Origin of the sequence: Mycolicibacterium diernhoferi, from assembly GCF_019456655.1 — a bacterium.
Lineage (GTDB): Bacteria > Actinomycetota > Actinomycetes > Mycobacteriales > Mycobacteriaceae > Mycobacterium > Mycobacterium diernhoferi.
Map to the genome: position 1 here is coordinate 5,481,583 of NZ_CP080332.1, position 53,964 is coordinate 5,535,546.

General features: G+C 69.0%; 63 protein-coding genes and 2 pseudogenes (2 of these 65 cut by a window edge). 21 read left to right on the forward strand and 44 right to left on the reverse strand.

The annotated features are described in order from the left end of the window. Window positions 1–428 carry the 5' portion of a metal ABC transporter ATP-binding protein gene (locus K0O62_RS26020; RefSeq protein ID WP_073856819.1) on the reverse strand. 349 nt of this gene lie to the left of the window's left edge, so the window shows 428 of its 777 coding nt (coding positions 1–428); the start codon lies at window positions 426–428; the stop codon falls past the left edge of the window. After that, a complete protein-coding gene (locus tag K0O62_RS26025) occupies window positions 428–1,420 on the reverse strand; it encodes a metal ABC transporter solute-binding protein, Zn/Mn family (protein ID WP_073856820.1) in 993 nt (330 codons plus the stop codon). Before K0O62_RS26025 ends, K0O62_RS26020 begins: the two co-directional genes overlap by 1 nt. 36 nt (window positions 1,421–1,456) lie before the next feature. Here K0O62_RS26025 and K0O62_RS26030 point away from each other — a divergent pair, with 36 nt between their 5' ends. Beyond that, window positions 1,457–2,227 (forward strand): LamB/YcsF family protein, encoded by a 771-nt coding sequence (locus K0O62_RS26030; RefSeq protein ID WP_073856821.1) that lies wholly within the window; start codon window positions 1,457–1,459, stop codon window positions 2,225–2,227. On the opposite strand, the gene K0O62_RS26035 is transcribed toward K0O62_RS26030, so the two are convergent. Further along, window positions 2,220–2,555, reverse strand: a complete 336-nt coding sequence (locus K0O62_RS26035) for an ArsR/SmtB family transcription factor (RefSeq protein ID WP_073856822.1) — start codon at window positions 2,553–2,555, stop codon at window positions 2,220–2,222. The genes K0O62_RS26030 and K0O62_RS26035 overlap by 8 nt on opposite strands. 104 nt (window positions 2,556–2,659) lie before the next feature. Between K0O62_RS26035 and K0O62_RS26040 the strand changes: the two genes are divergently transcribed. Together K0O62_RS26040 and bluB are read left to right on the forward strand one after the other, a co-directional pair. Beyond that, the gene (locus K0O62_RS26040; RefSeq protein ID WP_073856823.1) at window positions 2,660–3,859 is read left to right on the forward strand and encodes an MFS transporter; all 1,200 of its coding nucleotides are present in this window, start codon (window positions 2,660–2,662) and stop codon (window positions 3,857–3,859) included. A gap of 2 nt (window positions 3,860–3,861) precedes the next feature. Then, entirely contained in the window at window positions 3,862–4,539 is a 678-nt protein-coding gene (bluB, locus tag K0O62_RS26045; protein WP_097933471.1) for a 5,6-dimethylbenzimidazole synthase, read from the forward strand. Here bluB and rpsR read toward each other — a convergent pair. Next, the gene (gene rpsR, locus K0O62_RS26050; RefSeq protein WP_073856824.1) at window positions 4,536–4,790 is read right to left on the reverse strand and encodes a 30S ribosomal protein S18; all 255 of its coding nucleotides are present in this window, start codon (window positions 4,788–4,790) and stop codon (window positions 4,536–4,538) included. The two genes, bluB and rpsR, sit on opposite strands and share 4 nt — an antisense overlap. Then, window positions 4,790–4,924 (reverse strand): annotated as a pseudogene (locus K0O62_RS28820) (uS14 family ribosomal protein); the annotation flags it as partial. The pseudogene K0O62_RS28820 and the gene rpsR, both read right to left, overlap by 1 nt. Before the next feature lie 274 nt (window positions 4,925–5,198). Between K0O62_RS28820 and K0O62_RS26060 the strand changes: the two are divergent. Both K0O62_RS26060 and K0O62_RS26065 read left to right on the forward strand, forming a co-directional pair. Then, window positions 5,199–6,113 (forward strand): MBL fold metallo-hydrolase, encoded by a 915-nt coding sequence (locus tag K0O62_RS26060; RefSeq protein WP_073856825.1) that lies wholly within the window; start codon window positions 5,199–5,201, stop codon window positions 6,111–6,113. A 1-nt stretch (window position 6,114) separates the two neighbouring features. Beyond that, the gene (locus K0O62_RS26065; RefSeq protein WP_073856826.1) at window positions 6,115–7,347 is read left to right on the forward strand and encodes an SLC13 family permease; all 1,233 of its coding nucleotides are present in this window, start codon (window positions 6,115–6,117) and stop codon (window positions 7,345–7,347) included. Here the strand turns inward: K0O62_RS26065 and K0O62_RS26070 are convergent, their stop codons facing one another. The 7 genes from K0O62_RS26070 to carD form a co-directional block, all read right to left on the reverse strand. After that, a complete protein-coding gene (locus K0O62_RS26070; protein WP_073856827.1) occupies window positions 7,348–7,689 on the reverse strand; it encodes a thiocyanate hydrolase in 342 nt (113 codons plus the stop codon). Continuing rightward, complete coding sequence (gene scnC / locus K0O62_RS26075; protein WP_073856828.1) at window positions 7,686–8,402, reverse strand: thiocyanate hydrolase subunit gamma; 717 nt, start codon at window positions 8,400–8,402, stop codon at window positions 7,686–7,688. Before scnC ends, K0O62_RS26070 begins: the two co-directional genes overlap by 4 nt. A gap of 22 nt (window positions 8,403–8,424) precedes the next feature. Next, window positions 8,425–9,267 carry an SH3-like domain-containing protein gene (locus K0O62_RS26080; RefSeq protein ID WP_073856829.1) on the reverse strand — a complete coding sequence of 281 codons (843 nt, stop codon included), beginning with the start codon at window positions 9,265–9,267 and terminating at the stop codon, window positions 8,425–8,427. Window positions 9,268–9,358: 91 nt separating this feature from the next. Next, window positions 9,359–10,300: a 23S rRNA (guanosine(2251)-2'-O)-methyltransferase RlmB gene (rlmB, locus tag K0O62_RS26085; protein WP_073856830.1), complete on the reverse strand. Its 942-nt coding sequence runs from the start codon at window positions 10,298–10,300 to the stop codon at window positions 9,359–9,361. Beyond that, window positions 10,290–11,711 (reverse strand): cysteine--tRNA ligase, encoded by a 1,422-nt coding sequence (cysS, locus tag K0O62_RS26090; RefSeq protein ID WP_073856831.1) that lies wholly within the window; start codon window positions 11,709–11,711, stop codon window positions 10,290–10,292. The genes rlmB and cysS overlap by 11 nt, the downstream gene beginning before the upstream one ends. A 50-nt stretch (window positions 11,712–11,761) precedes the next feature. Beyond that, a complete protein-coding gene (ispF, locus tag K0O62_RS26095) occupies window positions 11,762–12,241 on the reverse strand; it encodes a 2-C-methyl-D-erythritol 2,4-cyclodiphosphate synthase (protein ID WP_073856832.1) in 480 nt (159 codons plus the stop codon). An 18-nt stretch (window positions 12,242–12,259) separates the two neighbouring features. Further along, the gene (carD, locus tag K0O62_RS26100; RefSeq protein ID WP_073856833.1) at window positions 12,260–12,748 is read right to left on the reverse strand and encodes an RNA polymerase-binding transcription factor CarD; all 489 of its coding nucleotides are present in this window, start codon (window positions 12,746–12,748) and stop codon (window positions 12,260–12,262) included. 266 nt (window positions 12,749–13,014) lie between these two features. On the opposite strand from carD, the gene K0O62_RS26105 reads away from it, so the two are divergent. From K0O62_RS26105 to disA, 3 genes are read left to right on the forward strand one after another with little or no spacing between them, the layout of a single operon-like run. Beyond that, entirely contained in the window at window positions 13,015–13,596 is a 582-nt protein-coding gene (locus tag K0O62_RS26105; RefSeq protein ID WP_073856834.1) for a copper chaperone PCu(A)C domain-containing protein, read from the forward strand. Window positions 13,597–13,635: 39 nt separating this feature from the next. After that, window positions 13,636–15,033, forward strand: a complete 1,398-nt coding sequence (radA, locus tag K0O62_RS26110; protein ID WP_264002298.1) for a DNA repair protein RadA — start codon at window positions 13,636–13,638, stop codon at window positions 15,031–15,033. An 8-nt stretch (window positions 15,034–15,041) separates the two neighbouring features. Further along, the gene (gene disA, locus K0O62_RS26115) at window positions 15,042–16,154 is read left to right on the forward strand and encodes a DNA integrity scanning diadenylate cyclase DisA (RefSeq protein ID WP_073856836.1); all 1,113 of its coding nucleotides are present in this window, start codon (window positions 15,042–15,044) and stop codon (window positions 16,152–16,154) included. A gap of 1 nt (window position 16,155) precedes the next feature. Here the strand turns inward: disA and K0O62_RS26120 are convergent, their stop codons facing one another. Both K0O62_RS26120 and K0O62_RS26125 read right to left on the reverse strand, forming a co-directional pair. Then, window positions 16,156–16,938 (reverse strand): hypothetical protein, encoded by a 783-nt coding sequence (locus K0O62_RS26120; protein ID WP_073856837.1) that lies wholly within the window; start codon window positions 16,936–16,938, stop codon window positions 16,156–16,158. 98 nt (window positions 16,939–17,036) lie between these two features. Continuing rightward, on the reverse strand, window positions 17,037–17,657 hold the full coding sequence (locus K0O62_RS26125; RefSeq protein WP_073856838.1) for a carbonic anhydrase: 621 nt from the start codon (window positions 17,655–17,657) through the stop codon (window positions 17,037–17,039). On the opposite strand from K0O62_RS26125, the gene K0O62_RS26130 reads away from it, so the two are divergent. Beyond that, window positions 17,656–18,549: an iron-sulfur binding domain-containing protein gene (locus K0O62_RS26130; protein WP_372512859.1), complete on the forward strand. Its 894-nt coding sequence runs from the start codon at window positions 17,656–17,658 to the stop codon at window positions 18,547–18,549. The two genes, K0O62_RS26125 and K0O62_RS26130, sit on opposite strands and share 2 nt — an antisense overlap. A 4-nt stretch (window positions 18,550–18,553) precedes the next feature. Here K0O62_RS26130 and K0O62_RS26135 read toward each other — a convergent pair whose 3' ends face one another. After that, on the reverse strand, window positions 18,554–19,525 hold the full coding sequence (locus tag K0O62_RS26135; RefSeq protein ID WP_073856840.1) for a GlxA family transcriptional regulator: 972 nt from the start codon (window positions 19,523–19,525) through the stop codon (window positions 18,554–18,556). Between the two features lie 71 nt (window positions 19,526–19,596). Here K0O62_RS26135 and K0O62_RS26140 point away from each other — a divergent pair, with 71 nt between their 5' ends. Then, window positions 19,597–19,863, forward strand: a complete 267-nt coding sequence (locus K0O62_RS26140; protein ID WP_073856841.1) for a hypothetical protein — start codon at window positions 19,597–19,599, stop codon at window positions 19,861–19,863. Here K0O62_RS26140 and K0O62_RS26145 read toward each other — a convergent pair. Next, on the reverse strand, window positions 19,837–20,619 hold the full coding sequence (locus K0O62_RS26145; RefSeq protein WP_073856842.1) for an alpha/beta fold hydrolase: 783 nt from the start codon (window positions 20,617–20,619) through the stop codon (window positions 19,837–19,839). The two genes, K0O62_RS26140 and K0O62_RS26145, sit on opposite strands and share 27 nt — an antisense overlap. A 42-nt stretch (window positions 20,620–20,661) precedes the next feature. Here K0O62_RS26145 and mhuD point away from each other — a divergent pair, with 42 nt between their 5' ends. Genes mhuD through K0O62_RS26165 form a run of 4 tightly spaced genes read left to right on the forward strand, consistent with a single transcriptional unit; the run spans window position 20,662 to window position 23,049 of the window. After that, a complete protein-coding gene (gene mhuD / locus K0O62_RS26150) occupies window positions 20,662–20,973 on the forward strand; it encodes a mycobilin-forming heme oxygenase MhuD (RefSeq protein WP_073856843.1) in 312 nt (103 codons plus the stop codon). Then, window positions 20,954–22,297: a serine hydrolase gene (locus K0O62_RS26155; protein WP_372512856.1), complete on the forward strand. Its 1,344-nt coding sequence runs from the start codon at window positions 20,954–20,956 to the stop codon at window positions 22,295–22,297. The genes mhuD and K0O62_RS26155 overlap by 20 nt, the downstream gene beginning before the upstream one ends. Before the next feature lie 46 nt (window positions 22,298–22,343). Beyond that, the gene (locus K0O62_RS26160) at window positions 22,344–22,709 is read left to right on the forward strand and encodes a YidH family protein (RefSeq protein ID WP_073856844.1); all 366 of its coding nucleotides are present in this window, start codon (window positions 22,344–22,346) and stop codon (window positions 22,707–22,709) included. A gap of 1 nt (window position 22,710) precedes the next feature. Then, complete coding sequence (locus K0O62_RS26165) at window positions 22,711–23,049, forward strand: DUF202 domain-containing protein (protein WP_073856845.1); 339 nt, start codon at window positions 22,711–22,713, stop codon at window positions 23,047–23,049. Window positions 23,050–23,058: 9 nt separating this feature from the next. Here K0O62_RS26165 and K0O62_RS26170 read toward each other — a convergent pair whose 3' ends face one another. From K0O62_RS26170 to K0O62_RS26185, 4 genes are read right to left on the reverse strand one after another with little or no spacing between them, the layout of a single operon-like run. Continuing rightward, on the reverse strand, window positions 23,059–23,472 hold the full coding sequence (locus K0O62_RS26170; protein ID WP_073856846.1) for a DUF302 domain-containing protein: 414 nt from the start codon (window positions 23,470–23,472) through the stop codon (window positions 23,059–23,061). Between the two features lie 51 nt (window positions 23,473–23,523). After that, entirely contained in the window at window positions 23,524–23,793 is a 270-nt protein-coding gene (locus K0O62_RS26175) for a metal-sensitive transcriptional regulator (RefSeq protein ID WP_073856847.1), read from the reverse strand. 59 nt (window positions 23,794–23,852) lie between these two features. Further along, complete coding sequence (locus tag K0O62_RS26180; protein ID WP_073856848.1) at window positions 23,853–24,728, reverse strand: sulfite exporter TauE/SafE family protein; 876 nt, start codon at window positions 24,726–24,728, stop codon at window positions 23,853–23,855. Next, window positions 24,725–25,294, reverse strand: a complete 570-nt coding sequence (locus tag K0O62_RS26185; RefSeq protein WP_073856849.1) for a rhodanese-like domain-containing protein — start codon at window positions 25,292–25,294, stop codon at window positions 24,725–24,727. The genes K0O62_RS26180 and K0O62_RS26185 overlap by 4 nt, the downstream gene beginning before the upstream one ends. A 199-nt stretch (window positions 25,295–25,493) precedes the next feature. On the opposite strand from K0O62_RS26185, the gene K0O62_RS26190 reads away from it, so the two are divergent. The 3 genes from K0O62_RS26190 to trxA are packed head-to-tail and all read left to right on the forward strand — an operon-like array spanning window position 25,494 to window position 28,468. Then, on the forward strand, window positions 25,494–26,873 hold the full coding sequence (locus tag K0O62_RS26190; protein ID WP_073856850.1) for an MBL fold metallo-hydrolase: 1,380 nt from the start codon (window positions 25,494–25,496) through the stop codon (window positions 26,871–26,873). A 27-nt stretch (window positions 26,874–26,900) separates the two neighbouring features. Continuing rightward, window positions 26,901–28,100, forward strand: coding sequence for an NAD(P)/FAD-dependent oxidoreductase (locus tag K0O62_RS26195; protein WP_073856851.1), 1,200 nt, complete (start codon window positions 26,901–26,903; stop codon window positions 28,098–28,100). A 2-nt stretch (window positions 28,101–28,102) separates the two neighbouring features. Beyond that, complete coding sequence (gene trxA / locus K0O62_RS26200; protein WP_073856852.1) at window positions 28,103–28,468, forward strand: thioredoxin; 366 nt, start codon at window positions 28,103–28,105, stop codon at window positions 28,466–28,468. A 1-nt stretch (window position 28,469) separates the two neighbouring features. On the opposite strand, the gene K0O62_RS26205 is transcribed toward trxA, so the two are convergent. The 17 genes from K0O62_RS26205 to ftsH all read right to left on the reverse strand — a co-directional run bounded on the left by K0O62_RS26205 (window position 28,470) and on the right by ftsH (window position 44,585). Then, entirely contained in the window at window positions 28,470–29,018 is a 549-nt protein-coding gene (locus K0O62_RS26205; protein ID WP_073856853.1) for a histidine phosphatase family protein, read from the reverse strand. Further along, complete coding sequence (locus K0O62_RS26210) at window positions 29,011–29,811, reverse strand: CbtA family protein (RefSeq protein WP_073856854.1); 801 nt, start codon at window positions 29,809–29,811, stop codon at window positions 29,011–29,013. The genes K0O62_RS26205 and K0O62_RS26210 overlap by 8 nt, the downstream gene beginning before the upstream one ends. Before the next feature lie 24 nt (window positions 29,812–29,835). Beyond that, window positions 29,836–30,057: a CbtB domain-containing protein gene (locus tag K0O62_RS26215; protein ID WP_073856855.1), complete on the reverse strand. Its 222-nt coding sequence runs from the start codon at window positions 30,055–30,057 to the stop codon at window positions 29,836–29,838. A 182-nt stretch (window positions 30,058–30,239) separates the two neighbouring features. After that, window positions 30,240–32,765: an ATP-dependent protease ATP-binding subunit ClpC gene (clpC1, locus tag K0O62_RS26220; RefSeq protein ID WP_073856856.1), complete on the reverse strand. Its 2,526-nt coding sequence runs from the start codon at window positions 32,763–32,765 to the stop codon at window positions 30,240–30,242. Window positions 32,766–33,115: 350 nt separating this feature from the next. Continuing rightward, complete coding sequence (gene lsr2 / locus K0O62_RS26225; RefSeq protein ID WP_073856857.1) at window positions 33,116–33,457, reverse strand: histone-like nucleoid-structuring protein Lsr2; 342 nt, start codon at window positions 33,455–33,457, stop codon at window positions 33,116–33,118. Window positions 33,458–33,564: 107 nt separating this feature from the next. After that, entirely contained in the window at window positions 33,565–35,100 is a 1,536-nt protein-coding gene (gene lysS, locus K0O62_RS26230) for a lysine--tRNA ligase (RefSeq protein ID WP_073856858.1), read from the reverse strand. Between the two features lie 15 nt (window positions 35,101–35,115). Then, window positions 35,116–35,919 (reverse strand): type III pantothenate kinase, encoded by an 804-nt coding sequence (locus K0O62_RS26235; protein ID WP_073856859.1) that lies wholly within the window; start codon window positions 35,917–35,919, stop codon window positions 35,116–35,118. A 3-nt stretch (window positions 35,920–35,922) separates the two neighbouring features. Further along, window positions 35,923–36,339, reverse strand: a complete 417-nt coding sequence (panD, locus tag K0O62_RS26240) for an aspartate 1-decarboxylase (protein WP_073856860.1) — start codon at window positions 36,337–36,339, stop codon at window positions 35,923–35,925. Then, a complete protein-coding gene (panC, locus tag K0O62_RS26245) occupies window positions 36,339–37,274 on the reverse strand; it encodes a pantoate--beta-alanine ligase (protein ID WP_073856861.1) in 936 nt (311 codons plus the stop codon). The genes panD and panC overlap by 1 nt, the downstream gene beginning before the upstream one ends. Continuing rightward, complete coding sequence (locus tag K0O62_RS26250; RefSeq protein ID WP_073856862.1) at window positions 37,271–38,194, reverse strand: Rossmann-like and DUF2520 domain-containing protein; 924 nt, start codon at window positions 38,192–38,194, stop codon at window positions 37,271–37,273. Before K0O62_RS26250 ends, panC begins: the two co-directional genes overlap by 4 nt. A gap of 81 nt (window positions 38,195–38,275) precedes the next feature. Further along, window positions 38,276–39,418: a DUF6779 domain-containing protein gene (locus K0O62_RS26255; protein ID WP_073856863.1), complete on the reverse strand. Its 1,143-nt coding sequence runs from the start codon at window positions 39,416–39,418 to the stop codon at window positions 38,276–38,278. Between the two features lie 56 nt (window positions 39,419–39,474). Then, window positions 39,475–39,960, reverse strand: a complete 486-nt coding sequence (locus tag K0O62_RS26260) for a DUF3180 domain-containing protein (protein ID WP_073856864.1) — start codon at window positions 39,958–39,960, stop codon at window positions 39,475–39,477. Beyond that, entirely contained in the window at window positions 39,960–40,472 is a 513-nt protein-coding gene (gene folK, locus K0O62_RS26265; RefSeq protein WP_073856865.1) for a 2-amino-4-hydroxy-6-hydroxymethyldihydropteridine diphosphokinase, read from the reverse strand. The genes K0O62_RS26260 and folK overlap by 1 nt, the downstream gene beginning before the upstream one ends. Next, entirely contained in the window at window positions 40,469–40,852 is a 384-nt protein-coding gene (folB, locus tag K0O62_RS26270) for a dihydroneopterin aldolase (protein WP_073856866.1), read from the reverse strand. The genes folK and folB overlap by 4 nt, the downstream gene beginning before the upstream one ends. Then, window positions 40,845–41,657, reverse strand: coding sequence for a dihydropteroate synthase (gene folP / locus K0O62_RS26275; RefSeq protein WP_073856941.1), 813 nt, complete (start codon window positions 41,655–41,657; stop codon window positions 40,845–40,847). Before folP ends, folB begins: the two co-directional genes overlap by 8 nt. A gap of 35 nt (window positions 41,658–41,692) precedes the next feature. Next, entirely contained in the window at window positions 41,693–42,310 is a 618-nt protein-coding gene (gene folE, locus K0O62_RS26280; protein ID WP_073856940.1) for a GTP cyclohydrolase I FolE, read from the reverse strand. Between the two features lie 16 nt (window positions 42,311–42,326). Next, the gene (gene ftsH, locus K0O62_RS26285; RefSeq protein ID WP_073856867.1) at window positions 42,327–44,585 is read right to left on the reverse strand and encodes an ATP-dependent zinc metalloprotease FtsH; all 2,259 of its coding nucleotides are present in this window, start codon (window positions 44,583–44,585) and stop codon (window positions 42,327–42,329) included. Between the two features lie 155 nt (window positions 44,586–44,740). Here ftsH and K0O62_RS26290 point away from each other — a divergent pair, with 155 nt between their 5' ends. From K0O62_RS26290 to K0O62_RS26300, 3 genes are read left to right on the forward strand one after another with little or no spacing between them, the layout of a single operon-like run. Then, window positions 44,741–45,715, forward strand: coding sequence for an alpha/beta fold hydrolase (locus tag K0O62_RS26290; RefSeq protein WP_097933494.1), 975 nt, complete (start codon window positions 44,741–44,743; stop codon window positions 45,713–45,715). After that, window positions 45,712–46,887, forward strand: coding sequence for an LLM class flavin-dependent oxidoreductase (locus tag K0O62_RS26295; RefSeq protein ID WP_073856869.1), 1,176 nt, complete (start codon window positions 45,712–45,714; stop codon window positions 46,885–46,887). The genes K0O62_RS26290 and K0O62_RS26295 overlap by 4 nt, the downstream gene beginning before the upstream one ends. Then, the gene (locus K0O62_RS26300) at window positions 46,887–47,903 is read left to right on the forward strand and encodes a zinc-binding dehydrogenase (protein ID WP_073856870.1); all 1,017 of its coding nucleotides are present in this window, start codon (window positions 46,887–46,889) and stop codon (window positions 47,901–47,903) included. Before K0O62_RS26295 ends, K0O62_RS26300 begins: the two co-directional genes overlap by 1 nt. 37 nt (window positions 47,904–47,940) lie before the next feature. Here the strand turns inward: K0O62_RS26300 and K0O62_RS26305 are convergent, their stop codons facing one another. Beyond that, a complete protein-coding gene (locus tag K0O62_RS26305; RefSeq protein ID WP_073856871.1) occupies window positions 47,941–48,819 on the reverse strand; it encodes an SDR family NAD(P)-dependent oxidoreductase in 879 nt (292 codons plus the stop codon). 140 nt (window positions 48,820–48,959) lie between these two features. Continuing rightward, window positions 48,960–49,130 (reverse strand): annotated as a pseudogene (locus K0O62_RS26310) (CoA transferase); the annotation flags it as partial. A gap of 129 nt (window positions 49,131–49,259) precedes the next feature. Between K0O62_RS26310 and K0O62_RS26315 the strand changes: the two are divergent. Next, the gene (locus K0O62_RS26315) at window positions 49,260–49,997 is read left to right on the forward strand and encodes an SIMPL domain-containing protein (protein ID WP_073856872.1); all 738 of its coding nucleotides are present in this window, start codon (window positions 49,260–49,262) and stop codon (window positions 49,995–49,997) included. A 13-nt stretch (window positions 49,998–50,010) separates the two neighbouring features. On the opposite strand, the gene K0O62_RS26320 is transcribed toward K0O62_RS26315, so the two are convergent. The 5 genes from K0O62_RS26320 to dacB form a co-directional block, all read right to left on the reverse strand. Further along, on the reverse strand, window positions 50,011–50,616 hold the full coding sequence (locus tag K0O62_RS26320) for a TetR/AcrR family transcriptional regulator (RefSeq protein WP_131817402.1): 606 nt from the start codon (window positions 50,614–50,616) through the stop codon (window positions 50,011–50,013). 77 nt (window positions 50,617–50,693) lie between these two features. After that, the gene (hpt, locus tag K0O62_RS26325) at window positions 50,694–51,275 is read right to left on the reverse strand and encodes a hypoxanthine phosphoribosyltransferase (RefSeq protein ID WP_073856874.1); all 582 of its coding nucleotides are present in this window, start codon (window positions 51,273–51,275) and stop codon (window positions 50,694–50,696) included. A 13-nt stretch (window positions 51,276–51,288) separates the two neighbouring features. Beyond that, on the reverse strand, window positions 51,289–52,260 hold the full coding sequence (gene tilS, locus K0O62_RS26330) for a tRNA lysidine(34) synthetase TilS (protein WP_073856875.1): 972 nt from the start codon (window positions 52,258–52,260) through the stop codon (window positions 51,289–51,291). Continuing rightward, a complete protein-coding gene (locus K0O62_RS26335) occupies window positions 52,239–53,342 on the reverse strand; it encodes an Rv3626c family coenzyme F420 biosynthesis-associated protein (RefSeq protein WP_073856942.1) in 1,104 nt (367 codons plus the stop codon). Before K0O62_RS26335 ends, tilS begins: the two co-directional genes overlap by 22 nt. Further along, window positions 53,339–53,964: the 3' end of a D-alanyl-D-alanine carboxypeptidase/D-alanyl-D-alanine endopeptidase gene (gene dacB / locus K0O62_RS26340; protein WP_073856876.1), read on the reverse strand. The gene runs 751 nt beyond the window's last position; only the last 626 of its 1,377 coding nucleotides appear in the window; its start codon lies beyond the right edge, outside the window — the gene reads right to left on this strand; its stop codon occupies window positions 53,339–53,341. The genes K0O62_RS26335 and dacB overlap by 4 nt, the downstream gene beginning before the upstream one ends.

Here is a 53,964-nt window from a genome sequence, read left to right on the forward strand (position 1 = left end):
AGCTGGGACACCCGCCGGTCGGCGAACTCCTGTGCCTCCACGGCGGCCATCGCCCGGTCCACCCAGGCCTTCTCGTCGGAGGTGGTGCGGCGCAGGCCCCAGCGCCGGCCGGTCAGCCCCAGCATCACCGCGTCGCGGGCGCGGATCGCCTCCCCGGCGCCGGCCACGTAGTCCTGCGGGACGTAGCCGATGGCCTCGTTGTTGGCCCCGGGCGGGCCGCCGAGCACCCGCACCGATCCGGAGGCCACCGGCAGCAGGCCGAGGACCACCTGCAGCAGCGTCGACTTACCGGAACCGTTGGAGCCGATCACGGCGACGATGTCGCCCGAGGGGATGGTGAAACTGCCTTCCGACCAGATCAGTCGGCCGCCCCGGACGACACTGACATCGTCGAAGATCAGTGCTGGTTCGGGCTCCGGGGCGGACACTAGGCCTCGATGCCGAGAGCCGCGGCGAGGGCGGTGAGTTGGGCCACCTGCCAAGCCTCGAACGTCGCGGCGTCCGGCGCAGGAGTTTCGGTGACATCGACGACCGGGACCCCGGCCCGCTCGGCCGCGGTGCGCAGCTGCTGCGGCAACGAACCCTCGGTCTGGGTGTTGTAGATCAGCACGTCGACTCCGCGATCCGACAGCAGTCGCAGGAAGGCGTCGAGGTCCGCGGGTGAGGGGTCGGCGTGATTGGACGAGGCCACCTGGTAGCCGTGCGGAGTTCTGTTGGTCAGCCCGAGCGCGGCGGCCATGTCGTCGAACAGGCTCTCGGTGGCGGCGTAGGTCTTGCCCGTCGCACCGGCCCTGATCTTGTCGATGAGCGCCCGGTAGGGCTGCATCGCCGCGGTGAATTCGGTATGCCGGGCCTCGAGGTATCCGCGGGCGTCGGGGGCGAGTTCGGTGAGTGTCGCGGTGACGGCGTCGGCCACGTCGGTCACCGCGGCCGGGCTGTACCAGGCGTGCGGGTTGGCGCCGCCGTGATCGTGGTCGTGATCCTCGTGCTCGTGACCCTCATGGTCGCCGCCGAGCAGCGCCACCGCATCGACCACGACCGCGTCCGGCGCGGTGCTCTCGGCGAGCCGGACGGCCCACTCGTCGTAGTGCCCGCCGTTGATCACCACGAGTTGGGCGCCGGTGAAGGCGGCGGCATCGGCCGGGGTCGGCTCGAAATCGTGCGGGTCCCCCGAGTTGCCGGACAGCACGGTGGTCACGTCTGCACAGGCCCCGCCCAGCGCGGTCACGATCTTGCCCCATTGCTCGACGCTGACGACCACGTCCACCGGGGTTGTCGGGCAGTCCCCCGCAACGGCCGGGTCCGACTCGCCGCCCTCACCGCAGGCGGTGAGTGTCAGCGGGACGGCCAGGGCCAGGCCGACGGCGAGCGCACGGGGGGAGGCAAACGAGATCACGCCGATAACGATAACCGTTTGCATTAGTGAATGTCGCATCGGAGGGTGGGCACTAGGCTGATGGCCGTGCCAGGCGTATCGGTCGACCTCAATGCCGATCTCGGCGAGGGCTTCGGGGTGTGGTCCCTCGGCGACGACGACGCCATGCTCGACATCGTCACCTCCGCCAATGTGGCGTGCGGCTTTCACGCGGGCGACCCGGTGGGCCTGCTACGGGTGTGCCGGGCGGCCGCCGATCGCGGCGTCCGGATCGGTGCGCAGGTCGGCTACCGCGATCTGGCCGGGTTCGGACGGCGCTTCATCGATGTGGATCCCGAGGAGTTGAGCGCCGAGGTGATCTACCAGATCGGCGCGTTGTCGGCGTTGGCCGCCGCCGCGGGTTCCGCGGTTTCCTACGTCAAACCTCATGGTGCTCTTTACAATTCGATCGTCACGCATGAGGGGCAGGCCCAGGCTGTCGCCGCGGCGGTGCGTGCGGTCGACCCGGGGTTGCCGGTGCTGGGGCCGGCCGGTTCGGCGTTCTTCGAGGCCGCCGAGGCGGCGGGCCTGCGCACCGTCAGCGAGGCGTTCGCCGATCGCGCCTACCGGCCCGACGGGGCGTTGGTGTCGCGCCGGGAGCCTCGTGCCGTTCTGCACGATGCCGACGAGATCGCCGAGCGGGTACTGGGCATGGTGCTCGACGGACGGGTCGTCGCGCAGGACGGTTCACCGATTTCCATCTCGGCCGAATCTGTCTGCGTGCACGGAGATTCACCCGGTGCGGTGCAGATCGCCGCGGCAATACGCGCGCGACTGCGTGAGCGCGGCGTGATCGCGGCGCCGTTCAGCTGACGCCGGTTTCCCGATTGGCGCCGGCGACGACGCTGGCCAGCAGTCCGGGCAGGGCGGCCTCGACCTCCGCGGTACGCAACCTCTGACAGGTCAGTCCGTCGATCACCAGACGTTCGGTGATCCCGGCCTCCCGCAGGGTCTTGAAGTGGTGGGTGGCGGTGGACTTGTTGATGCCGTCATAGAGCGCGCCGCACTGCACGGGCGCTGCAGCGTTGTACAACCGGCGGACCATCTCCAGTCGCACCGGATCACCGATGGCGGCCAGCACTTTCTGCACCGAACCGACGGGGTGCGCCGGATAGTCGGTGACCTGCACGTTGTTCGCCATCGGAATAACTCCGGCCCTATTGGGTTTGATCTACGTCGAACCCAACGTAACCTCTGGCGGGTTCGATTTCGGTCAAACGTACTCGACGAAGGGGTGGCACCGCGATGGTTGCGCAGGACGCCACGGCGCCCACCCCGCAGCGCTGGGCGTACCCGCTGGTGCTGGTGCTCAGTGGGGTGGCCCTAGGGGTGTCCGGACTGCCCGCGCCGCTGTACGGCATCTACGAGGCGAACTGGCATCTCTCCCCGCTGGCCACCACCGTCGTCTTCGCGGTGTACGCGCTGGCCGCCCTGGCCGCGGTGCTGGTGTCCGGCAGGATCTCCGATGCCGTCGGCCGCAAGCCCGTCCTGATCGGTGCGCTGATCGCGTTGCTGGTGGGCCTGGGCGTGTTCCTGATCGCCGACGGCATGGCGATGCTGCTGCTCGCGCGCATCATCCACGGCGCCGCGGTCGGGTCGATCGTCGTGGCCGGCGCGGCGGCGCTGCTGGATCTGCGCCCAGACCACGGGGTGCGCACCGGGCAGCTCAGCGGTATCAGCTTCAACATCGGGATGACGGTCGCCGTCATCGGTTCGGCATTGCTGGCCCAGTACGCACCGCACCCGCTGCGCACGCCGTATGCCGCCGTCGCGGTGATCTGTCTGATCATCGGGATCGGCGTACTGGCGCTGGACGAACCGCATACCGCGCGCTCCCGGGAGCGCATCAGGATTTCCAAACCGGCCGTACCGCAGGAGATCCGGGCCGATTTCTGGTTCTCGGCGCTGGGCGCCATGGCCTCCTGGTCGGTGCTCGGGGTGCAGCTGTCGCTGTACCCGTCCCTCGCAGCACAGCAGACCCATATCGACAATCTGGTCTTCGGCGGCGGGGTCGTGGCCACCACCGCCTTCTCGGCCGCGCTCGCCCAGCTGTCGGCCACCCGGCTGCCGGCCCGATACTCGGCGATCATCGGCGACATCGGCATGGCGGTCGCGCTGTTGCTCACCATCCCGGTACTGCTGACTCACCTGTGGCAGCTGGTGTTCGTCGCCGCGGCTCTGCTCGGGGCGACGTTCGGGCTCGGCTTCGGCGGCTCGTTGCGGCACCTTTCCGACGTGGTGCCCGCCGACCGGCGTGGCGAGACGATGTCCGCCTTCTATCTGTTGGCCTACACCGCGATGGCCATCCCGACGTTGGTCGCCGGCTGGGCCGCGACCCGGTGGGACCTGGCGGCGATGTTCCCGTGGTTCGCCGGCGCGGTCGCGGTGGCGTGCCTCGGCGCCGCCCTCGCCGGTCTGCGCAGCACCCGCGCGTCGCTGGCCTAGGCTTGGAGTTTGTGACCGATCACGCGTTCACCGCCACGGAACGCCGGGCCGTCTACCGGGCCATCGCCGAACGCCGCGATATGCGGCGCTTCGTCCCGGGTGCCACGGTGCCCGAGGAGGTGCTGGGCCGACTGCTGCAGGCCGCGCACACCGCCCCGAGCGTCGGCCTCATGCAGCCGTGGCGTTTCATCCGCATCACCGACGCGGGACTGCGTGGTGCCATGCACGATCTGGTCGACGAGGAACGCAAGCGCACCGCCGACGCGCTCGGCGAACGCGCTCGCGAGTTCCTCGAGCTCAAGGTCGAGGGCATCCTGGAGTGCGCCGAACTGCTGGTGGTCGCGCTGCGCGACGACCGGCAGCGCCACGTGTTCGGACGCCGGACCATGCCGCACATGGACCTGGCATCGGTGTCGTGCGCGATCCAGAACATGTGGCTGGCCGCCCGCGCCGAAGGCCTCGGCATGGGCTGGGTGTCGATCTTCGAACCCGCCCGGCTGGCCGAACTACTGGGCATGCCGGCAGACGCCGAACCGGTGGCCATCCTGTGCCTGGGCCCGGTCCCGGAGTTCCCGGACCGACCCGCCCTGGAGATCGACGACTGGACCCACGGCCGCCCGCTGTCGGAGTTCGTCGCCGAGAACAGCTGGGCGGCAGCGACTTCGGCCGCCGGCAGCTAGATCTTCCCGTACGGCAGCAGTGCCATCTCCCGGGCGGTCTTGATCGCGGCGGCAACCCGGCGCTGCTGCTGCGGGGTGAGCCCGGTGACCCGCCGCGACCGGATTTTTCCCCGGTCGGAGATGAAGGTGCGCAGCACGGACACATCCTTGTGGTCGACGTCGGCGATCCCGAGTGCGGTGAACCTGTCCACCCGTGGGCGCTTGATCTCCCCCTGCGCCGGACGGCTCCTCTTGGCCGGACCACCCGCCATCACCAACTCGCTTTCCGCACACCGGGCAGTTCGCCGCGATGCGCCGACTCACGCACCCGCACCCGGGCCAGTCCGAACTTGCGCAGGTGACCGCGCGGCCTACCGTCCACCGCGTCACGGTTCCGTAGCCGCACCCGTGTGGTGAGATGCGGACACCGGTCGTACCGGTGACCGGACAGGGCGCGCGTACCGACGTCGTCGACGTGCTGCTGCGCGAAAGCCGGACGGTGGCAGTGGAATACGCCATCGACGGGCATGTGGTGATCCGGCGGGTCAGCTGGATGCGGGACGGCAGGACCGTGATCACCGAAGCCCCACTGGAGATCACCGGGCAGGTCGAGAAGTTCCACCGCCGCTACGGCCGCAGGGACGCCGAGGAAACCTGGGCTCGCCACCTACTGTGGGCCTATGCGTCTCAAGCCCGGCCGCCCCAGTATCGACGAGTACGCCCGGTACTTCGACCTGCCGCCGGCCGGCCCGTCCGCGGCACCTACGGTGACCTGGGCCGGCGTCACCACCCTGCTCATCGCGGACGGGACATCCGCGGTCCTGACCGACGGTTTCTTCAGCCGGCCATCGCTGCTGCAGGTCGGGCTGGGCAAGATCGCGCCGTCGGCGCCGCGCATCGACGGTTGCCTGGGTCGCCTCGGAGTACGCCGGCTCGACGCGGTGCTGCCGGTGCACACCCACTTCGACCATGCCCTGGACTCCGCGGTGGTGGCGCAGCGGACCGGGGCCACCTTGGTCGGCGGCACGTCGGCGGCGCACATCGGTCACCGGCTACCCGAGGATCAGGTCCTGGTCGCCACCCCGGGTGAACCGATCCGCCTGGGCAACTTCGAGATCACCCTGGTGACGGGTGACCACTGCCCGCCGGACCGGTTCCCCGGCGTCATCGACGCACCGGTGCGGCCGCCGGTGCGGGCGTCGGCCTACCGCTGCGGCGAGGCCTGGTCCACCCTGATCGGCCATCCCCGCAGCGGGCGCACGGTGCTCGTGGTCGGCAGTGCCGGATTCGTCCCGGGCGCCCTGGCCGGGTACCGGGCCGAGGTCGTCTACCTGGGCGTCGGCCAACTCGGCCGGCAACCCGAACGCTATCTGGTCGATTACTGGTCGGAGACCGTCCGCACCGTCGGGGCCTGGCGGGTGGTGCTCATCCACTGGGACGATTTCTTCCGGCCGCTGGACCGCCCGCTGCGCGCCCTGCCGTATGCCGGCGACGACCTGGACGTCACCATGCGCACCCTGTCCGCGCTGGCCGCCGAGGACGGTGTCACGCTGCACCTGCCCACCCTGTGGCAGCCGACGGATCCCTGGAGCTGAGTTGGCGCTCGCCCTTGCGGCCGCCTTGCTGGCCGTGATCCTGGTGTTCGCCATGGTGCGCCCGCACGGGCTGCCAGAAGCGATCGTGGCGGTCCCGGCCGCGGGGCTACTGGTCGGCACCGGAGTCGTCAGTTCGACCGAGGCCGGCGAGGTGATCGGCGACCTGCTACCGGTGGTGGGCTTCCTGGCCGCGGTGCTGGTGCTGGCCCGGCTCTGTGCCGATGAGGGACTCTTCCAGGCCGCCGGCGCGGCCATGGCCCGGCTGGCGGACGGAGATCCGCGCCGGCTGCTGGGTGGGGTGTTCGTGCTCGCGGCGGCGACCACGGCCGTTCTGAGTCTGGACGCGACGGTCCTGCTGCTGACCCCGGTGGTGTTGGCGACGGCCCGCACCATGGCGGTACCGGCGCGCCCGCACGCCTACGTCACCGCGCATCTGTCCAACAGCGCCTCACTGCTGCTGCCGGTCTCGAACCTGACCAATCTGCTGGCCTTCACCGCGGCCGGCCTGTCCTTCGCCCATTTCGCGGCCGTGATGGCGCTGCCCTGGCTGGCCGTGCTGGCCGTCGAGTACGCGGTGCTGCGGCTGTTCTTCCGGACCGAGTTGCGTCCGGGGCCGCCGGCGCATCCACCCAACCCGGCACCCGACATCCCGGTCTTCGTACTGGTGGTGCTCGCGGCCACGCTGGCCGGATTCGTGCTGACCTCCTTCTACGATCTGTCCCCGGCCTGGGCGGCCCTGGCCGGCGCGATGGTGCTCGGGGCCCGAGGCCTGTCACAGGGGCACTCCTCGGTGCGCGGAATCGCTGCGGCGGTGGATGTTCCGTTCCTGCTCTTCGTGTTGTGCCTGGGCGTGGTGGTCCATGCGGTGGTCACCCACGGCCTGGGTGACGCGATGAACCGGCTGGTGCCGGACGGCACCTCGCTGCCCGCCCTGCTGGCCATCGCCGGGATCGCGGCGGTGCTGGCCAATGTGGTCAACAACCTGCCCGCGGTGCTGGTACTCCTGCCGGTGGTGAGCGCCGCCGGTCCGGCCGCAGTGCTCGCGGTGCTGATCGGGGTCAACATCGGCCCGAACCTGACCTATCCGGGATCGCTGGCGAACCTGTTGTGGCGGGGCGTCGTTCACCGCGACGGTATGCGGGCGAAGTTCACCGAGTTCAGCCTGGTCGGGTTGTGCACCACCCCACCGGCCCTGGTGGCCGCGGTGGTGTGCCTGTGGGCCGTGATCGGCTGATCAGGACTGCAGCCGCGCGCGGACGCGGGCGAGCCGCTGCTCCAGTTCGGCCTCGGTGATGATGCCGCGCGCCAGCAGTGAGTGGGCCAGCGCCATCAGCTGACTCTCCGGATAGGGCAGGCCCGCGTAGAGCGTGGCCGCGAGCGCGTCCTCTTCGTCGCGGCGCTCTTTGAAGTTGGGTACGGCGCTACCGTCCGCGGCGTGGTCCAGCGCGTCGCACAGCCCGTCCAGGCTGGTTTTCCATGGCGGGACCGGGTTTTCGACGCCGTACTTGGCCGCCATCCTCGGCCATACCTGGTCCCGTTCGACGATCCGCTGCAGCGGGGCGATCGGCTCCTTCATGGCTGCTGGGCGATCGGGTGGACGGCCGGGCGGGTGTCGGTGATGACGTTGGTCGTCACACCGACCTTCGGCAGCGCCACCCCGATCAGGGTGTCACGGGTGACGATCTCGGCCAGCTGGTCTTCGGTCCAGCCGTCGGTGCCGGGCGGGCGAACCGGCAGCACCATGTAGCGCTGCTTCTGGTTGGAATCCTGCACCCGGACCTCGACATCGTCGGACAGATACAGGCCGAACTCGGCGAGCACCTGTCGGGGCCAACGCACCAGTCGCCGGCGGTAGTTCGGGGTGCGGTACCACTCCGGCGAGTTCCCCAGGATCGGCCGCGGGTAGCAGGAGCACAGGGCGCAGACGATGACGTGGTGCAGCGTCGGGGTGTCCGCCAGGATCCGGAACGCGGTGAAGTCGCTGGGGGTGCCGAACCCGGTGGGTTCCATCCAGTCGACACCGACCGCTTTACTCGCCGACAACGGCTTGGCCAGCGCCAACGCCATGAACTCGGGATCCAGCCAGGCGCGTGCGACGAGCCGGGCGGCCGGGGTCGGACCGATCTGCTCGGCGAACTCGGTGAACCGGCGGTGCTCGGCGGCGGTGAAGATGCCCTTCTCGATACAGAGCTCGCGCAAGGCGACCTCCAGCACCTCGAAGTCGGTTATCTCGTCGACCATGGGTGCCACCGTGCGCTGGTGATCATGCGGGTGGTCGTGATCAGTCATTGCAAAACCCTTCGGGCCGAACTCAACTGGCTGCTCGGAGCCAATGCTGTGGGATCTCTGTCTGCAACGTGTCCGTGGCGGTGTCGGGGTAGCCGTCCCACAGGTCTGCCATCGTGAACCGCACCACGTAGAACCATTCCGGCGCGGCCTCGGGGATGTCCCAGGTCTCGTCCTCGGCCGCCGGGCTCTCATAGGCCACTGCCGCGATCTCGCCGGTGGCACCACGGACGTATTCCGGTGTGCGGGTGTAGAACAGGACCGGCAGTTCATCGCGCACCCGCACGCGGTCCCCGACTCCGAAGGCGGGCTTTCCGGCCTTGCCGGCGTACACCTGCGGGTCGCCCTTGCCGACGGCGTGCAGGTGATGGGCGTTGCGTTTGACCTGAGAGCCGTCGCCTTCGGACTTCGGGCTGGCCTCGATCGACCGCCCGTCCAGTCCGCCTGCGTAGCGGGACGTCACCTCGGCCATCCGTTCGGTCAGCTCGGTGAGGCCGATGTGGTGCTTTTCGATCAGGACGCGCGCCACCGAGATCAACCAGCGGCCGTAGTACGGCAGGCCCAGGTACTGCGCGCGCCCGACATCCACGTTGCAGATGCGACGGCGCTCCTCGGACAGCCAGATGCCCCGCCATCCGAGCACCTCGCAGATCACGTAGGTCAACTCTTCCCACGCCTCGTACTGCTTGTTCTGGAATTTCATCGGGGCGACCGGTTCACCACCGAGATCGTGCACCGGTTTCCAATACGCGCGCAGGCGCGCAGCGTCGAGAAGGTCCGGAGTGGGAGCGTCCGGAAGTTCCGGGTAGGACGACTTCAGCCGGGCGACGAGGTTCAACTGGGCGGCACGCTGTGCGGGTGTACTCATGGACACGTCCCTCGGACTGCACTTGCTGGTGCAATCGACGATAACCCCGCGACTGCCGACCGCACCAGTAGTACCCGAAATCCGGGCCCGGCTAGCTCCTGCGCTGACGCGCTATCTCGGCGAGGACCACACCGGCGGCCACCGAGGCGTTCAGCGATTCGGTGGGACCTGCCATCGGGATCGAGACGATGGCGTCGCAGTTCTCCCGCACCAGCCGGGACAGGCCCTTGCCCTCCGAGCCCACCACGACGACCGTCGGGACCGAGCCGTCGAGTTCGTCGAGTTCGGTGTCACCGCCGGCGTCCAGCCCGACGATCTGCAGTCCGGCATCGGCCCAGCTCTTCAGGGTGCGGTTCAGGTTCGTCGCCCGCGACACCGGAAGTCGCGCTGCCGCACCGGCACTGGTACGCCAAGCCACCGCCGTCACCGACGCCGAGCGCCGCTGCGGGATGACCACGCCATGCCCACCGAAGGCGGCCGTCGACCGCACGATGGCGCCGAGGTTACGCGGGTCGGAGATGTTGTCCAGGGCCACCAGCAACGCCGGCATGCTGTCCCGCTGGGCGGCCTTGAGCAGGTCATCGGGATGGATGTAGGAGTACGGCGGGACCTGCAGCGCGAGGCCCTGGTGCATACCGTTGCTCGACATCCGGTCCAGGTCGTGCTTCTGCACCTCCAGGATGGCGATCCCGGAATCGGCGGCCCGCTGGACGGATTCGGTGATGCGCTCATCGGCGTCGACGCCCAGCATCACGTACAGCGCGGTGGCCGGTACGCCGGCCCGTAGGCATTCGACCACCGGGTTGCGCCCGAGCACGACCTCGGTGTCGTCGGTCTTCTTGTGCCGGCCCTGCGCAGAGCGTGCCGCCTTGGCGGCCTTCTTGGCGGCCGGATGGTACGGCCGGTCCTTGGCCGCCGGCGTCGCCTTCTTGCCTTCCAGACCGCGCCGACGGACGCCGCCGGAGCCCACGGTCGGGCCCTTCTTGGTACCGGCCTTACGTACGGCGCCGCGGCGCTGTGAATTACCCGCCATGGGTGGTGTCTCCCTCGAGCAGCGACCACTGCGGGCCGTCTGCGGTGTCGGTGACCTCGATGCCGGCTTCTTTGAGCCGGTCGCGGATGGCATCTGCGGCCGCCCAGTCACGATTCTCCCGCGCTTCGGCACGACCGGCGAGCGCCCAGTGCACCAATACGTCCACGGCGGCCAGGGCGGCCGAGGTCTCGTCGCGGGTCTCCCAGCGCTCGTCGAGCGGATCGCAGCCCAGGATGCCCATCATGGCCCGGATCGACCCCGCGGCGGCCATCGCGCCGTCGTGGTCGCCGGCGTCGAGCGCCCGGTTGCCCTCGGCACGCGCAGTGTGCACCTCGGCCAGCGCGATCGGCACCGACAGGTCGTCGTCGAGGGCCGCGCCGAACTTGTCGGTCCAGGTGCCGATCGGCACCGCGCCCACCCGGGTGCGCACCCGGTGCAGGAAGTCCTCGATGCCGGTGTAGGCCCTGGCGGCGTCGGTCAACGCGGTTTCGGAGAACTCCAGCATCGACCGGTAGTGCGCGCTACCCAGGTAGTACCGCAGTTCGGCGGCCCGAACCCGTTGCAGCACAGCCGGAATTGCCAACACGTTGCCGAGCGACTTGCTCATCTTCTCGCCGCCCATGGTGACCCAGCCGTTGTGCAGCCAGTACCTGGCGAAGCCGTCGCCGGCCGCCTCGGCCTGCGCGATCTCGTTCTCGTGGTGCGGGAACACCAGATCCATGCCGCCGGCGTGGATGTCGAATTCCGCGCCCAGATACTCCTGGCACATGGCCACGCATTCGGTGTGCCAGCCCGGGCGGCCACGTCCCCACGGCGTCGGCCAGGACGGCTCACCGGGCTTCGCGCTCTTCCACAAGGTGAAGTCACGCGGATCGCGTTTACCGGTCGCGACACCCTCACCCTGGTGCACGTCGTCGATGCGGTGGCCGGAGAGCTTGCCGTAGCCGGGCAGGCTGAGGACGTCGAAGTACACGTCCCCGTCCCCGTTCACGTCGGCACGGTAGGCGTGACCCCGCTGGATCAACCGCTCGATCAGTTCGACCATCTGGGTGATGTGCCCGGTCGCCCGCGGCTCCGCGGACGGCGGCAGCACACCCAGGGCCTCGTAGGCGGCGGTGAAGGCGCGCTCATAGGTCGCGGCCCACTCCCACCACGGCCGGCCGGCGTCGGCGGCCTTGTTGAGGATCTTGTCGTCGATGTCGGTGACGTTGCGGATGAAGGCGACGTCGTAGCCCTTCGCCGTCAACCACCGCCGCAACACATCGAATGCCACACCGCTGCGCACATGCCCGATATGGGGCAGCCCCTGAACTGTGGCGCCACACAGGTAGATCGAGGCGTGGCCGGGGCGCAACGGCACGAAGTCACGAACGGCTCCCGCCATCGTGTCGTAAAGCCGCAGTCCAGTCACGACGTGCCAGCTTACCGGCCTTCCGGCGCCGGCCGTAACGGCCTTGCGGGTTACCCCTCCACAGCGGCCACGAGCGCGGTCGCGATGGCCGCCAAACCCTCGCCGCGCCCGGTCAGGCCGAGACCGTCGGTGGTGGTCGCCGACACCGAGACGGGGGCACCGAGCAGTTCGGAGAGCAGGGTCTGGGCTTCGGCCCGGCGCGGCCCGATCTTGGGCCGGTTGCCGATCACCTGAACGGCGGCATTGGCCACCCGGAAACCGGCCGCGGTCAGCAGGGCGCGCACATGGCGAAGCATGTCGGCGCCGCCCACACCGCGCCACTGGGGTTGATCGGTGCCGAACACGGCACCGAGATCGCCGAGGCCGGCCGCGCTCAACAGCGCGTCACACAGCGCATGGGCGGCGACGTCACCGTCGGAATGACCGGCGCAGCCGTCGGCATCTTCAAAGTTGAGGCAGAGCAGCCAGCACGGCCGCCCTGCCTCAATTGGATGTACGTCGGTCCCGAGACCGACGCGCAGGTCCGTCACACCAAGACTTCGTGACAGCTAGGACGCGGCGGCCAGTGCCTCATCGAGAATGATGGTGGCCTTCTCGTCGTCGGTGTTCTCGGCGAGCGCGAGTTCGCCCACCAGGATCTGACGGGCCTTGGCCAGCATGCGCTTCTCGCCTGCGGACAGGCCACGCTCCTGGTCGCGGCGCCACAGATCACGAACCACCTCGGCGACCTTGTTCACGTCGCCGGAGGCCAGCTTCTCCAGATTTGCCTTGTACCGGCGCGACCAGTTGGTCGGCTCCTCGGTGTGCGGCGCACGCAGCACCTGGAAGACCTTGTCCAGGCCTTCCTGCCCGACCACGTCACGCACGCCGACGTACTCGGCATTGTCTGCGGGAACTCGAACCGTGAGATCCCCTTGCGAAACCTTCAGGACGAGATACTCTCTCTGCTCGCCCTTAATGGTCCGGGTTTCGATCGCCTCGATCAACGCAGCACCGTGGTGTGGATAGACGACGGTGTCTCCGACCTTGAAAATCATCAGTTTCGAGCCCCTTTCACAGCTCGATGTTACCACGAGGCCCGACGGCGCGGGGAACAACAATGCAGGTCAGGGGCATCAGAGGTGAAGACTAGGGGTTGACACCGTCGCCAGAACATGCAAACAGAGCCGCCTTCGACAGGCCCACAACGCAACTCGCCGGGCCGCTCGCAAGCCCTCGGCTACCGCACCGAAACGCGACCTACTACTCTGCATAGTCGAATCCATTGGTCGAGCAGGAGGCTTCGGTGACGTCCGCAGTGTCAATGAACCGCTTCAATACGCGGGCGTCCCGGCTGGCTGTCGCTGCCCTCGCCGCAGGCCTTGCACTCACCGGGTGCAGCGCGGGCCAGGTGTCCCAGAGCGCCAACCAGGAACCGGCCGTGAACGGCACGGTCGACTCGGTCGGTGACATCGCGCTGCGCAACATCTTCGTGCGGGCGCCGCAGACCAGTGACTACGTGCAGCCCGGGACCGATGTCGAGCTGCTGTTCGCGGCGGCCAACAACTCCGCGGACGTCGCCGACAAGCTGGTCTCGGTCACCTCCGACATCGGCACGGTGACCCTCAGCGGCGACACCGCCATCCCGGCCAACGGGCTGCTGCTCGTCGGCAACCCGGACAACCACGATCTGCTGGGCACCATCGAGCGCGAGGAAGAGGCCGAGGCGCAGGTCACGCTCGCCGAGCCGATCACCAACGGGCTGATGTACGACTTCACCTTCACCTTCGAGCGGGCCGGCTCCACCACGGTCGCGGTGCCGATCTCCGCGGGCGAGGTCCCGCGCCGCGACGGCGAACCGGCCCCCGGCCGCAACAGCGGCGGTGGACACGGCGGCGGGCACTAGATCTGACGTTTTGTCAGGGGTGACGGTTACCGTCACACCGTGGCTTCGAAAGTACGTTCGCAATATCGCTGTTCCGAGTGCAACCACGTCATGCCCAAATGGGTGGGACGGTGCCCGGAGTGCGGTACCTGGGGCACCGTCAACGAAGTCGTCGCACTCACCGCGCTGAACGGGAACTCGACCAGGCGCGCGGTGGCGCCGTCCTCGCCGGCGGTGCCGATCACCTCCATCGATCCGGGCGTCACCCGGCATTTCCCCACCGGGGTCAGTGAACTGGACCGGGTACTCGGCGGTGGGCTGGTCCCCGGATCGGTGACGCTGCTGGCCGGCGATCCCGGCGTCGGCAAGTCCACCCTGTTGCTCGAGGTGGCCCACCGGTGGGCCAGCAGCGGCCGTCGGGCGCTGTACCTGTCCGGCGAGGAGTCGGCCGGGCAGATCCGGCTGCGCGCCGAGCGCACCGGGTGCACCCACAGCGAGATGTACCTGGCCGCCGAGTCCGATCTGCAGACCGCGCTCGGCCACATCGAACAGGTCAAGCCCACCCTGGTGGTGGTCGACTCCGTGCAGACCATGTCGAGCACCGAGGCCGACGGTGTGACCGGCGGAGTCACGCAGGTGCGGGCGGTCACCACGGCACTGACCTCCTACGCCAAGATGGCCCGCGCCTCCGACGGGGTGGCCCTGCTGCTGGTCGGCCACGTCACCAAGGACGGCGCCATCGCGGGCCCGCGCTCACTGGAGCACCTGGTCGACGTGGTGCTGCACTTCGAGGGCGACCGGGCCTCGGCCCTGCGGATGGTGCGCGGCGTGAAGAACCGCTTCGGCGCGGCCGATGAGGTGGGCTGTTTCCTGCTGCACGACAACGGGATCGAATGTGTGGCCGACCCGTCCGGGCTGTTCCTGGATCAGCGCCCGGCCCCGGTGTCGGGCACGGCCATCACCGTCACCCTGGACGGGAAGCGCCCGTTGATCGGTGAGGTGCAGGCCCTGGTCGGCCAGGAGACCCCGAGCAATCCGCGCCGCGCGGTCAGCGGTATCGACTCCGCGCGCGCCGCGATGATCGCCGCGGTGCTGGAGAAACGCACCAAACTGCGGCTCAGCCAGCGCGACATCTACCTGTCCACGGTCGGCGGGATGAAGCTGACCGACCCGTCCTCGGACCTGGCGGTCGCCATGGCCATCGCGTCGGCCTACATCGATCTGCCGTTGCCGGCCACCGCGATCGCCATCGGCGAGGTCGGACTGGCCGGGGACCTGCGCCGGGTCAGCGGGATGGACCGCCGGCTCGCCGAGGCCGCCCGGCTGGGCTTCACCGACGCGGTCGTGCCGCCCGGGGTCAAGGATGTGCCCGCCGGGCTGCGCCTGATCACGGCCGACAACATCGGCATGGCATTGCGGGCACTCAAGTCGATCGAGGACAATGGCGGCCGATCCTAGGAGGCGCGATGGCGGTGAAGTCCAGAGCCAACCGGAACGTGGTGCATCTGGCCCGCCCCACGCTGCGGGAGACGCTCGGGCGGCTGGCCCCGGGCACCGACCTGCGCGACGGCCTGGAGCGGATCCTGCGCGGCCGTACCGGCGCGCTGATCGTGCTGGGATACGACGACAGTGTCGAGGCGATCTGCGACGGCGGGTTCTCCCTGGACGTGCGGTACGCCCCGACCAAACTCCGTGAGCTGTCCAAGATGGACGGTGCGGTGGTGCTCTCCAGCGACGGCACCCGCATCCTGAAGGCCAACGTGCAGCTGGTGCCGGACCCGTCGATACCGACCGACGAGTCCGGAACCCGGCACCGCTCCGCCGAACGCAGCGCCGTGCAGACCGGGTATCCGGTCATCTCGGTCAGCCACTCCATGAGCATCGTGACCGTGTACGCCGCCGGCGAGCGGCACGTGGTGCCGGACACCCCGACCATCCTGTCCCGGGCCAACCAGACCATCGCGACCCTGGAACGCTACAAATCCCGGCTCGACGAGGTGAACCGGCAGCTCTCCACCGCCGAGATCGAGGACTTCGTCACGCTGCGGGACGTCATGACGGTCGCGCAGCGCCTGGAGATGGTGCGCCGGATCAGCCTGGAGATCGACGCCGACGTCGTGGAGTTGGGTACCGACGGCCGTCAGCTCAAGCTGCAGCTGGAGGAACTGGTCGGCGGTAACGACACCGCGCGCGAGCTGATCGTGCGTGATTACCACGCCAACCCGGATCCACCGAGTGCGGCACAGGTCAGCGCCACGCTGGAGGAGCTGGACTCATTGTCGGACAATGAGCTGCTCGACTTCACCGCGCTGGCAAGGGTTTTCGGCTACCCGTCGACCCTGGACGCGCAGGACTCCGCGATGAGCTCGCGTGGCTACCGGGCGATGGCGGGCATTCCGCGGCTGCAGTTCGCGCACGTGGATCTGCTGGTGCGCTCGTTCGGCTCGCTGCAGGGTGTGCTCGCGGCCAGCGCCACCGACCTGCAGTCGGTGGACGGCATCGGCTCGATGTGGGCACGCCACATCAGGGAGGGCCTGTCCCAGCTGGCCGAGTCGACGATCGCCGACCAGCTGGCCTGACTCAGTTCCCCGGGGCCTGTCCGCTGCCGTCGTGCGGCAGCGCGTCCGCCGGCGGCGGCCCCTCACCCGGCGGTGCGGCCTCGGCCAGGATGAACGGCACCGTCGCCGAGCGCAGGTTGCCCAGCTGCACCAGCAGGTTGTAGGTGCCCGGGCCGATCGGTTCGCGGGGCAGCGGGCAGTTCGGCGCCGAGCCCATCCCGGTCCAGGTGACCTCGGTGGTCACCTGCTCGCCGGGGTTGAACGTCTTGACCAGCGTCTCGTTGGATGGCGCGCAGTCCAGGTTGGACCACAGCCGGTTGTTGTCGAGTGTGTAGACGTAGGCGGCCAGCACGGCGGCGCCGACATCGCGCTTGCAGGCGACCAACCCGATGTTGGTGACGACCATGGTGAACTTCGGCTGATCGCCCATCACGTAGTCAGGCGCGCTGGTGATGCCCTTGACCGCGAGCGTGGAGTCCGGGCAGTCGTCGCCCTCCTGCAGGACCGGGGGCGGGGTGACCGCGGCGGTCGGCGTGGGCGTCGGCGGCGGCGCCTGATCGGCGGGCGGTACGACCGGGGTCTTGACGCCCGGCTCCTCACCCGGCAGCGGGGTGGGCGGCGGAGCGGCCTCGGTGTTCGCGGTCTGTTCCGCGGGGACGCCCTCTGATCCGCCACTGTTGGAGACCACCACGGCCACGATGGCGGCAACGATGGCGATCACGAGAACCGCGACACCTATCGCCAGCGCCCGGCGGCGCCGGTAGATCTCCGGTGGCAGCTGGCGGTTGGATTCGGTGTCTAGCACGATTCAACGGTAAGCCGGTGTCACGCCTGGCGGCCCGAGGCGTCACGGCGTGTCGGCTGTGGTGTTGCTAAGGGCTCACGGCCGGGCTCGGGCGGGGCTCAGGCATCGCCGATATCGCCGAGGTGGTCGCGCAGCGCCACCCGGCCGTCGGCCAGGTGGTAGGTCAGGCCGACGATCGCCAGGGTGCCTTGTTCGACCCGCTCGGCAATGACGGTCGAGCGGGCCAGCAACTGCGAACCGGTCTCCGCGACGTGCCGGGCCTCGAACTCGTCGACCCTGGTCAGGCCGTCCTTGCGGCCGAGCAGGATGGACGGCATCACCCGTTCCACGATGTCGCGGACGTAGCCGCCCGGGATCGCTCCCTCGTCGAGCGCCGCCAGGGTGGCCTTGACCGCACCGCAGCTGTCGTGGCCGAGGATGGCGATCAGCGGGACGTTGAGCACCGCCACGGCGTACTCGATGGAGCCGAGCACCGCAGAATCGATGACGTGCCCGGCGGTACGCACGACGAACATGTCGCCCAGGCCCTGATCGAAGATCAGTTCGGCGGCGACACGGCTGTCACCGCACCCGAACAGCACCGCGGTCGGCTTCTGGGCCTCGGTGAGGCGGGCCCGGTCCTCGATGCCTTGGCTCGGGTGCAGCGGTTTGCCGGCGACGAAACGCTCGTTACCCTCCTTGAGTGCCTTCCACGCAGCGATCGGGTTCGAGTTGGGCATAGCCGACATTGTGCCTCAGGCGTCGGGAATAGACGCGGGCGAGTTGCTGGGATGGTTCGATCACGCCGAGCGGGATCTGCCGTGGCGCCGGCCCGAGGTGACCCCCTGGCAGATCCTGGTCAGCGAGTTCATGCTGCAACAGACGCCGGTGAACCGGGTGGAGCCGATCTGGCTGGACTGGGTCGCACGCTGGCCGACGCCGTCGTCGACCGCGGCGGCCGGCCCCGCAGATGTCCTGCGGGCATGGGGCAAACTCGGTTACCCGCGGCGCGCGAAGCGGCTGCACGAGTGCGCGGTCGTCATCGCCACCGAGCACAGCGATGAGGTGCCCCGCGAGGTGGAGACGCTGCTGACCCTGCCCGGCGTCGGCGCCTATACGGCGCGGGCCATCGCCTGTTTCGCCTACCGGCAGCGGGTGCCCGTGGTGGACACCAACGTCCGGCGGGTGGTGTCACGCGTCGTACACGGCAGCGCGGAGAATCCGGCGCGGGCCGGGGATCTGGACGAGGTGGCCGCGCTGCTGCCCGACGATCAGGCGGCACCCCGGTTCTCGGCGGCCCTGATGGAGCTCGGGGCCATCGTCTGCACGGCCCGCAAACCGCGCTGCGGGTTGTGCCCGCTGACCGAGTGCCGCTGGCGCAGCGCCGGGTACCCGGAGTCCTCGACGCCGGCCCGCCGGGTGCAGCGCTACGCGGGCACCGACCGCCAGGCCCGGGGGCGGCTGCTCGATGTACTGCGCGCCAGCCCTGCCCCGGTCACCCGGGCCCAACTGGATGTCGCCTGGCTCTCCGACGCCGCGCAGCGGGACCGGGCACTGGATTCCCTTCTGGTCGACGGTCTGGTGGAACAGACGGCCAACGGACTGTTCGCGTTGGTGGGCGAGGGCGACTGAACGCTCACGCGGTCTCTTCGCACAGCGCATCGCAGGAGAACCGGCGGCGGTAATCCGAGGGAGTCACGCCGATGATCCGGCGGAAGTGGTGCCGCAGCAGCGTCGCGGTACCGAACCCGCAGCGATCGGCCACCCGGTCGATGTCCAGGTCGGTTTCTTCGAGCAGCCGCCGCGCGTAGAGCACCCGCTGGTCGGTCACCCACTGCATCGGGGTGCGCCCGGTCTCCTCGACGAAGCGACGGGCGAAGGTGCGCGCCGACATGCTGGCCCGCGCGGCCAGGCTGGCCACCGTGTGCGGTTTGTCCAGGTTGGCCAGGATCCAATCCAATTGGGGCGCAAATCCTTCCGAGTAACGCACCGGGATCGGCTGGTCGATGTACTGACGCTGCCCGCCGTCGCGCTGCGGGGGGACCACCATCCGCCGGGCGATCTTGTTGGTGACCTCGGCGCCGAGTTCGCGACGCACCAGGTGCAGGCAGGCATCGATCCCGGCGGCGGTGCCCGCGCTGGTGATCAGGTTGCCGTCGTCGACGAACAGCACGTTGCGGTCCACTCTCGCCGTCGGATACGCGGCGGCCAGCTGATCGGCGTGCATCCAGTGCGTGGTGCACGGCCGGCCGTCGAGCAGTCCCGCGGCCCCGGCCAGGAAGGCCCCGGAGCAGACCGTCAGCACGGTGGAACCGGCTTCCACGGCCTTGCGGACCGCGGCGAGCGCCTCGGGCAGGTAGTCCGCGCCGCCGATTGCGGGGATGGCAACCAGGTCGGCACCGATCAGGGCGTCCAGACCATGGTCGGGGGTCAGCGTGGCGCCCACCGCGGTACGTACCGGCCGCCCGGCCTCGGGTCCACACACCTTGAAGTCGAAGTTGGGCACGCCGTCGGCGGACCGGTCGATACCGAAGACCTCGCAGATCACGCCGAACTCGAAAATCGCTAGACCGTCCAGCACCAGCACCGATACGCTCTTGATCGCCATGGCAGCATTTTATCTCAAGGTGTCATTCCTGCCACTGTTGGCTGGATATTTATCAATGGAGCATTACTGCCATGACCACAGCACTCATCCTTCTCGCCATCCTGGCGCCGTTCCCGCTGGCCGGGGCATTGATCCGGCTGGCAAACCGGCAGGGCACCCTGCGCCTGCACCTGTTCCAGTTCCGGCCGGCCGCGCCGTTGGCGGGCCGGTTGGCCGGCAGCGACAACGGATTCGACCGGGACGGCCTGCGTACGCGGCACGAACTCGACGCCATTCGGACCCGCTTCGAGCAGCAGCCGGCGTGGCCGACCTCAAGCGCTTCCGGTGAGCGCCGCTAAGAACCCCTCGACGGCCTCGCGGTAGACCTCCGGAGCGTCGTCGTGAATCAGATGGCCCGCGCCCGGCACCTGCAGATAGGTCGTGGCACAACCGGTCTCGTGCATCCGCCGCATCTGTCCCGGCGGCGCCACGGTGCCGCCGGCCTCCAGCAGCAGCACCGGGGCGCGGACCTGCTCCCACTGCTGCCAGTAGTCCCGGGTGCCCCACTCGGCGGCGATCTCGATCCAGCGGGCCCTATGCCCGTGTAGCCGCCAGCCGGTCTCGGTCCGGTCGAAGGCCTCCAGGAAGTACTGACCGGCCACCGGCCCGAACTCCTGGTACACCTGTTCGACCGAGCCGAACTCGACCGGCAGCGCATGCAGCCACGGCTCCCAGGGCCCGGTGGTGCGGCCCCGGAAATCGGGGGCCATGTCCTCCACCACCACCCCGCTCACCAGCTCCGGCCGGGACGCCGCCAGGCACCACGAGTGCAGACCGCCCATCGAGTGGCCGATCAGCGTCACCGGGCGCCCCAGCGCGGCGACCGCATCCGCCAGGTCCCCCACGAAACGCTCGGTACTGATCGGGTGCGGGTCGACGACCTCGCGGCCCCGGTGCCATGGCGCGTCGTAGGTGTAGACCGGCCCGAATTCGGCCAGCCAGGGCAGCTGCCGGGACCAGGTGCTGCCGCGCCCCATCAGCCCGTGCACCAGGACCAGCGGTGCGTTGTCCGAGTCGGCCGTGCCACCGCGATGAATCAGAAGATCGGTCCGCATCCCGACATCCTGCCGCGACCGGTTCCGGGTAGCCTGAAGTACATGCCCGTCGTGAAGATCAATGCCATCGAGGTGCCCGCCGACGCAGGCCCGGAGCTGGAGAAGCGGTTCGCCAACCGCGCCCACGCCGTCGACAGCCAGCCCGGCTTCCTCGGCTTCCAGCTGCTGCGCCCCGTCAAGGGCGAGACCCGGTACTTCGTGGTCACCCAGTGGGAGTCCGACGAAGCGTTCCAGGCGTGGGCCCAGGGGCCTGCGGTTGAGGCGCACGCCGGTCAGCAGCACAAGCCTGTCGCCACCGGCGCCTCGCTGCTGGAGTTCGAGGTTGTGTTGGACGTTGCGGGGACTGGCAAGTAGCTCGTCGCGTCCCGTACTCGCCGTAGCGGCGCTCGCCACCTCGGTCGCAATCCTGGTTTCCGGCTGCGCCCACACCGGGCCGCCCGTGGCCGAGGCGGCGTACGGCATGCACATCGACACCAACACCCCCCAGGGCCTGCGCGCCAAGCAGCTGCTCGACATGGTCAACTCCGATTGGCCGATCGGCGTGGTGCCGGTCGCGACACTGGCCGTGCCGCAGCAGGTCGAGTGGGTCGCCGGCGCCATGGACCGGCTGTGGGCCGACCGCCCCATCACCGTCACCGCCATGTCACTGGGCGCCGGACAGGCCACGCTGCGCGTCCGCAACTCCTACAGCGTCGAACAGACCATCAAGTTGCGCACCGGTGACACAGGCCTGGTCGACCGCTTCGAGGTCGCGATCGAGCAACCCAAGATCCGGCAGTGGTCCGATGTGGACTCGGAGATCACCCGCACCGGCGCCGACTACGCCTATCAGGTTTCCAAGGTCGCCGACGGCGCGTGCGTGCCGGTGGCCGGCACCGACGTCGACCAGTCCATGCCGCTGGCCTCGATCTTCAAGCTGTACGTGCTGCTCGCGCTGGCCGAGGCCGTCAACGAGGGCACCGTCGGGTGGGACGAGCAACTGGTCATCACCAAGGAGGACAAGGACGTCGGGTCGGCGGGCTTCAACGAGCTCGAGCCCGGCGCCAAGGTATCGGTGAGAGATGCTGCGCAGCAGATGATCTCGGCGAGCGACAATATGGCCACCGATATGTTGATGGCGCGCCTGGGGCCCGGTGCGATCGAGCGGGCACTGGTCACGGCCGGCCATCACGACCCGGCGTCGATGACACCCTTCCCCACCGCGCACGAACTGTTCTCCATCGGCTGGGGCAAACCCGACGTCCGCGAGGAATGGAAGACCGCGTCGCGCGAACACCGGGCCGAGATGCTAGCACACACCAGAACCGTTCCCTACCAACCGGATCCGATGCTCACCCGGGAACCGGCCTCGCCGTACGGGATCGAGTGGTACGGCACCCCGATGGACATCTGCCGCGTGCACGCCGCGCTGCAGGCCGCGGCGACCGGACCGGCCGCTCCGGTACGTGACATCCTGTCGGCCACACCCGGCATCGAACTCGACGAGTCCAAGTGGAGTTACGTCGGCGCCAAGGGCGGAAACCTGCCCGGTGACCTGACTTTCAGTTGGTACGCCGAGGACCACACCGGCCAGGGCTGGGTGGTCAGCTATCAGCTCAACTGGCCCGAATATCGCAGCCTGACCGCGGCGTCGTGGCTGCTGTCGGTCGCCACCCAGTCGTTCGACCTCATCTCCTAGCGCCCGGCGTCCCGGAGGCCGCCCACCGAGCACGTAGGCTCACTGGGTGGGCGCTTCCCGATCCACCGACGACGGAGAGCCGGACTACCGCTTCACGCTGGCCAACGAGCGGACCTTCCTGGCGTGGATCCGCACGGCGCTGGCGTTGATCGCCGGTGGTATCGCCGTCGTGCAGTTCGCCCCGTCCTTCGGGATTCCCGGCGTGCGGCACGGGCTCAGCGTGGCGCTGACCGCCGGCGGCGGTGTGCTGGCCGCGCTGGCCGTGCGGCGCTGGCAGCGCGTGCAGGAGGCCATGCGCCGCGACGAGGAGCTACCCCCCACCCATATCCCGGTCCTGCTCGGCGGCTCGATCTTCGTCGTGACGCTGGTCGTGCTCCTGGTGCTGGTGATCTGGCCGCCGGCCGGACAGTGAGATGGCCCGCCGCGACCCCACCAAGCCGGGCCTGCCCATCGAACGCACCCTGTTGTCCTGGGAGCGGAGCTCGTTCGGGTTCCTGGTCGGCGGAACGCTGGTGCTGCTGCGCCAGCACGGGCCGCTGGGACCCGGCCGGATCCTGCTCGCCTTCACCGCCGCACTGCTCGCCATGCTCGTCCTCGCGCTGGGCTACCGGCGGTCGCGCGCGATCAGGGACAGTCCGGTCGTCGCCGGCCGGATGGTCACCGCCGCACCGCGCGCGGAGGTGCTGCTGATCGGCGGCGCCACCATGGTTTTCGCCGCCGCGGTCCTCGGCGTGCTGTTGTTCGCGATCTAACCGAGCCGACTATCGGCCCTCGGCGGAGGCCAGCGCGTCGATCGCGGCGCGCAGCTTGGCGGCGGCCTCGTCGGCGACCTCACGCAGGCCGGGCTGGTCGGACACCTGGACCATGATCTGCGGGTCCATCGCATCGACGATGACCGTGTCACCGCCGGCCGAGGGATCGGCGCGGACGGCGACGTTGCAGGGCAACAGCAATCCGATCTGGCGGTCGGCGTTGACCGCGCGATGGGCCAGCGGCGGATTACACGCCCCGAGGATCAGGTAGTCCTCCATGTCCGCGCCCAGCTTCGCCTTCAGGGTGGCCTTCATGTCGATCTCGGTGAGCACACCGAAACCCTGATCCGCCAACGCCTTCCTGGTGCGCTCCACCGCGTCCTCGAAGGTCGTGTGCAGCGTGGTCGACAGTGCGTAACTCATGGTTTCCTCCGCTTTCGTCATCGTTGACGCCGGTGGGTCAGGCCCGCGACCTCAAGCCAAGGCCAGGAACAGCTTCTCCAACTCGGCCTCGGACATCGGCCGTTGGCCATCGGCGGCTTCTCCGGTGAGGCATTCCCGCAAACCGGTGGCGACAATCTTGAAACCGGCCTTGTCCAGCGCCCGGGACACCGCAGCCAGCTGCGTCACGACGTCCTTGCAGTCACGGCCCTGTTCGATCATCGAGATCACCCCGGCCAGCTGACCCTGCGCCCGGCGCAGCCTGTTGAGCACCGCAGCGATCGCGTCTTCGTCACCAACCATGGCGCATCTCCCTTCATCGGACCGTACAGCGATGGTACCCGCGGGGGTATTCCCAGGGGTCACGCCGGCGCTCCCCGCCCGGCTCCGGTGCCGGGGATCCGGCGCAGCGGGCAGTGCGCGTACCGGGCGCAGGCCAGCGTCATGAACGCGGCGACCGCCGTCAGGGCCGCCGCGGCGATACCGACGGCGAGGTGGATCTCCTGGGCCAGGATGACCGAGGACATCGCAAGGACGAACCAGCCGAAGCCCTTCCGCAGCGAGTCGGGGTCGACCTTGGCCGTCAGCCGGGCTCCGATGAGGCTGCCGACCACGGCCGCCGCGGTCACCGCGAGAGCCACGGTCCAGTTGATCTGGACGCTGGACAGGTAGCCGGCCAGGCCGGCGAAGGATTTCATCGCGATCACGATCAGCGACGTCCCGACCGCGACCGGCATTGGCAGTCCACCCAGCAGAGCGAGCGCCGGAACCACCAGGAATCCGCCGCCGGCGCCCACCAGGCCGGTGACCAACCCGACCACCAGGCCCTCGGCGATGATCTTGGGAACGGGCAGGCGATGAGGGCCCTCGGCGGCCTGGACGTTCTTCCGCCCGCGCAGCATGGCCACCGCGGTGGCGATCATCATCACCGCGAAGCCGATGAGCAGGACGGTGCCGGGGATGAACCGGGCAAGCAGCCCACCGGCATAGGCGCCGGCCATGCCGGCCGCGCCGAAGATCAGGCCGGTGCGCCACTGCACCCGACCGGCGCGGGCATGCGAGATCGCGCCGACCAGGCTGGTGACACCGACGACCAGCAACGAGGTGGCGATGGCCTGCTTGGCATCCATGCCGGCCACGTAGGCCAGCAGCGGCACGGTCAGGATCGACCCACCGCCGCCGAGCAGCCCGAGCGCGATGCCGACGAACACCGCTAGGCCGACGGTGAGGACGATCACCGTTCCACCAGCCGGGAGACGACGGTCTGCGCGTCACAGGCGGCGCCGCGGTTGTACGGCAGCTTGGCCAGCATCATGCCCATCGCGCAGGTGTCGGACAGCGCGGCGAAGGTCAGCCCGCCGCCGATGGCGCCGGCGACCCACTTGAGCTTGGGCGCGGCGATACTACCCAGGACGCTGGTCAGCACGATCGAACCCGCGACCAGCCGCACCTGACGCTCGAGGTCCCAGCGCTGGGTGCCGCGGTTGACGCTGAAGCCCTTGGCCTCCCAGGCCGTGATACCGCCGTCGAGGATGTGCACGTTGCACAGGCCGGCCTCGCGCAGCGTGGCCTCGGCCTGGGTGGCGCGCTGACCGGACCTGCACACCAGCACGACCTCCTGGTCGAGGTGCTGGACGATCTCGTCGCGGTGCTCGCGCAGCATGTCCAGCGGCACGTTGTAGGAGCCGGCGATGTGGGCGGTCTCGAACTCACCCGGGGTGCGCACGTCGATCACCCGCGGCGGGGTGGCCGAGGTCAGCATCTGGTCGAGTTCGTGGGAGTTGACGGTGGTGGGGGCGCTCATGTCGCGGTCCTTTCCTGGGGGCGGCCGGTTGTCCTGCCGATACCGCCGGGGGTATGTTGGCACCGATGGTACACATACCCCCCGGGGTACCCGCAAGCGGGAATATCGATACCCCCTAGGGTACTTGACATACCCAGAGGGGTATAGGCACCCTGGGATGCAGAGGCCGGACCCACCTACTGAACGAGAGGACCACCCCATGAAGTTCATCCAGTACTACCTGGACTGCCTGTCCCACGCGTCCTACCTGATTGCCGACGAAAACACCGGGCGCGCAGTCGTTGTCGACCCGCAGCGCGACGTGGCCGAGTACCTGCGCGACGCCGAGGAGTTCGGTTACACCATCGAGCTGGTCATCGAGACGCACTTCCACGCCGACTTCCTATCCGGCCACCTGGAGCTGGCCGCGGCCACCGGCGCCAAGATCGTCTACTCCTCGGTCGCCGAGACCGAGTTCGACTCGATGGGAGTCGCCGACGGCGAGCGCTACTCCCTGGGTGAGGTCACGCTGGAGTTCCGGCACACCCCCGGCCACACCCCGGAATCGATGAGCATCGTGGTCTACGAGCATGCCGACGACGCGGCGCCCTACGGGGTGCTGACCGGCGACGCGCTGTTCATCGGTGACGTCGGCCGGCCGGACCTGCTGGCCTCGATCGGGTTCACCCGCGACGAGCTGGCCGAGAAGCTGTACGACTCGCTGCACGACAAGCTGATGACGCTGCCCGACGTCACCCGGGTCTTCCCGGCCCACGGCGCGGGCTCGGCCTGCGGCAAGAACCTCTCCACCGAACTTTCCTCGACCATCGGCGAGCAGAAGGAGACCAACTACGCGCTGCGCGCCCCGGACAAGGCCACGTTCATGGAGCTGGTCACCGAGGGGCAGCCGCCCGCCCCGGCCTACTTCGTCTACAACGCCGTCCTGAACCGCAAGGACCGTGAGCTGCTGGCCGAATCCGAGATACCGGAAGCGCTGAGCTACGACCAGACGCGCGCGGCGATGAACGCCGGAGCGATCCTGGTCGACGGCCGCGGCCCCGAGGAGTTCGCGCTGGGACACCTGCGCGGCGCCATCAACATCGGGTTGGAGGGCCGCTACGCCGAGTTCGCCGGCTCGGTCGTCCCCACCGACGTCGACATCGTGCTGTTCACCGAACCGGGAGCGGAACTGGAGGCCAAGACGCGGCTCGCGCGCATCGGCTTCGACCGGGTGGTCGGCTACCTGGACCGGCCGTTCGAGGTGATGTTCGACCACCAGGGGGACGTCGAGGTGGCCTCCCGGTTGACCGCCCAGTCGTTCGACCAGCGCGCGGCCACGCTGCCCGACCTGCAGGTCGTCGACGTGCGCAACCCCGGAGAGGTCGCCGCCGGGACGATCCCGGACGCCATCACCATCCCGGTGGGCCAGCTGCCCGCCCGGGCCGGCGAGCTGGACCCGGCCAAACCGACCGTCGTGTACTGCGCCGGCGGTTACCGGTCCTCGGTGGCGGCAAGCCTGTTGCGGCGCAACGGATTCACCGATGTCAGCGACATCCTGGGCGGCTACGGCGCCTGGGAAGCCGTCCACCAGAACGCCTGAGCGAACGCGCGGAGGAGAACAACGACAATGACAACTGCGAAGCACAAGATCGTCATCGTCGGCGGTGGCACCGCCGGCATCTCAGTGGCCGCCCGACTGTTGCGCAAGGGGCGCTCCGACGTCGCGGTCATCGAGCCGTCGGATGTGCACTACTACCAACCGCTGTGGACCCTGGTCGGCGGTGGCCAGGCGAACGCCTCGACCACCGTCCGCACCGAGGCCTCGGTCATGCCCAAGGGTGCGACCTGGATCAAGAAGGCGGCCGCGTCGGTCGACCCGGACAACAACACGGTCACCTGCGCGGACGGCACGGTCTACGCGTACGACGTGCTGGTCGTCTGCCCCGGGATCCAGCTGGACTGGGACCGCACCGAGGGACTGGCCGAGGCACTCGGCAAGGACGGGGTGTCGTCGAACTACCGGTTCGACCTGGCGCCGAAGACGTGGGAGTTCATCCGCGGGCTACGTTCGGGCACAGCGGTCTTCGGGATGCCCTCGGGTCCGATCAAGTGTGCCGGGGCCCCACAGAAGATCGCCTACCTGGCGGCCGATTACTGGCGCTCCCAAGGCGTGCTCGACGACATCGACGTGCACCTGGTGGTGCCGACACCGAGGTTGTTCGGGATCCCGGCGATCGCCGACAGTCTCGATGCGGTTGCCGCGGACTACGGCATCACGGTGCACACGGGAGCCGAGGTGACCTCCATCGACGCCTCCGCACACAAGGTGTGCCTCACCTCGGGCGCGGAGGGTGGATCGGGGTCCATGCTGCCCTACGACGTGCTGCACGTGGCGCCGCGGCAGTCGGCACCGGACTGGATCAAGGCCGGCCCGCTGTCGACCGGCGACGCCAACGGCTACGTCGAGATCGACAAGCACACGATGCAGCATGTGCGCTACCCCAACGTGTTCAGCCTCGGTGACGCCGGGTCCTCGCCGAACTCCAAGACCGGCGCGGCGATCCGCAAGCAGGCGCCGGTGGTGGTCGAGAACATCGAGTCATACCTGGCCGGCCGGCCGATGACCGCCTCCTACAACGGCTATGGGTCGTGCCCGATCGTCACGTCCTCGCACGACATGCTGCTCGCGGAGTTCGACTACGACCTGAACATCACGCCGTCGTTCCCGCTGATCGACCCGACCGCGCCACACCGGCCCTACTGGTACCTGAAGAAGTACGGGCTGCCGTTCATGTACTGGAACCTGATGCTGAAAGGACTGGCCTGACCATGGCCACCGAGAACCTGACCTACGACGACTTCGAGTCCACGATCACCGGCAATCCGATTGTGCTGGTCGACTTCTGGGCGTCGTGGTGCGGACCGTGCCGCGCCTTCGCCCCGGTGTACGAGCGATCCGCGCAAGCGCATCCGGAGGTGGTGTACGCCAAGGTCGACACCCAGCACGAGCGCGACCTGGCCGCCACGCTGGAGATCACGTCGATCCCGACCGTGATGGCCTTCCGGGACGGTGTGCTCGTCTATCGGCAGTCCGGTGCGATGCACCCTGCCGCACTGGAGGACCTCATCGGTCGCGTGAAGGCACTCGACATGGCCGAGATTCGCGCCAAGATCGCCGCCCGGACCGCGGGCTGATTCAGCTCAGACGCAGCGTCCAGACGTGCCCCCGGTAGTGCATGCCGACGCGACCGGCGGGCTCGATGTCGATGCGCCAGAACGACTTTGCCGGAGCATTCAGCGCATTGAGGACCGCGGCCCGGATCACCGCCGGGTGCGTGACGGCCACCAGCCGGCCGCGGCGTTCGGCCATGGCGTCCAGCCAGCTCCCGACCCGCTTGCACAGCGCGACAATCGATTCCCCGCCGTGCGGGGCTTGGGACGGGTCGGTGAGCCACACCGTGAGGTCGGCCGGATCGACGCCGTCGAGTTCGGCGCCGCGCCACCGCCCGCAATTCAGGTCGGCCAGCGCCGGTGCGGTGGTGGCACGCAGGCCGAGCAGATCGGCGGTCTGCACGGTGCGTCGCTCCGGCCCGCAGACGGCTCCGTCGAAGGGACCCAGGTCGGCGCACGCACCGACCTGTCGGTGCCCCAGGTCGTTGAGCGGCTCGTCGGTGGCGAATCGTCCGGCTGCCATCGCATCGGTCATGCCATGCGAGACGAGGGTCAGCCGGACGACTTCACTCAACCGGTTGCCTCGCAGGCTGCTTCTGGTCGAGCAGACGCGATACCAGTGCCGCGAACACCAGGCCGATCGTCGTCCACATGACGACCTGGGTGCCCAGCGAGTACAGCCGGAATTCGTACAGCAGGTCGGCTGAGAATCCGTCGAGCACCACGTTGCCCGCCGTATCGGTGATCGGGCCCGGCGTCTCGGCGATGGTCGGCAGCAGCAGGAACATCACCGCGACCGACACCACATAATCGGCGGCCCCGATCAGCGAGGCGTTCCAGGCGCCGAACTTGGGCGCCAGCTTGCGGGCCAGCAGTACCGAACCGACCAGCAGCCCCGCCGAGAGCACGGTCACCAGCAGATACAGCAGAGTGCGTTGCTGGATCGTCTCGTCCAGGCTGAGCGCGGGCGGACTCGGCGGGTACTTCAGCGCCGGCACGATCCACAGGGAGATCAGCATGGCGCCGGCCAGCAGCGCCGCCGTGGCGCGGGCCGAGAGGCTGCTGATGCGGCCGTATGCGACGCAGAACAGCACCGCGAGCAGTGCGCCCATGGCGACGCTGAACGCGATCAGACCGAAGCCCAGTCCGATCGTGGACTGCACGGTGCGGGTGATCTCGATCCCGCCGCCACCGTGATCGTGGGAGTGACCGCCGTGCTCGATGGCCTCATGGGCCGCACTGACCGCGTCCTCGTAATCGATCGCCCGGTCGATCAGCGGTTCGATGAAGATCCAGGACCAGACGAAGGCGAGCACGCCGCCGAGGGCGCCGGCCAGGAGGCCGCGCCCGATGATGTGTTTTTCCATCGGAGTGTTATCTGCTTCCGGCTATTAGTGGCAGGGGTAGCCGAGCAGATGCCGGGCGTCGTGGACGAACTCGTGGATGACGGTGTTGGCGCCGAACACCGACGTCGCACCCTGGTCCATCCCGACGAAGTAGAGCACGAGCAGCGCGAAGAACGCCGTCAGCGACAGCCACGCCACCGCACTCGCGGCGGAGAGGTCGATGGCGCGGGCCCGCGCCGGTGTCTTGGGTGTCTCGGCAGAAGTCATATCCGATCCTTTCGGGAGTACGCGTCCCAGGTCAACAGTGTGGTGATAGGCGTCGGGTCTGACTTTGACAGTGGCGCGACCGTTCTGGGATTACACCAGATTCCGGAACCCATCGGGAACAGTACGGATATTACGCCAAAGCCCCCGACCGGATACTCCGGTCGGGGGCTTCGACGTTGCGACTAATCGGCTGCCGTGGCCGCCAGGTCCGCCTCATCGGTGGACGAGGACGTCTTGGGGCGTCCGACGAAGGTGAACTTGGCGTTCTCGCCGGCGCCTTCCCCGTCCCAGCCCTCGACGTCGACCGTGACGACCTGACCCGGGCCGACCTCGTCGAACAGGATCTTCTCGCTCAGCGCATCCTCGATCTCACGCTGGATGGTGCGACGCAGCGGCCGCGCACCCAGCACCGGATCGAAGCCGCGCTTGGCCAGCAGCGCCTTGGCGTTGTCGGTCAGTTCCATCTCCATGTCCTTGGCCGCCAGCTGCTTGGACACCCGGCCCGCCATCAGGTCGACCATCTGGATGATCTCGTCCTGAGTCAGCTGGTGGAACACGATGATGTCGTCGATGCGGTTGAGGAACTCCGGACGGAAGTGCTTCTTCAGTTCGTCGTGAACCTTGAGCTTCATCCGCTCGTAGTTGTTCTCCCCGCCGCCCTGGGTGAAGCCCAGTCCGACAGCCTTGGAGATGTCGGAGGTGCCGAGGTTCGAGGTGAAGATCAACACGGTGTTCTTGAAGTCGACCGTGCGACCCTGACCGTCGGTGAGCCGGCCGTCCTCCAGGACCTGCAACAGCGTGTTGTAGATCTCCTGGTGGGCCTTCTCGATCTCATCGAAGAGAACAACAGAGAACGGCTTCCTTCTCACCTTCTCGGTGAGCTGGCCGCCCTCCTCGTAGCCGACGTAGCCCGGAGGGGCACCGAACAGCCGCGACGCGGTGAAGCGGTCGTGGAACTCGCCCATGTCGATCTGGATGAGCGCATCGTCGTCGCCGAACAGGAACGCGGCCAGCGCCTTGGACAGCTCGGTCTTACCGACACCGGACGGGCCGGCGAAGATGAACGAACCGGACGGACGCTTCGGGTCCTTCAGGCCGGCGCGGGTACGCCGGATCGCCTTGGAGACGGCCTTGACGGCGTCCTCCTGGCCGATGATCCGCTTGTGCAGCTCGTCTTCCATCCGCAGCAGGCGGGTGGTCTCGGCCTCGGTCAGCTTGAACACCGGGATACCGGTCCAGTTGCCCAGCACCTCGGCGATCTGCTCGTCGTCGACCTCGGCGACCACGTCGAGATCCCCGGAGCGCCACTGCTTCTCCCGCTCGGCGCGCTGGGCGACCAGCTGCTTCTCGCGGTCACGCAGGTTGGCGGCCTTCTCGAAGTCCTGCGCATCGATCGCGGACTCCTTCTCCCGGCGCGCATCGGCGATCTTCTCGTCGAATTCGCGCAGGTCCGGCGGTGCGGTCATGCGGCGGATGCGCATCCGGGCGCCGGCCTCGTCGATCAGGTCGATCGCCTTGTCCGGCAGGAACCGGTCGTTGATGTAGCGGTCGGCCAGGGTGGCGGCGGCCACCAGTGCACCGTCGGTGATGGACACCCGGTGGTGCGCTTCGTAGCGGTCGCGCAGACCCTTGAGGATCTCGATGGTGTGCTCGACGGTCGGCTCACCGACCTGCACCGGCTGGAACCGGCGCTCCAGGGCGGCATCCTTCTCGATGTACTTGCGGTACTCGTCGAGGGTGGTGGCGCCGATGGTCTGCAGCTCGCCGCGGGCCAGCTTCGGCTTCAGGATGCTGGCGGCGTCGATCGCGCCCTCGGCGGCACCCGCTCCGACCAGCGTGTGCAGCTCGTCGATGAACAGGATGATGTCGCCGCGGGTGTTGATCTCCTTGAGCACCTTCTTCAGGCGCTCCTCGAAGTCACCGCGGTAGCGGCTACCGGCCACCAGCGAGCCGAGGTCCAGCGTGTAGAGCTGCTTGTCCTTCAGCGTCTCGGGGACCTCGCCGTGCACGATGGCCTGGGCCAGGCCCTCGACGACGGCGGTCTTACCGACGCCGGGCTCACCGATCAGCACCGGGTTGTTCTTGGTGCGGCGGCTCAGCACCTGCATGACCCGCTCGATTTCCTTCTCGCGGCCGATGACCGGATCGAGCTTGCCCTCCATGGCGGCGGCCGTCAGGTTGCGGCCGAACTGATCCAGGACGAGCGAGGTCGACGGGTTACCGGACTCTCCGCCGCGTCCGCCGGTGCCGGCTTCGGCGGCTTCCTTGCCCTGGTAGCCGGACAGCAGCTGGATGACCTGCTGGCGCACCCGGGTGAGTTCGGCGCCGAGCTTCACCAGCACCTGGGCCGCGACGCCCTCGCCCTCACGGATCAGGCCGAGCAGAATGTGCTCGGTGCCGATGTAGTTGTGGCCGAGCTGCAGCGCCTCACGCAGGGAGAGCTCCAGCACCTTCTTGGCACGCGGCGTGAACGGGATGTGCCCCGACGGCGCCTGCTGGCCCTGGCCGATGATCTCCTCGACCTGGCTGCGCACGCCCTCCAGGGAAATGCCCAGCGACTCGAGCGATTTGGCGGCTACGCCCTCACCCTCGTGGATGAGGCCGAGCAGGATGTGCTCGGTGCCGATGTAGTTGTGGTTGAGCATCCGGGCTTCTTCTTGAGCCAGGACGACGACCCGACGGGCACGGTCGGTGAATCTCTCGAACATCGGTATTACCTGCTCTTCCTCACATAGGGCGGAGACGTGCGCCGTGCAGGAACTGCACAGGCACCGCACCTGCCGTCCACTCTAGTGGTCGGGGTCCACGGGTGCTTTCCCTCGGTGCCTCGCATGACAACTTGCTCGGCGCCGCCGGTGCTCACACACCAGTTGAATGTCACAACGCAGAATGACCGTCGAACGTTTCCGGAAAACCGCCGGGATCAGTTCGCCGTGAGCGAAGACGCCCGCGGGCGAGCGACGCGACGGGAATCGGCTCCGCCCCGGATCACCGCTCGGCGATCCGGCAACCGGCGTCTTTTTTGCGAGAATCGGCTCCGAAACCGACCCCGGCCTCCTCAGGTGGCGGCGTGGAAAGCGTCGATGACCTCGGCCGGAATGCGACCACGGGTGGACACATTGTGTCCGTTACGACGGGCCCATTCCCGGATGGCCGCACTCTGCTCACGATCGATGGCCGCCCGGCCGCGTCCCGAGCCGGCCGAACGCCCACGACGGCGCCCGCCCACCCGGCGACCGGCTTCCACCCACTGCTTGAGATCGTTGCGCAGTTTCGTCGCGTTTTTTGCAGAAAGGTCGATCTCATAGCTCACGCCGTCGAGTGCAAATTCGACGGTCTCGTCGGCCGCAGCTTCACCGTCAAAATCATCGACCAGCGTGACGGTTACTTTTTTAGCCATATAGCTCACACGACCCTTCTGTGGCCACTCGTAGATTCACCCCGAACCCCTGCGGCAATGGTGGCACACGAATGGAGGGCGTTCAACAACCAGTCACGTTATGCAAGTCAATGTGAGTGTCTGCGCACAATCGGGAACAAAACGGTCTCCCTAATCGTCAGTCCCGTCAATGCCATGAGCAGGCGGTCAATTCCCATTCCGGTACCCGTGGTGGGCGGCATCGCATACTCCAACGCGGCAAGAAAATCCTCGTCCAGGCGCATTGCCTCGTCATCGCCGGCGGCGGCCGCAGCGGCCTGGGCGACGAAACGTTCGCGCTGCACCACGGGATCGATCAACTCGGAGTAACCGGTCGCCAATTCGAATTTCCGCACATAGAGGTCCCACTTTTCGGTGACACCCGGAATGCTGCGGTGAGCGCGCGTCAGCGGGCTCGTCTCGACCGGGAAGTCACGCACGAAGGTCGGCGCCCACAAGGTCTCGCCCACCGTGTGCTCCCACAGTTCCTCGACCAATTTCCCGTGCCCATAACCGCGGTCGGTGGGAATCTCGACGCCGAGCCGATCGGCGATGGCCAGCAGTCGTTCCAGGGTCGTATCCGGGGTGATCTCTTCCCCCAGTGCCGCCGACAACGACGGATACATTTCCAGGGTCTGCCATTCACCGTCGAAGTCGTAGGTGCTGCCATCGGGCAACTCCACCTGACGGGTGCCCAGGGCTTCGTCGGCGACTTCCTGAATCAGTTCACGGGTGACGATGGCGGAATCGTCGTATGTACCGTAAGCCTGATAAGTCTCCAACATCGCGAATTCCGGAGAATGTGTGGAATCCGCACCTTCGTTTCGAAAGTTCCGATTCAACTCGAAGACCTTCTCGAAACCGCCGACCAGACAGCGCTTGAGGAACAACTCCGGAGCGATACGCAGATAGAGGTCGGTGTCGAGCGCATTCGAGTGTGTGACGAACGGCCTGGCAGCCGCGCCGCCGGGCAGGGTCTGCAGCATCGGCGTCTCGACCTCGAGGAAACCCCGCCGCTCCAGCGCCGAGCGCACCGCCCGCACCACGGCGATGCGCTGCCGGGCGATGGAGCGCGCCTCGGGACGCACGATCAGGTCCACATAGCGCTGCCGAACCCGCGATTCCTCGCTCATCTCCTTGTGCGCGACCGGAAGCGGGCGCAATGCCTTGGAGACGATTTGCCAGGAATCGGCCAGCACAGACAATTCGCCGCGCCGGGAACTGATGACCTGTCCGTGCGCGAAGACGATGTCCCCGAGATCGACGTCGGCCTTCCAGGCGTCCAGCGACTCCTGGCCGACCTCGGCGAGGCTGATCATCAGCTGCAACTGGGTGCCGTCACCGTCCTGCAGGGTGGCGAAGCAGAGCTTGCCGGTGTTGCGGGCGAACACCACCCGGGCGGCGACGCCGACCATCTCGCCGGTCTGGGTGTCAGCGGCCAGCTCGGGGTAGGCGGCCCGCAGTTCGGCCAGCGAATGGGTGCGTGCCACCTGCACCGGATAGGGGTCGCGCCCCTCGGCGATCAAGCGCTCACGCTTGGCCTGCCGGATCCGGTACTGCTCAGGGGTGTCGTCATGATCAGATGCATCGGACGGCGGCGCGGCTGGCTCGTCATTAGAACTCACGGACAGCCAGCTTAATCAGCGGCGCCCGCGCTGGTTGTCGCGGTTGCGTTCGAACACCAGCCGCAGCCCCTCCAGCGTCAGGTGCTGCTCGTAGTGCTCGACGGTGCGCAGGTCGGGCAGCACCAGCGGAGCGGAGTTGCCGGTGGCGACGACGGCGACGTCACTGCCACCGAAACCGGCGACATCGGCGCGGATGCGTTCGACCAGCCCATCCACCAACGAGGCGAAACCGAACACCGCACCGGCCTGCATGCACTCCACGGTGTTCTTGCCGATCACCGACCGCGGGCGGGTCAGCTCGACCCGGCGCAGCGCCGCGGATCTCGCGGCGGCGGCATCGGAAGACACCTGTACACCCGGCGCGATGGCCCCGCCGAGGAACTCGCCCTTGGCCGACACCACGTCCACGCAGATCGACGAGCCGAAGTCGACCACGATGGCCGGGGCCTTGTACTTGTGGAAAGCGGCCAGGCAGTTGATGATCCGGTCGGCACCCACTTCCTTCGGGTTGTCCACCAGCAGCGGGATGCCGGTCCGGACCCCGGGCTCGATGAGCACATGCGGCACCGCCGGCCAGTACTGCTCCAGCATCAACCGGATCTCGTGCAGCACCGAGGGAACCGTGGACAGTGCCGCGGCACCGGTCAGCTGTTCGGTGTCCTCACCGATCAGTCCGTCGATGGTCAGCGCGAGTTCGTCTGCGGTGACCTCGGATTCGGTGCGGATCCGCCAGTTCTGCACCACCTTGGCGTGGTCTCCGGATCCGGCGATGAGCCCGACGACGGTGTGCGTGTTGCGGACGTCTATTGCAAGCAGCATCGTTCAGCGCGGCGACATCAGGCCGGACGCATCCGCCGGCACGTACGCGGGGTCATGGGCGTGCTCGCCCAGGTCGATCTGCCGGTTGGCGTTGTCGACGAACACGATCCTGGGCTGGTACTCGCGCGCCTGCGCGTCCTGCATGGCGGCGTAGGCGATCAGGATGACCAGATCGCCGGGGTGCACCAGATGCGCTGCGGCGCCGTTGATCCCGATGACGCCGCTACCGCGCTCACCGGTGATGGCGTAGGTCACCAGCCGGTTCCCGTTGTCGATGTCGACGATGGTGACCTGCTCGCCCTCCAGTAGATCCGCCGCGTCCATCAGATCGGCGTCGATGGTCACCGAACCCACATAGTGCAGATCCGCCTGGGTGACGGTGGCACGATGGATCTTGGACTTGAGCATCGTCCGTATCATCAGTTCCTCCAGGGCAATTCGTGTCCGTCGAACGGGACATCCGGCCCCGGGCCCGAGGGCACGCCGATGTCGATGGCGATGTTGTCCAGCAGCCGGGTGCTGCCGAGCCGGGCGGCCACCAGCATCCGGGCCCTGCCGGTCTCCGGTGCGGGCCCGAGCCAGTTGTTCCGGACCTCCAGGTAGTCGACGCCGATATCGGGCACCTCGTCGAGCACGGCGCGGGCGGCGTCCAGCGCGGCCGACGCCCCCTCCCCCGCCGCGTACACGCCGGCCAGCAGCGCCGACGGGATGGCGAGCGCCTGCTCGCGCTGCACCGCGTCGAGGTAACGGTTGCGCGAGGACATGGCCAGCCCGTCAGCCTCGCGGACGATCGGCACCGCGACGATGCGGGTGTCCAGATTGAGGTCGTCGGCCATCTGCCGGATCAGCACCAGCTGCTGGTAGTCCTTCTCCCCGAAGAACGCCCGGTCCGGCGCGACGATCTGGAGCAGCTTGCACACGACGGTCAGCATTCCAGCGAAATGCGTTGGCCGCGAAGCTCCTTCGAGTTCCTCTCCGAGCGGACCCGGCTGCACGGTGGTGCGCGGCCCGGTCGGGTACATGTCGTTCGCGGTGGGGGTGAACGCGATGTCGACGCCCTCGGCCCGCAGCGCCGCCAGGTCCTCGTCGAGGGTGCGCGGGTAGGCGTCGAGATCCTCCCCGGCGCCGAACTGCAACGGGTTGACGAAGATGGACACCACCACGGCCGACCCCGGCACCTGCCGGGCCTTGCGGATGAGGGTCAGATGCCCCTCGTGCAGGGCGCCCATGGTCGGCACCAGCATCACCCGCCGGCCTGCGCCCCGCAGCGCCCGGGTCACGTCGGCGACATCGGCGGGCCTGCGGTAGACGTTGAGCTCACCCGCGGTGAAGGTCGGCTTCTTGCGTTCGGTCACGGTTGGCCTGTCCCATTCGTCTGGAGCACTTCGAATACTTCCTCCGGTGCGTGCGCACGCTCGGCGGTGCGCAGCGAATTCGCCCGATAGGCTTGCGCCAGTTCGGGATCGGTTTCACTCAGGGCCTGCAGATGCCTACCGAGCGAGTCGGCGTCACCGCGAGCCACCGGGCCGGTCAGGGCCGCCTGCCCACGCTGCAGGGCATTCTCCAGCGACGCCCGTGCCAGCGGCGCGACGATCCGTTCGGCCAGCCCACCCGGTGCGTCGACGATCAGTTCCTGGCCGAGTAGTTCCTGCCCGCGCAGCGCGGCCCGCAGCGCCTCGACGGCATCGAGGACGACCGTCGTGACGTGGTTTCCGGCATGCGCGAGTGCGGCGTGGTACAGCGCGCGGGCGTCCTCGCGGACCCGGAACGGCTCGCCGCCGATCTCCAGCACCAGCGACTGCCCGATCGCGTAGCCGATCTCGTCGGCGGCCGTCACCCCGAAGCAGGCGTCGGACAGCCGGTCGATGTCCTCGTCGGCGCCGGTGAACGTCATGGCCGGGTGGATCGCCAGCGGGATGCAGCCCTGGGCGGTCAGCGGCTCCAGGACGCCGATCCCGTTGATACCCGAGGTGTGCACGACGATCGCACCGGGACGGACCGCGCCGGTCGCGGCCAGCCCGGAGACCAGGGCGCCGAGTTCGGCGTCGGGGACCGCGAGCACCAGCAACTCGGCGCGCCCGGCGACCTCCTGGACCGGGAGCACCGCGGTGTCGGGCAGCCGGCGGGCGGCACGCAGCCGGGATTCGTTGGAGATCGCGCTGCACGCCACGACGACGTGCTCGCAACGCTCGAGCGCCACGCCGAGCGCGGTGCCCACCCGGCCGGCGGAGATGATGCCGACGGTGAGGCGAGCTGGACGGAGTCCGTCGACCATGACAGACGACCTCGCAAACTCTTCGGTGATAAACGTTGCGGTCCCGCACTGCGGGTACCGGACGGCCGTGCCGAGCCTAGCTCACTCCTCGCGGCGTCGACGCCGGCCACCGGTCGTGGGCGTCGCCTGCAGCCGCGAGAGCAGTTCGGAGACAGGCTGGCCACCGGCGTGCTGACCGCTCTCGGCCTCCGGCTCCTCATCCGGGCCCTGCGGTTCGTCGGCGCCGCGGTGCCGGGACTGGGCCACGGGTCCCGCCGGCGCCTCCTCCGGGGCGGCACGCCATCTGCGCGGGGGCGCCGGCTCGGGCTCGCCGGGCACGGCGTGCCGGGCCCGGCGCGGCGTGCCGGTCTGTTCGGCCTCGCTGCTGTAGTGCCGGCCGCGGCGATCGGGCTCAACCTCCGGCGCGGGCGGCTCGGGGACAGGCTGCGGGGGCGACACCGGTGGTGTCGGTGCCACTGGTGGTGTCGGTGCGGGGGCCGGCGGCGGGGCCCACTGGCTCGGTGGCGGTGTGGTTGGTGGTGGCGGTGGAGCGGGAGGAGGCGGGCTCTCGGCCCGGCGCTGCTGCCACGGCGCGGGATCCTCGGTTTCCGACGGCCGCCGGTGCGCGCCACCGAACAGCTCCACCGGTTCCGAGGGCGTCCATCTGAACTCCGGTGGCTGCGGTTCGGCGGGCACGTCGATGATCGGGCTTTCCTCGGTCCGCGGCTCGGCCTCCGCTCGCACCGGTGTGTCGACCCGGCTGGCGATCACCCGGCCCGCAGGGCGGTCCGTCTCCAGTGCGGGGCGCGCCTCCAGGTCGGTGTCGAACAGGATCTCCAGACTGGTGCGCAGCGCCGCGAGTTCGGCCCGCAGCGCGGCGACCTCGTCGGCCGCCTGGGCGCGCAGTTCGGCTGAGAGGTCCCGGCGCAGTTGCGCCTCCACCGCCAACTCGTACTCCCGGCGCGCGGAGATCTCGCGGTCGAGCTGGAGGTCGTAGACGTACTTGAGGTCGCGCACCTTGGCCTGGTCGAGATCGCTCTGGCGCCGGTAGATGAACGATACGAAGGCCGCGGCGACGGCTGCCCACAACGACAGCACCACAGCCAACTTGAGCAGTTCGACCCGATTGGTGAAGACCAGCACCGTGCTGGCGACGATGGCCAGCACCAGCAACACCGTCAGCAGGACCCAACCCGGCCTGCGGTTGACGCGTCGAACGCGCACGCCGCGGGACGGATCGGTCATGGGGCGACTGTACCGTTCACCGTTGCGTCGGCGTGTCGACCGGTCCGGCGATTCGGCTACTCGGGTGCCGCACCGAGCCGATCCTGGTCCTCATCGCGGTCCTCGGGCGACTTGCAGCAATGCTGCAACCACAGTCCGGCGGCCAGTAACGCCAGCGCGCACAGCGCCGCGACCGCCGCGCCGGCGGTGTCCTGCTCGGCCACCCGCATGCTGTGCCGGCGCGGCAGCAGATAGCCGAGAACCCCGATCCACCAACCCAGTACCACGGCACCGACCCACGCCGAGGCCTTCGCGATGACCACGGACCGGGCCACCGCGAGCGGATGCAGCCGGCCCGCGCCGATGCCGATCTGCCCCTCGGCGATCCGGGTGCGGATGAGGTGCCCCCAGACCGCCTCGGCGATCGCCACCGCGGCCAGCGACACCCCGGTCCACACCGTGATCGGCGGGAACCACCGGTAGGTGAAGGTGACCAGCAGATAGCAGACGACGGCCGCGACACCCGTCCCCGCCGCGAGGTCGCGCTTTCGGGTCGGCCCCATCAGGGCTCCAAGGCCAGGTCGGTGCGCCGCACGCCGGCGCGTTCCTGCGCGTCGAGCTGATCCAGCAGGTCGGCCACCGGTCGGCCGGACAGTTGCGCGCCGGGGTCGGCGGCCAGCCAGGGCACCAGCACGAAGGCCCGCTGCTGCGCGAACGGATGGGGCAGCCTGAGTTCGGGGTCATCGGAACGTATCTCGGTGGCGCCGTCGCGGCAGCTGATCACGTCGACGTCGAGAGTGCGTGGACCCCAGTGCACCTCACGCACCCGGTCGGCCGCGGCCTCCAGTCGCTGACCGCGGCGCAGCCAGCCGTGGCCGTCGCAGGATGGGTCGTCGGCGATCAGCACGGCGTTGAGGAAGGCCCCCTGCTCGACCCCGCCCCAGGCGTCGGTCTCATATACCGGGGAGACCGCCACGATGCGGGCGCCCGCCTCGGCCATCCCGGTGACCACGGACTGCAGATGGGCCAGCCGGTCGCCCAGATTGGACCCGATGGACAGCACCGCGGTGCTCACGGCGCCGCCCCCCGACCACCGCGGCGGGACCGGCGGGCCACCACCGCAACGTCGGTGAACGTCAACGGAATGGGGGCGCTGGGCTTGTGCACGACGACCTCGACCGCGTGCACCCGCTCGTCGGTCATCACATCCTCGGCGATCTCGGCGGCCACCGTCTCGATGAGGTCGCGGGCCGGTCCGCCGACGATCGCCGCCGCCCGGGTGGCCAGGGTGCCGTAGTCCAGGGTGTCGGCGAGGTCGTCGGAGGCGGCCGCCGCGGCGAGGTCGATCCACACCGTCACATCGACGATGAAGTCCTGGCCGTCCCGGCGTTCATGCTCGAAGACGCCGTGGTTACCCCGAACGGTCAAGCCGCGCAGTTCGATTCGGTCAGCCACCGGCCTGCCTTCCCTGAGTCCACGACTGGACCACCTTGATCGCGTCCACCGATGCCCTTACATCGTGCACCCGCACGCCCCATGCGCCCTGCTGGGCCGCCAGCGCCGAGATCACCGCCGTCGCGGTCTCCCGCCCGTCGGCCGGGCGCATCTCGCCGTCCGCACCGGCCAACAGCGACCCGAGGAAGCGCTTGCGCGACGCCCCGACCAGCACCGGGAAACCGGTGTCCACGAAGGCCGGCAGCGCCTGCAGCAGCTGCCAATTGTGTTGTGCGGTCTTGGCGAACCCCAGACCGGGGTCGATGATCACCTTCGCCGGGTCGACACCGGCCGCGACGGCGTCGTCCACGCTGCGCAGCAGTTCCGCCCGGACCTCGGCCACCACGTCGGTGTAGGAGGGCACCTGGTGCGGGGCGTCGGCGCGGACGGACCGCCAGTGCATCAGCACCCACGGCACGCCCGCATCGGCCAGCACCGCGGCCATGTTCGGGTCCGCCAGACCGCCGGACACGTCGTTGACGATCTGGGCTCCGCTCTCCAGCGCGGCACTGGCCACCGAGGAGTGCATGGTGTCGATGCTGACGGTGAGCCCCTCCGCGGCGAGGTCGGCGATCACCGGCCGCACCCGGGCGCTCTCGATCTGCGGGTCCACCCGGGTGGCACCGGGGCGCGTCGACTCACCGCCGACGTCGATGATGGTCGCGCCCGCGGCCGCCAGCTCCAGCGCCCGCGCGACGGCACGGTCGCGATCCAGAAACAGCCCGCCATCGGAGAACGAGTCCTCGGTGACGTTCACGACACCCATCACCTGGATGCCCGTCACCTGCCTGCCGGGCCCGCTCACCGCCGGAGGATCAGTTCCAGCGCCTCGGACCGCGATGCCTTGTCGGTCTTGAACTGTCCGCGCACCGCGGAGGTGGTGGTGATCGCGCCGGGCTTGCGCACACCGCGCATCGCCATACACAGGTGCTCGGCCTCGACGACGACGATGACCCCGCGCGGGTCGAGCTTGCGCATCAGGGCGTCGGCGATCTGCGCGGTCAGACGCTCCTGCACCTGGGGGCGCTTGGCGTACAGGTCGACGAGCCGGGCGATCTTGGACAGTCCGGTCACCCGGCCGTCCAGCCCGGGGATGTACCCGACGTGGGCGACCCCGTGGAAGGACACCAGGTGGTGCTCGCAGGTGGAGTACATCGGGATTTCCTTGACCAGCACCAGTTCGTCATGCTGCTCGTCGAAGGTGGTGTTGAGCACCGCGTCCGGGTCGGTGTACAGGCCGCCGAAGATCTCCTTGTAGGCGCGGGCCACCCGGGCGGGGGTGTCCACCAGACCGTGCCGGTCCGGGTCCTCTCCGACCGCGATCAGCAGCTCTCGGACGGCAGCCTCGGCCCGAGCCTGATCGAAGTTCACCGGAGTGAACGCCGTCGTCTCGGCGAGGTTGTTTCCCGACGTCGTCATCGACGCTCCGTTCATGTCAGCCGCGGGGCGGCGTATCCGGCCCCGGCGGGGGCTGCGGTGGGTACCAGCCGCCCGGTGGTGGGGGCGGCGGCAGGGGCGGCATGGGTTGCGCGTGGTGCTGGCCGTCCTGTTGACGCGGCGGCCAACCGGGCGCGTACCAACCGGCCGGGGCGCCGTAGTCCGGCTGCGCCTGACCGTGCTGGGGCTGACCGTGCCGGGGCTGACCGTTGGGCTGCGGATAACCGCCGCCCGGAGCCCCGTGGGCGCCGTTCTGCCTGTTCGCTGCGTCGGCGGCGCGGCTGGCCTCCTCGATCGCAGCCTTGTAGGAGGGCTCCTCGACCGGCGGTGGCCACGGTTCGCCACGCTCGATCGCGATCTCCCCGGGGGTCTTGATCGGCGGCTTGTCCGACGGCACCCGGCCACCGAAATCATCGAAAATGGTGATCCGGGGACGTTTCTTGACCCCGTCGAAGATCTCCTTGAGCTCTTTGCGGTGCAACGTCTCCTTCTTCAACAGCTCCCCGGCCAGGATGTCGAGCACATCGCGGTACTCGGTGAGGATCTCCCAGGCCTCGGTGTGTGCGGCCTCGATGAGCTTGCGGACCTCGTCGTCGATGATCTGGGCGACCTCGTGGCTGTAGTCAGCCTGGGTGCCCATGGTGCGGCCCAGGAAGGGGTCACCGTGTTCGGTGCCGTAGCGCACCGCGCCGAGCCTGGCGCTCATGCCGTATTCGGTGACCATCGCGCGGGCGATCTTGGTGGCCTGCTCGATGTCGGAGACCGCGCCGGTGGTCGGCTCGCGGAACACCAGTTCCTCGGCGGCGCGGCCGCCCATCGCGAACACCAGCCGGGCGATCATCTCCGAGCGCGTCATCAGACCCTTGTCGTCCTCGGGCACCGCGACGGCGTGGCCGCCGGTGCGCCCGCGCGCCAGGATGGTCACCTTGTAGATCGGCTCGATGTCGGGCATCGCCCAGGCCGCCAGGGTGTGACCGCCCTCGTGGTAAGCGGTGATCTTCTTTTCCTGCTCGCTGATGATGCGGCTCTTGCGGCGCGGCCCGCCGACCACCCGGTCGACGGCCTCTTCCAGGGCCGCCCCGGTGATCACGGTGCCGTTCTCGCGCGCGGTCAGCAGCGCCGCCTCGTTGATCACGTTGGCCAGGTCCGCACCGGACATGCCGACGGTCCGCTTGGCCAGCCCGTCCAGATCGGCGTCGGGCGCGATCGGCTTGCCCGCCGAGTGCACCTTCAGCACGGCGCGACGGCCGGCCAGATCGGGGTTGGACACCGGGATCTGACGGTCGAAGCGGCCCGGCCGCAGCAGCGCCGGATCCAGGATGTCGGGCCGGTTGGTGGCGGCGATCAGGATGACGCCCTGACGGTCACCGAAACCGTCCATCTCGACCAGCAACTGGTTGAGGGTCTGCTCGCGCTCGTCGTGCCCGCCGCCGAGGCCGGCGCCGCGCTGGCGGCCGACCGCGTCGATCTCGTCGACGAAGATGATGCACGGGCTGTTCTGCTTGGCCTGCTCGAACAGGTCGCGCACCCGGGAGGCGCCGACACCGACGAACATCTCGACGAAGTCCGAGCCGGAGATGGTGAAGAACGGCACCCCGGCCTCGCCCGCCACGGCCCGGGCCAGCAGCGTCTTACCGGTTCCGGGCGGGCCGAACAGCAGCACGCCCTTGGGGATCTTCGCGCCGAGTGCCTGGTAACGGCTCGGGTTCTGCAGGAAGTCCTTGATCTCGTAGAGCTCTTCGACCGCCTCGTCCGCGCCGGCGACGTCGGCGAACGTCGTCTTGGGCATGTCCTTGGACAACTGCTTGGCCTTGGATTTGCCGAAGCCGAAGCCCATCCGGCCACCGGACTGCATCCGGGAGAACATCACGAACAGGCCGACCAGCAGCAGCAGCGGCAGCATGTAGATGAGCAGGGTGCCCAGCACGCTGCCCTGGTTGACCACCGTGTTGATCTTGGCGTTCTTGGCGCTCAGCGCGTCGAACAGTTGCACACCGAACCCGGTCGGGTACTTGGTGAGGATCTTGTCGCTGTTCTCGGTGTCGCCGTTGCCGGACTTCAGTTCGAGCCGGAGCTGCTGCTCACGGTCGTCGATCTGGGCACTCTTGACGTTGTCGGCGTCGATCTGAGCTATTGCGACGGACGTGTCGACCGGCTTGAAGCCGCGGGTGTCGTCGCTGAAATAGAAGAAAGACCAACCCAGCAGTAACACCACGGCAATCGCCGTGAGCGTGCGGATGACGTTTTTACGGTTCATCGATATCTCCGGCCTGCGAGAGCGCGGCCGGCCCGGTCCTTCCGATATGCGCAGTTGGGAAACTTAAGGCTACCGCTTGACCAACGATCGGAAGTTCCCTGCCCACCTGCTCGGTCCTCATGGCCAGGCGCGACACAGTGTGCTTGGGTGAGATCGTGATCACACCAACCGAGCGGTTAGTCGAGACCAATGGCGTGACGCTGCGGGTGACGGAGGCCGGCGAACGCGGAAATCCGGTCGTCGTCCTGGCCCACGGCTTCCCCGAACTGGCCTATTCCTGGCGCCACCAGATCCCCGCGCTGGCCGCGGCCGGATACCACGTTCTCGCCCCCGACCAGCGGGGATACGGCGGATCGTCGCGGCCCGAGGCGATCGAGGACTACAACATCATCGAATTGACCGCCGACATCGCCGGTTTGCTCGACGATGTCGGCGCCGAGCGGGCGGTGCTGGTCGGCCACGACTGGGGCTCGCCGGTGGTGACGAATTTCCCGTTGTTCTACCCTGACCGGGTGCGGGCGGTGGCCGCCCTGAGCGTGCCGCCGATCCCGCGGTCCGCCGCCCCGCCCACCCAGATCTGGCGGGGCATCTTCGGCGACAATTTCTTCTACATCCTGTACTTCCAGGAGCCCGGAGTGGCCGATGCGGAGCTCGACGGCGATCCGGCCCGCACCTTGCGCCGGATGATGGGCGGGCTCGGCGCAGACGCCGGGGAGGCCGCGGCGCAGCGGATGGTCGCTCCAGGACCCGAAGGCTTCATCGACCGGCTGTCCGAGCCGCAGCGTCTGCCCGGCTGGATCACCGAGGCCGAACTCGAGCACTATGTCGCCGAGTTCACCCGCACCGGGTTCACCGGCCCGCTGAACTGGTACCGCAATTTCGACCGGAACTGGGAGATCACCGACCCCGCGGCGGGCAACGTGGCCGCCACCACGATCACCGCGCCACTGCTCTTCCTGGCCGGCAGCGCCGACCCGGTGCTGGGCTTCACCCCGCGCGACCGGGTCACCGAGGTCGCCACCGGCGGCTACCGCGAGGTGTTGCTCGAGGGCGCCGGGCACTGGTTGCAGCAGGAGCGCCCGGACGAGGTGAACGCGGCGCTTCTCGAGTTCCTGGGTGAGTTGCCATGAACCCGCTGAACTTCGGGGTCTTCATCACCCCGTTCCATCCGACCGGGCAGTCCCCCACCGTGGCACTGCAGTACGACATGGACCGGGTGCAGATGCTGGACCGGCTCGGCTACAACGAGGCCTGGTTCGGTGAACACCATTCCGGCGGTTACGAACTCATCGCCTGCCCAGAGGTGTTCATCGCCGCGGCCGCCGAACGCACCCGGCACATCCGGCTGGGCACCGGCGTGGTGTCCTTGCCCTACCACCATCCGCTGATGGTCGCCGACCGCTGGGTGTTGCTCGATCACCTGACCCGCGGCCGCGTGATGTTCGGCACCGGGCCGGGCGCGCTGCCGTCGGACGCCTACATGATGGGCATCGATCCGGTCGATCAGCGCCGGATGATGCAGGAGTCGCTGGAGGCCATCCTGGCCCTGTTCCGGGCGGCCCCCGATGAACGTATCGACCGGCAGACCGACTGGTTCACACTGCGCGATGCGGCGCTGCACATCCGGCCCTACACCTGGCCGTATCCGGAGATTTCCACCGCGGCAATGATTTCCCCGTCCGGCCCGCGGTTGGCCGGCCAGTTCGGCACCTCACTGCTCTCGCTGTCGATGTCGGTGCCCGGCGGCGTCGCGGCGGTGGAGACCACCTGGGACATCGTCACCGAACAGGCGCTCAAGTCCGGACGCGACGTCCCCGACCGCAGGGACTGGCGGGTGCTGGGCATCGTGCACGTCGCCGATACCAAGGAGCAGGCCATCGAGGACTGCACCTACGGGCTGCAGGATTTCGCGAACTACTTCGGGGCGGCCGGGTTCGTCCCGCTGGCCAATGCCACCGACGGGAAGGCCGAGGATGCCCGCCAGTTCGTCGAAGACTATGCGGCGAAGGGGAATTGCTGCATCGGCACCACCGAGGAGGCGATCGTCTACATCCAGGATCTCCTGGACCGCTCCGGCGGATTCGGCACGTTCCTGCTGCTGGGCCACGACTGGGCCTCCCCCGCGGCCACCTACCACTCCTACGAACTGTTCGCCCGCGAGGTGATCCCGCACTTCAAGGGGCAGCTGACCGCACCGCGCGCCTCCCACGACTGGGCCAAGGGCATGCGCGATCAGCTGCTCGGCCGGGCCGGGCAGGCCATCGTGAACGCCATCACCGAACACACCGGAGACAAGAGCTGATGCGCAGCGCGGTGCTGCGCGCCGGCCGGATGGTGGTGCGCGACGACGTGCCCGAACCGGTGCCCGGTCCCGGTCAGGTGCTGGTGGCGGTGAAGGCGTGCGGAATCTGCGGATCCGACCTGCATTTCGCCTCGCACGGGGACCAGATGCTGGCCGCGGGCGCCGAGATGGAAGGCATGCCCGACACCATGTCCGGCATCGACCTGGCGGCCGACATCTTCATGGGTCATGAGTTCAGCGCCGAGATCCTGGAGGCCGGGCCGGGCACCGACACCCATCCGCCGGGCACCCTGGTCACCTCGGTCCCGGTGCTGGTGACATCCGGCGGGCTGGACATGATCGTCTACAGCAACAGCACCGTCGGTGGCTACTCCGAACGCATGTTGCTCTCGGCCCCGCTGCTGTTGCCGGTGCCCAACGGTCTGGACGCTCGGCAGGCCGCCTTGACCGAGCCGATGGCGGTCGGCCTGCATGCGGTCAACACCTCCAGGATCGAGCGCGGTGAGGCCGCGCTGGTGATCGGGTGTGGACCCATCGGCATCGCCATCATCGCCGCGCTGCGCCACCGGGGTGTGGAAAACATTGTGGCGGCCGACTTCTCCTCCACCCGCCGGGCTCTGGCCGCGACGGTCGGCGCCCATCTGACGGTGGACCCCGCCCAGGGATCCCCGTTCCACCAGAGCGCACCGGCGGTGGTGTTCGAGGCCGTCGGCGCGCCCGGGGTCATCGATGATGTGCTGCGGCGCGCACCGGCCGGGGCGCGGGTGGTGGTCGCGGGTGTGTGCATGCAGCCCGACACCGTGCACCCGTTCTTCGCCAGCGCCAAGCAGATCAGCCTGCACTTCGTATTCGGTTATGACCCAGGTGAATTCGCCGAGTCGCTACGTGCCATCGCCGAGGGCGAGATCGACGTCACGCCACTGATCACCGGCGAGGTGGGTCTCGACGGTGTGGGGGAGGCCTTCGATCAGCTGGCCGACCCGGACCTGCACTGCAAGATCGTGGTCACCCCGTGACCGATGGATGTGGTCACCCCGTGACCGATGGATGTGGTCAGCGCTTGGAAAGCCCGGTCCCGACGAACATCGCGTTCTGCAGCCGGTAGAGCGTGCCGGGTGCTATCGCGGCCCCGGCCAGATACATCGAACCCAGTGGGTTGTTCACCGACCGCGGGCGACGACGGATGGCGTCGACCAACATGTCCGCCCCCTCGTCGACGGTGAGTGCGGTGAAGCCGCCCCAGTCGGTGGGGGCGATCATGTCGGTCTTCACCAACGGCAGGTGCACGTTGGTGAATTCGATGTCGTCGTTCAGACTTTCGACGGCGGCCACCCGGAAGAACGCCTCCAGCGCGGCCTTGGACGCGATGTAGGCGGAGAAGGTGGGCAGATTGGACAACACCCCGACCGAGGAGCTGTGCACGATGTGCCCGGATCCGCGTCTGCGCATCTCGGGCAGCAGGCGCAGGGTCAGGCCCACCGCGGCCAGATAGTTCAGCCGCATGGTGCGTTCGTAGTCGTGGAGCCGGTCCTGGGAGGCCGCAACGGATCGCATGATGGACCGGCCCGCGTTGCTGACGAAGATGTCCGGCGCACCGTGGCGGTCCAGTACGGCCTGCGCGACGCCGTCGATCCCGTCCGGGCTGGAGAGATCGCCGACCACCGCGTGCGCGACTCCGCCGGCCGCCTCGATCGAGCCGACCACGTCGGCGAGTTCCTCGGCCCGGCGCGCGGTGATCACCGTGGTGGCGCCTGCGGCCGACACCCGCTGCGCCAGCCGGCGCCCGATCCCGCTGGAGGCGCCGGTGATGAACACCACCCGCCCGTCCACCCGTGCCCGCAGGGACGGGCTGAGCGGCCGGGGTATGGGCACGGGTCTGGTCAGGACGTTGATCGAATAGCGCAATGCGCCGAGCAAGGGTTTCGGTGCCATCCTCAGGACTCCTGTCCCACGACGCCGGCGGCCCGCAGCCCGGCACAGATCGGTCCCGCCTCGGTGCCCACCTCCCGCCACCGGTCCCGCGCGGCCAGCTGCGGGTGTGCGATCAGACTCTGCATGTCGTTGAGCTCCAGGCCGTGTACGGCGGTGTCGTAGTTGCGGGCGAAATCGCCTTCACCGACCCGTTCCACCTTGATGACGCGTGCCCCGAGGTCCGCGAGATGACGGCTGGCGATCGGGGCGGCGACCGCCTGTTCCAGGCTGACCACGGTGATGCCGGCCAGCGGTAGTTCCCCGGAATCCATCAGCTCTCTCCCCGAACTCGGCAGTACCGGCATTACCGTAGTGCGGGAGCTCGGCTCTCACGCTCCCGGACCCGACATCCCGCGGCCGAGCTCACCGGCGTGCGTCCGCGCAGCCGTTAGGGTTCGATCATGACCCTCGCGAAACGATTGCCGGTCCGTGTCTGCCTCACCCTGGCCGCGGCGGCGGTGGCTGTCGGGGTGACCGGATGCGATGCGACCGCGGGACCCGTGGCCGGCGGCGACCAGTCCGCCGCGGCCCGCCAGGTGACGGTGATCGGCGCCGGCGAGGTGCAGGGCACCCCGGACACCCTGACCGTGTCGGCTGCCATGGAGGCCACCGCCTCCGATGTCACCGGTGCGCTGAACCAGACCAGCCAGCGCCAGCAGGCCGTCATCGACGCCCTGCGCGGGGCGGGGGTGGAGGACAGGGACATCAGCACCACGCAGGTGTCACTGCAACCGCAGTACAACGCCGACGGCACCAGCATCACCGCGTACCGGGCGGGCAACGCCGTCGACGTGAAGATCCGCGACGCCGACCGGGCCTCGGACATCCTGGCGCTCATCGTCAACACCGGCGGGGACGCGACTCGCATCAACTCGGTGAGCTACTCGATCGCCGACGACTCCGAGCTCGTGCGCGATGCGCGCGCCCGCGCGTTCGAGGACGCCAAGGACCGCGCCCAGCAGTACGCGGAACTGTCCGGGCTCACCCTCGGCGACGTGATCTCCATATCCGAGGCCGACGGGTCGCAGCCGCCACCGCCGGTCCCGATGCCGCGCGCCGCGATGGCCGAGTCCGTGCCGCTGGCCCCGGGCGAGCAGAGCGTCGGGTTCTCCGTGACGGTGGTCTGGGAACTGACGTGATCCCCGCCGGGGGTCACCCGGCCGCCGTGCCGTGCCGGCCGATCGCCCCCTCGGCGGGTGACGGTGCCGTCAACCCGGCGAGGATCAGGCCGCCCGCGGACTGCAGGCATTCGGCGAGTTGATCGACGTTCACGGTGCTCGCCGCCGAATGCATCGACATGGCGATCACGCCGTTCCAGGAGCCGACCAGGTAGCGCGCCAGCAGCCCGGATCCCACCGGGCGGAAGAACCCCGCGGCGATGCCCTCGTCGATCAGGCCGGCCAGGCTGACGTACAGCACGGACAGGTGCTCGGTCATCCGGGCGAGCACGGCCGCGTCCGCGGGCAGCGCGAAATCACTGACCAGCAGTCGTACCAGGAACGACCGCTCCAGCATGGCCTCGAGATACGCCTCGGCGATGTTCTCGATGCGCTCGGCCGGGGTCTTTCCGGTGCCGCGTTCCCGGACGTAGTCGGCGGCGTAGAGCATCGCGCGGTCCGCGACCGCGAGGAAGAGTCCGTCCTTGTTGCCGAAGTGCGTGTACACCGTCCCGATCGACACGTCGGCGGCCTCGGCGACATCGCTGATGTGGACGGAATCGAATGGGGCCCGGGCGAACATCGCCTCGCCGACGTCCATGATCGCAACCCGGTTGCGCGCCCGCCGGCGTTGCACCCGCCCGCCGGGCTCCGGTGTGTTGACGTGTTCGCCGCCCGTCAGGGGGTCTCGTAGACCTTGGGCTCCAGCGTCCCGATGTAGGGCAGATCGCGGTACCGCTCGGCGTAGTCCAGGCCGTACCCGACGACGAACTCATTGGGGATGTCGAAGCCCACGTACTCGATCTCGACATCGGCGCGCACCGCATCGGGCTTGCGCAGCAACGTGCACACCCGCAGCGAGCGCGGACGGCGGGTCGCCAGGTTGCGCAGCAGCCAGGACAGCGTCAGACCGGAGTCCACGATGTCCTCGACGATCAGCACGTCACGATCGTTGATGTCGCGATCGAGATCCTTGAGGATGCGCACGACGCCCGATGAGGACGTGGAGGATCCGTACGAGCTGACCGCCATGAACTCCAGCTGGGTGGGCACCGGGATGGCGCGGGCCAGATCGGTCACGAACATGACCGCACCCTTGAGCACCGTGATCAGCAGCAGATCCTGTTCAGGGGCGCCGTCCCGATAGTCGGCAGCGATCCGCTCGGCCAGTTCGGCGGTCTTGGCTTTGACTTCGGCTTCGGACAGCAGGACCGACTTGATCTCGCCGGGATACAACTCCGCAGTATCGGGCACGGACACAGCCTAGCCGGGATCAGTCGACGGGCTCCCGGTAGAGCACCAGAGTGCCGTTTCGCCGCCCGGCGAACAGTCGCTCCCGGACCAGGCCGCTCGGCACCGCCACCCCGCCCTGGCCCCGCCAGGCGACGAGCAGCGCGTCGACCGCGCGGATCTGGACGTCGGTGAGGTCACAGGCGCCGCCGTCGAGCAACCAGGCCCGGATGACACGGCGCCGGACCCCGACCGGCAGGTCGGACATCCCGGCCGCGTCCAGTCGGGTGTCGGCACCGCTTCCGGTGCGCAACCCGGCACCCGCGGCGGCCGCCAGCTCGTCGAGTGTCTCGCCGTCCTCGCGTAACGCGGTCGCGGTGCGGGCGAGGGCCTCGGCCACCCCGCCGCCGAGCACCTGCTCCAGCAGCGGCAGCACCTCGGTGCGCAGCCGGACCCGGGTGAACCGCGGGTCGGCGTTGTGCGGGTCCTGCCACGGCCGCAGCCCCAGCTCGGCGCACGCCGCGACGGTGACCGCCCGCCGGACCCCCAGCAGCGGCCGCCCCCAGGGCGGGTCGTAGGCCCGCATCCCGGACAGCGACCGGGCCCCCGAACCGCGGCCCAGACCCAGCAGCACCGTCTCGGCCTGATCGTCGAGGGTGTGGGCGAGCAGCACCGGCGCGCCGTCGCGGGCACCCTGCAGCGCGTCGTAGCGCGCCGTCCGGGCGGCGGCCTCCGGCCCGCCCACCGAGCCGACGGTCACCGGAAGAACCTGTGCGTCAACGCATCCCAGTTCAAGGGCGGCGGCGCGGGCCCGCTCCGCGACGGCCGCGGAGCCCGGCTGCAGGCGGTGGTCGACGATCAGGGCGGTGGTCGGCCGCAACCGGGTGGCCACCGCGGTCAAGGCCAGCGAATCCGCGCCGCCGGACAACGCCACACACCAACGCTGCCCGGGATGCGTTCTCCCGAACGCCGATACCGCCGCGCGCAACCGCGCTACAGGACCCGATCGATCCATCGTTGCGGTTCTTCGATCTCCGCCGGCAGCGGCAGGGTTTCGGCGTTGGTCCAGATGGTGTTGAAACGGTGCATCCCGACTCTGCCGACCACCTCGTCGACGAACACCTTGCCCCGGGTGTACTGGTTGAGCTTGGCGTCGAAGCCGAGCAGGGTGCGGATGATGCGTTGCAGGGGCGGCTGTTTGCGTTGTCGCCGATCGTCGAAACGCCGCCGGATGGTCGCCACCGTCGGTACCACCGCCGGCCCGACGGCGTCCATCACATGCTCGGCGTGCCCCTCCAGCAGCGTGCCCAGCACCAGCAACCGGTCCAGCGCCTGCCGTTGCGGCTCGGCCTGCACGGCGCGCAACAGACCGATCACACCCGACGAGTTCGCTTCCGACGCTTCGCCTTTGCGCTGTGCGCGGACGTACTCCCCGAGCCGGCCGATGACCTCACCGACCTGCTCTCCGGCGTCGTCGGTGAGCGCGGCCAGCGAGTCGGACATGTGATCGGCCAGCCAGGGATTGGCCCGGAACTGCACCCGGTGGGTCACCTCGTGCAGGCACACCCACAACCGGAAATCGGCCGGCTTGACGCGCAGCTGCCGTTCCACCGCAATGACATTCGGATAGACCAGCAGAAGTTCGCCGCGACGATCCCCCAGCCCGCCGGCGAACGGGTCGTACTGGCCCAGGATCCCGGACGAGATGAACGCCAGCACCGCACCGGTCTGCGCACCGGCCACCTTGGCGGCCAACCCGGCGGCCGGCCCCTTCGACGAGGACTCGCCGCCGCCGGTCATCACCTTCATCGACTCGGTCGCCGCGTGCACCCACTGCGGCCGGTCGATGATCCGGGCCTCGGGTACCTCGGCACCCTCGTTGAGGTGGGTGACCTCGCGCACCGGTAGTTCCGCGGCGCGGGCGGACTCGGCGAGTTCGGCGATCGCCTGGTCGCGGGTGTAGTCGGTGGTGGGCGGGGCCGGCCGGCTCAGCTTCGCACCGACACCGGCGGCGAAGGACCAGTCGACCGCGCCGCCGACGCTCAGGTTGTTCCCCCGGTCGCCCCGCTCCAGCCCACCGGGGCTGGTCCCGCTCATCCGCCGCATCCACAGGACCGCAGTTTGGCGGCCAGCGCATCCAGCGAGGTACGCCCCGTCGGCCCGGCGTTGTTGGAGATCAGCGCGAAGGTCAGCACCCGGCCGCTGGCGTCGGTCACGATGCCGGCCAGCGTGTTGGTGCCGGTCAGCGATCCGGTCTTGGCGCGCAGCCACCCCGCCGAGGCCCGGCCCTCCTCGGTGTCCAGGTAGCGGTTGGACAGGGTGCCGCTGCCGCCGGCGATCGGCAGGAGGTCCACCAGCGGACGAAGCCTCGGATGATCCTCGCCGACCGCGGCGGCGATCACCCCGTCCAGCGTCAGCGCGGTGAGCCGGTTGTCCACGGACAACCCGCTGGAATCGAGCAGGATGGCGTTCGCGGTGTCGACACCGGCGCCGCGCAGCTGACCGAGGACGGCCTGCACCGCGCCGTCGAAGCTCTGCGGCCGGTTCAGCGCCGCGGCCACCTCCCGGCCGATCGATTCGGCCATCACGTTGTCCGAGTCGTTCATCATCTGCCGCAGCCGCTCGATCAGCGGCGGGGACTGCACCGCGGCCAGCTCGTCGGCGTCCGCGGATACCGAACCGACGGTCACCGTCGCCGGGTCCACACCCAGCGCCGCGG

Excerpts from the sequence above, each read along its gene's own strand:
- K0O62_RS26025 (WP_073856820.1), bottom strand. The coding sequence starts at position 1,420 with ATGCAAACGGTTATCGTTATCGGCGTGATCTCGTTTGCCTCCCCCCGT.
- K0O62_RS26030 (WP_073856821.1), top strand. The coding sequence starts at position 1,457 with ATGGCCGTGCCAGGCGTATCGGTCGACCTCAATGCCGATCTCGGCGAG.
- K0O62_RS26035 (WP_073856822.1), bottom strand. The coding sequence starts at position 2,555 with ATGGCGAACAACGTGCAGGTCACCGACTATCCGGCGCACCCCGTCGGT.
- K0O62_RS26040 (WP_073856823.1), top strand. The coding sequence starts at position 2,660 with ATGGTTGCGCAGGACGCCACGGCGCCCACCCCGCAGCGCTGGGCGTAC.
- rpsR (WP_073856824.1), bottom strand. The coding sequence starts at position 4,790 with ATGGCGGGTGGTCCGGCCAAGAGGAGCCGTCCGGCGCAGGGGGAGATC.
- K0O62_RS26060 (WP_073856825.1), top strand. The coding sequence starts at position 5,199 with ATGCGTCTCAAGCCCGGCCGCCCCAGTATCGACGAGTACGCCCGGTAC.
- K0O62_RS26070 (WP_073856827.1), bottom strand. The coding sequence starts at position 7,689 with ATGAAGGAGCCGATCGCCCCGCTGCAGCGGATCGTCGAACGGGACCAG.
- scnC (WP_073856828.1), bottom strand. The coding sequence starts at position 8,402 with ATGACTGATCACGACCACCCGCATGATCACCAGCGCACGGTGGCACCC.
- K0O62_RS26080 (WP_073856829.1), bottom strand. The coding sequence starts at position 9,267 with ATGAGTACACCCGCACAGCGTGCCGCCCAGTTGAACCTCGTCGCCCGG.
- rlmB (WP_073856830.1), bottom strand. The coding sequence starts at position 10,300 with ATGGCGGGTAATTCACAGCGCCGCGGCGCCGTACGTAAGGCCGGTACC.
- carD (WP_073856833.1), bottom strand. The coding sequence starts at position 12,748 with ATGATTTTCAAGGTCGGAGACACCGTCGTCTATCCACACCACGGTGCT.
- K0O62_RS26105 (WP_073856834.1), top strand. The coding sequence starts at position 13,015 with ATGAACCGCTTCAATACGCGGGCGTCCCGGCTGGCTGTCGCTGCCCTC.
- disA (WP_073856836.1), top strand. The coding sequence starts at position 15,042 with ATGGCGGTGAAGTCCAGAGCCAACCGGAACGTGGTGCATCTGGCCCGC.
- K0O62_RS26125 (WP_073856838.1), bottom strand. The coding sequence starts at position 17,657 with ATGCCCAACTCGAACCCGATCGCTGCGTGGAAGGCACTCAAGGAGGGT.
- K0O62_RS26135 (WP_073856840.1), bottom strand. The coding sequence starts at position 19,525 with ATGGCGATCAAGAGCGTATCGGTGCTGGTGCTGGACGGTCTAGCGATT.
- K0O62_RS26140 (WP_073856841.1), top strand. The coding sequence starts at position 19,597 with ATGACCACAGCACTCATCCTTCTCGCCATCCTGGCGCCGTTCCCGCTG.
- K0O62_RS26145 (WP_073856842.1), bottom strand. The coding sequence starts at position 20,619 with ATGCGGACCGATCTTCTGATTCATCGCGGTGGCACGGCCGACTCGGAC.
- mhuD (WP_073856843.1), top strand. The coding sequence starts at position 20,662 with ATGCCCGTCGTGAAGATCAATGCCATCGAGGTGCCCGCCGACGCAGGC.
- K0O62_RS26165 (WP_073856845.1), top strand. The coding sequence starts at position 22,711 with ATGGCCCGCCGCGACCCCACCAAGCCGGGCCTGCCCATCGAACGCACC.
- K0O62_RS26170 (WP_073856846.1), bottom strand. The coding sequence starts at position 23,472 with ATGAGTTACGCACTGTCGACCACGCTGCACACGACCTTCGAGGACGCG.
- K0O62_RS26175 (WP_073856847.1), bottom strand. The coding sequence starts at position 23,793 with ATGGTTGGTGACGAAGACGCGATCGCTGCGGTGCTCAACAGGCTGCGC.
- K0O62_RS26185 (WP_073856849.1), bottom strand. The coding sequence starts at position 25,294 with ATGAGCGCCCCCACCACCGTCAACTCCCACGAACTCGACCAGATGCTG.
- K0O62_RS26190 (WP_073856850.1), top strand. The coding sequence starts at position 25,494 with ATGAAGTTCATCCAGTACTACCTGGACTGCCTGTCCCACGCGTCCTAC.
- K0O62_RS26195 (WP_073856851.1), top strand. The coding sequence starts at position 26,901 with ATGACAACTGCGAAGCACAAGATCGTCATCGTCGGCGGTGGCACCGCC.
- trxA (WP_073856852.1), top strand. The coding sequence starts at position 28,103 with ATGGCCACCGAGAACCTGACCTACGACGACTTCGAGTCCACGATCACC.
- K0O62_RS26210 (WP_073856854.1), bottom strand. The coding sequence starts at position 29,811 with ATGGAAAAACACATCATCGGGCGCGGCCTCCTGGCCGGCGCCCTCGGC.
- K0O62_RS26215 (WP_073856855.1), bottom strand. The coding sequence starts at position 30,057 with ATGACTTCTGCCGAGACACCCAAGACACCGGCGCGGGCCCGCGCCATC.
- clpC1 (WP_073856856.1), bottom strand. The coding sequence starts at position 32,765 with ATGTTCGAGAGATTCACCGACCGTGCCCGTCGGGTCGTCGTCCTGGCT.
- lsr2 (WP_073856857.1), bottom strand. The coding sequence starts at position 33,457 with ATGGCTAAAAAAGTAACCGTCACGCTGGTCGATGATTTTGACGGTGAA.
- K0O62_RS26235 (WP_073856859.1), bottom strand. The coding sequence starts at position 35,919 with ATGCTGCTTGCAATAGACGTCCGCAACACGCACACCGTCGTCGGGCTC.
- panD (WP_073856860.1), bottom strand. The coding sequence starts at position 36,339 with ATGATACGGACGATGCTCAAGTCCAAGATCCATCGTGCCACCGTCACC.
- K0O62_RS26250 (WP_073856862.1), bottom strand. The coding sequence starts at position 38,194 with ATGGTCGACGGACTCCGTCCAGCTCGCCTCACCGTCGGCATCATCTCC.
- K0O62_RS26255 (WP_073856863.1), bottom strand. The coding sequence starts at position 39,418 with ATGACCGATCCGTCCCGCGGCGTGCGCGTTCGACGCGTCAACCGCAGG.
- K0O62_RS26260 (WP_073856864.1), bottom strand. The coding sequence starts at position 39,960 with ATGGGGCCGACCCGAAAGCGCGACCTCGCGGCGGGGACGGGTGTCGCG.
- folP (WP_073856941.1), bottom strand. The coding sequence starts at position 41,657 with ATGGGTGTCGTGAACGTCACCGAGGACTCGTTCTCCGATGGCGGGCTG.
- folE (WP_073856940.1), bottom strand. The coding sequence starts at position 42,310 with ATGACGACGTCGGGAAACAACCTCGCCGAGACGACGGCGTTCACTCCG.
- ftsH (WP_073856867.1), bottom strand. The coding sequence starts at position 44,585 with ATGAACCGTAAAAACGTCATCCGCACGCTCACGGCGATTGCCGTGGTG.
- K0O62_RS26295 (WP_073856869.1), top strand. The coding sequence starts at position 45,712 with ATGAACCCGCTGAACTTCGGGGTCTTCATCACCCCGTTCCATCCGACC.
- K0O62_RS26300 (WP_073856870.1), top strand. The coding sequence starts at position 46,887 with ATGCGCAGCGCGGTGCTGCGCGCCGGCCGGATGGTGGTGCGCGACGAC.
- K0O62_RS26305 (WP_073856871.1), bottom strand. The coding sequence starts at position 48,819 with ATGGCACCGAAACCCTTGCTCGGCGCATTGCGCTATTCGATCAACGTC.
- K0O62_RS26315 (WP_073856872.1), top strand. The coding sequence starts at position 49,260 with ATGACCCTCGCGAAACGATTGCCGGTCCGTGTCTGCCTCACCCTGGCC.
- K0O62_RS26320 (WP_131817402.1), bottom strand. The coding sequence starts at position 50,616 with ATGGACGTCGGCGAGGCGATGTTCGCCCGGGCCCCATTCGATTCCGTC.
- tilS (WP_073856875.1), bottom strand. The coding sequence starts at position 52,260 with ATGGATCGATCGGGTCCTGTAGCGCGGTTGCGCGCGGCGGTATCGGCG.
- K0O62_RS26335 (WP_073856942.1), bottom strand. The coding sequence starts at position 53,342 with ATGAGCGGGACCAGCCCCGGTGGGCTGGAGCGGGGCGACCGGGGGAAC.